Here is a 57000-nt window from a genome sequence, read left to right as displayed (position 1 = left end):
CCCGCTCCGCCGTCGGCAGGCAGGGCCAGCCGAACAGCTGCCCGGACGCGGCGTCGCGCAGCTCGACCTCCACGAAACGCGGATCCTGGTACGCCTCCGCGGCGGCTTCCCGCTCCTCGGCCAGCTCCCGTTCCGTCGGCCCGTCCTCGGCCATCCGCCGCAACTCGTCCCAGAGCAACCGGGCGACCTGGACCTCCTGCCCCTCACGGGCGTCCGCGGTGATCGCATACAGGTACCGGTCACCGTCGAACTGCGCCGCGTCTCCACCGATCTCGTAGCTGAGCCCGTGGGTGTGCCGGGCGATCTGCTCCAACCGTTCGGCGAGGACGGCCATACCGAGGCTCCACGCCACGTCCCGCCGGCCCAGCAGAGCGGCGCCGACCGCCGGCACGGCATGCTCGCACCAGGCCGGACCAGGGACCTGTCGGGGTACGTGGACCGGATGCTCGACGCGGGGTCCGGCCGGCAGCGGCAGTCGGAGCCCGTCCGGCGGCGGCCCGTTGAGCACCAGCACCGCATTGCCAGCGGTGAAGTAGCGGGCGGCGTACGAACACACCTGGTCCTCGGTGATCCGATCAAAGCCCGGCCCGTGCCACGGAGCGAGCCCCAGACCCTGTATCCCGAAGCGTTGGGTCAGCAACGCCGCCACTGTCGGGTCGACGTAGGAGCCGCCCTCGGCGGCGAGCACGCCGGCTTCCTTCCCGATCCGGTCGAGCGGCAGATCGGCGAGTGCCCGGCACACCCCGTCCAGAAAGGCGACGAGCTGTTCGGGCCGGCCGGCGGCCATGAACTCGGTGGTGTACAGATCGACGCAGGCGTTGCGGTCGTGGTGCACCCGCGGCAACGTGCTCATCGCCAGGTGCTCGACCAGGTGGGTCACACCGATCGTCCGGAAGGTCTCATCCCGTCCACCGCACCCGAAAACCAGACTCGCGGTCAGCGGCGCCGGCCCCGACTTCCACAGCACCGGCACACCGTCGATCTCCGTACGCTCCATGGCCGGATCGTACGAACGGCGGGCAGGGGGCACACCGCCCATTCGGTCGAGGCTGGGGCGCGGACGGATGCCGTCCGGGTTCGGTGTTCATGGCACGATGGCGGGCATGACCACGGGCGATCTGCGCGAGCTGACCGTCGGCACCGGGGCTGGGCTGGTGGCGGGTACCGGCGGGGAGCAGCTCGGCGCGGACATGGTGCTGAACATCGGGCCGCAGCACCCCTCCACGCACGGCGTCCTGCGGCTCAAGCTCGTGCTCGACGGCGAGCGGGTGCTCGCCGCGGAGCCGATCGTGGGCTACATGCACCGGGGCGCGGAGAAGCTGTTCGAGGTACGCGACTACCGGCAGATCATCGTGCTGGCCAACCGGCACGACTGGCTCTCGGCCTTCGCCAACGAACTGGGCGTCGTGCTCGCCGTGGAACGGCTGATGGGCATGGAGGTGCCGGAGCGGGCCACCTGGCTACGGATGGCCCTGGCCGAGCTGAACCGGGTGCTCAACCACCTGATGTTCCTCGGCTCGTACCCGCTGGAGATCGGCGCGATCACCCCGATGTTCTACGCCTTCCGGGAACGGGAGACGCTCCAGGCGGTGATGGAGGAGGTCTCCGGCGGGCGGATCCACTACATGTTCAACCGGGTCGGCGGCCTGAAGGAGGAAGTGCCGGCCGGCTGGACCGGGCGGGCCCGGGCGGCCATCGGCGAGGTCCGGCGGCGGATGCCGGACCTGGACAACCTGATCCGGCGCAACGAGATCTTCCTGGCCCGAACCGTCGGCGTGGGGGTGCTGTCGGCGGCCGAGGCGGCCGCGTTCGGGGCCTCCGGTCCGGTCGCCCGGGCCTCCGGGCTCGACCTCGACCTGCGCCGGGACGAGCCGTACCTGGCCTACGACCAGCTCGACGTGCCGGTGGTGACGAAGACGGCCGGCGACTGCCACGCCCGCTTCGAGGTGCTGCTCGACCAGGTGTACGCCTCGCTCGATCTGGCGGAGCAGTGCCTGGACCGGGTCGACCGACTCACCGGACCGGTGAACACCCGGCTGCCGAAGGTGCTCAAGGCACCCGAGGGACACACGTACGCCTGGACGGAGAACCCGCTCGGCATCAACGGTTACTACCTGGTGTCGCGGGGCGAGAAGACGCCGTGGCGACTCAAGCTGCGCACCGCCTCGTACGCGAACGTGCAGGCTCTGGCCACCCTGCTGCCCGGCTGCCTGGTGCCGGACCTGATCGCCATTCTCGGCTCGATGTTCTTCGTGGTCGGTGACGTCGACAAGTGACGGCCACCCCTGCGACGCCGCCCACCGTCGCCGGCCGTGGGGATCAACGCCAGCGGTCAGCGCCGCCGTCGTGCGCCGCCGGCCCGCAGCCAGGCTCCTCCACGTGGTGCCGCCGGCCGTACTGCTCCCCGTCCGGGCGCTGTCCGCGCGCGGGTTCGGGCTGATACCCGTACGCCGGCTCGGGCTGATACCCGCGCGCTGGTTCGGGCTGGTAGCCGCGCTGACGCGGCGGACGCCACTCCTGCGGCACCGGCACCCCACCGGCGGGCAGCGCCGGACGGCTCTCCGGCTCGCCCCAGCCGTCCCGCCACGCGTCGTCGCCCGCGACATCCCGGCGTGGCTCGTCGCGGCGTACGCTCGCCCAGCGGTCCTCCACCCGGTACTCGGAGCCGGTCGGATCGGCGTGCATCTCGGCCCGGCGTTCGCCGACGCGCAGCTCGCGGCCCCGGTCGTCGTCGCGTACCGCTGCCCACCGGTCACCGGCCCGCAGCTGGGCCCAGTACTCCCCGGTGTCGTCCGCCCGATGCCCCCGGGCCACCGGCGCCGGGTCGGCGGGTGACTCCCAATGCTGGCCACCAGCGTCCCAGCCCCGGTCGTCACGTCGGCCCGCCCGGTCGCGGTCCTCCCGGTCCACCGAGGGCCCCTCCGGATAGCCCGAGCCGCCGTCGCGGGCGGTGGACCAGTCGTCGTGCGCGGCGGACCAGCGGCTCTGCTCCCGTGGGGGCGACCAGGAGCGGTCCGCTTCGCCTGGCGAACCGGACCAGGAACGTTCGTCGTCACGGGACGATCCGGACCAGGGACGCTCCTCCTCCTGGGCCGCCCCGGACCAGGAACGTTCGTCGTGGCGCTCCCCACCCGACCAACGCCGGCCGTCGTCCCGGCGGGAACGGTCGTCGCCGTCGGACCAGGAGTGGTCGTCCCGGTCGGTGCCCTGTCCGCTCCGTCCGCGCTCCCCGGGCTGAGCTCCTGACCACGCCGCCGGGTAGCCGCCGTACCGGCCGCCGGACTCGCCCACGATCGTGTGCCGGGTGGTCACGTGCACGGTCTCGGTGTGCCGGACCACCCCGAGCGGCCTCGGGCCCGGCTCACCCGGCCGGTTGTCCTGCTCGGGACGGACCGGCGAACCGTAGACACCGGCCGAGCCGCTGGCCGGGCGATCGTTGCCGGGCCCGGATCGCTCCCCGCCGTACCCGCCGGCCGGGCCGGGCCCGGTCTGGGCCGTGCCGTACACCCCGGCCTGGGCGGCCGGCCGTTCGGCCTGTCGCGACGGCGCCTCCGGCGCCGGCACCCGGGCCCGGCCCGGACCGGGCGGCGGCTCGTCGTCCGCGACCGGGGTGCCGCCGCCACCCGACTCGACCCGGCGACGCAGCCCGGCCAGCGCTTCCTGAACCCGCTGGACCTCGTCGAGCGCGTGGTTGCCGCGCTGGGCGGCGGCCACGATCTCACCGCGCAGTTCCCGCCGCAGCTCGTCGACCTCCTCGCGGAGTTCCTCGGCGTGCTGCCCGCCATCGTCGGTACGCAGCGCGATGGAGAGCCCGATCAGCACCACGGCCAGGATGGCCAGCACCGCGGCGAACCGAAGCGGCCCGTTGCCGTCAGCGACCAGGAGTATCAGCGCCGCGACAGGTGCCAGGGCCACACCGCCCCAGAAGAGCACGGTGAGCAGCTTGCGCGTATCGGCGGGCACCGGGGCGGGCATGGGTCCGCAGCCTACCGAGAGTTGCGTCACGTGGGAACGGCTCGACGGCAGGTCTCCGCCGCGAGTGCCGAGGCGTTCCCTGCCGTGCCCCAGGCAGGTCTCGTGACCAGCAACGACACGGCGCCCCGGCCAGGTCGGCCGGGGCGCCGTGGTGCTGGCGCGGGTGCTCAGCTCTGGGCGTACGCCGCGTCGGTCGAGAAGACCAGGCCGACACTGATCGTGCCGTTACGCAGACCCGTCTTGGTCAGCGGGCCACCCTGGTCGAGCGAGGAGAACGAACCGACCGCCAGCCCGTAGGTCTGCTCCAGGCCGGGCTTGCAGAACGGGCGCTCCTGGCACTCCGGCGGGCCACCAAGCACGGTCGCGGTGCCCGAGCACTTCTCAGCCAGTTCGGAGAGGGTCCGCACGCCGTACTTGTCGGCGAACTCCTGGGTCACCGCGAAGGCGTTCTGGTTCTGTGCCGCTGCCGGCGCACCGAAGGTCAGACCCGCCTTGCCACCCAGATCACGCAGTGCGGTGACGGTCTTCTCCACGTCCGGCGAGGAAACCGGCTGGCCGCCGCTGTTCTCCTTGCCGTTGAGGAACTCGGCGAGGGTGGCCGCGTACTCCGGGACGACCTGGATCTCGCCCTTCTCCAGCGCCGGCTCGTACAGCTCCCGGTTGCCGATCTGCTGCACGTTGACCTGGTAGCCCGCGGCAGCCAGCTGGATCTTGTAAAGCTCGGCGATGATCTCGCTCTCGGTGAAGTTGCCCGCCCCCACCGTGATCCGCCCACCCGGGCCCTTCTCCACGCCGTCGGTGAGCGAGTTGGCGTCCGCGAACTCCTGAGCCGCGGCCTGCGCGCTCTTGCGGTCCACGTCGACCGCCTTGTTGAGCTGCACCAGCTTCGGCGTGTCGAGCACCGCGGAGACCTTGTCGAGCGCGGCGATCAACTGCGGCGTCGCCGCCTCGCTGTTGATCGCCGGAATGATGTTGTCGGCGTTCTGCAGTGACTTGTCGTCTTCGAGTGCGATCAGCTGCTCGCCGGCCACCGGGGCGCAACCCTCGCCGGAGGCACCCTGCTGGGGCGCTTCGGTGCCGGACGAACCGGCGTCGCCGCAGCCCGCCAGCACGGTCGCCGCCGCGACCGCCCCCACGACCGCGATGGACAGTCTTCTACCTGCGCGCATCAGCCCGCCTTCCGTGTCCCGGCGCGGCCCGGGTGGGCCGGCCGCGTGTCCGACGGGCGATCCGCGCTCCGGCCGCCCGCGATTTCCACCCAACATCCTGACGCGGCCCCCCGACAACCCGGGGAGGCGTTCGTCACCGGAACGTCACCCTTCGGTGTCACCGCGCCCAGCCGACGCCCGCGCGACCGGATGCCACGGGACCGGCCCTGTTCGGTGGACGGGGACCGCGCGCTGGTTGTCTGCCGGTCAGGAGCCGGTGACGGCGTCCGCCGCGCGGCGCCCGGCACCTCGCCGGGCGCGGCGCAACGGGCGGGGGGTGACCAGCCGTTCGACAAGTGCGAAGAGCAGTTCGACGCTCACCGCGAGCCCGGCGACCAGCAGCCCACCGGCCAGGATCTGACCACCGCCGACCGCGATACTCAGGCCGAAGCCGAAGCGGATGATCTCGCCCAGGCCGCCCCCGTTGACGAAGGTCGCCAGCGCCGCCGTGGCGACCACCTGGACGGCGGCGGTCCGGAACCCGGCCGCGAGGTAGGGCACCGCCAGCGGCAGCTCCACCCGGCGCAGCACCTGCGCGCCGGTCATGCCCATGCCCCGGGCCGCCTCCCGGGTCTGTGGATCGACCTGCCGCACCCCGGTGTACGCGTTCGCCAGCAGCGGCGGCACGGCGAAGACCGCCAGAGCGACCACCACCGCCGGCCGGCCGAAGCCGAGGAAGGTCAGCGGGAGGATGGTGAGCAGGGCGAGCGTGGGCACCGCCAGGGTGAGGTTGGAGACGAGCACCACCAGCCCGCCGCCCCGGCCGGTGTGACCCAGCCAGAGACCCAGCGGCCAGGCCACCAGGCAGCCCAACAACACCGCGGCGGCCGACATGCTCACGTGCTCGCCCAGCCGGTCCAGGATGCCGCCCGGGTTCGTCCAGTTCAGCGGATCGTTGAGCCAGACCACCGCCTGTGACACCGGATTCATCGCGGCCTCTCCTCTCCGGCCCGGGTCCGGTCGTCTCCGACGGGCCTCCGGTCCGCCTCGGCGGTCATCCGGTCCGCCCGCGCAGCCATGGGGTGAGCAGCCGGCCGGCCCCGACCAGGAGCAGGTCGAGCACCAGTGCCAGCAGCACACAGAGCAACGTCCCGGTCATGATCTGGGCCTTGTAGAGGTTGTTCTGGAAGCCGGCGAAGATGATCTGCCCGAGCCCGCCCCGCCCGATCACCACTCCGACGGTGACCAGGGCCACCGTGGAGACCGTGGCCAACCGCAGTCCGGTCAGGATGCCGGGTACGGCCAGCGGCAACTCGATCCGCAACAGTCGACCCCAGCGGCCGTAACCCATGCCCTCGGCCGCCTCCCGGACCTCCGCCGGCACCTGGTTGAGCCCGGCGACGGTGTTACGGACGATCACCAGCAGCGCATACAGCACCACCACGCTCAGCACGGTCGCGACACCGATGCCCAGATAGGGCGCGACGAATGCGAAAAGGGCCAGGGAGGGGACCGTGTAGAGCACCCCGGTCAGTGCGAGAATCGGCCCGGTGAGCGGCCGGAACCAGTACGCCACCACCGCCAGCGGGACGGCGATCAACGCGGCGATGAGCACCGCCCGGAGGGTCAGCGTGGTGTGCTCACGCAGGGCGTTGAGCACCGTGTCAGAGTTGTCCCGCACGTACTGCCAGGAGAACCACGGGTTACCCGGATCAGCCCGGTAGCTCAGGCGGAAGGACATACGTGGACGTTACCCCGGGTGCCGACGGCGATCGGCGCGCGGCGTCGATCACCCTCGACGGCATCGGCAAGCGCTACCCGGACGGCACCGAGGCGGTCCGAGAACTCAGCCTGCACGTCGACGAGGGCGAACTGGTCGTACTGATCGGCCCGTCGGGTTGCGGCAAGTCGACGGTGCTGCGGATGATCAACCGGCTGATCGAGCCGACCGCCGGCCGGATTCTGCTCGGCGACTCCGACGTCACCCGGGTCGACCCGGTGAAGCTGCGCCGACAGATCGGCTACGTCATCCAGAACGTCGGGCTCTTCCCGCACCAGACGGTGGCCGCCAACGTCGCCACCGTGCCCCGACTGCTCGGCTGGGCCGCCGGCCCGGTGCAGCGTCGGGTCGAGGAACTGCTCGAACTGGTAGGTCTCGATCCGGCGCAGTTCGGCCGACGCTACCCCCACGAACTCTCCGGCGGTCAGCGGCAACGGGTCGGGGTGGCCCGGGCGCTCGCGGCCGACCCGGTGGTGCTGCTGATGGACGAGCCCTTCTCCGCCGTCGACCCGATCGTGCGCACCCGGCTCCAGGAGGAGTTTCTGCGGTTGCAGGCGGAGGTGCGCAAGACCATCGTCCTGGTCACCCACGACCTGGACGAGGCCGTCCGGCTCGGTGACCGGATCGCGGTGCTCTCCGAGGGCGGCCGGCTGGAGCAGTACGACACCCCGGCGGCGCTGCTCGGCGCGCCCGCCACCGGGTTCGTCCGCGAGTTCGTCGGGGCCGACCGGGGCATCCGCCGGCTGGCCGTCACCCCGGTGACCCGGGAGGTGCTCGATCCGCTGCCGGTGGACGGCGGCGCGGACCTGCCGGCGGTGCCGCTGGGCGGCTCGGCGTACGACGCGCTGGCCGTGCTGCTCACCTCCGCCGGTGGGCAGGCCGTGGTCACCGAGGACGGGCGTCCGGTCGGGACGCTCAGCCGGGAACGCATCCTGACGCTTGCCGAGTCGACCGGCTGAGCCGGTGGGCCGAGCGTCGCCGGTGGCCGGCAACGGTGGTTGGCCGGGTCCGTCCGGTCGACGGACCCGGCCGTGCCGCTGGAGCCCAACGCGGCCTAGCGCCGGCCCCGGTAACCGCCAAGGGTGGCGATACCGATGATCCAGCCGACGAAGAAGCCGTACTCCGCGCCGTCACCCGCGGCCTGGAAGGCACCCAGCAGCGACGGGTTGGTCCGGATCAGCGTGGTGAACAGGGCCGCGAACGCCCCGGCGAAGACGAACGCCGCCCAGCCGGCGAAGAACTGGCTGATGGTGCCCCGGGCCCGGGCGAGCTGGGAACCCGGTAGCAGGTAGAGGAACACGAAGGTGAGGACGACCACGAGGATCGCCTTCAGGTCGTCGGCGAAGATCTCCTGAATCGAGTCGGAGGAGTCGAATCGCCAGGCAGGCCAGGCGAGCAGGCGCAGGAACCACCCGCCGGCGCTGTCCGGATCGGTGTTGTTCCTGGCCCAGTCGACGTACCAGGGGCTACCGAAGACGAGGACCAGGATGAGCGCGGCGAGCGTGCCAGCGCCCGGTGCGGACTTGTATCGATTGGTGAGAGCCATGGCCTCGCTAGTTCCCAGCGAATCGACGCAGGCAAACGCGAGGCGTTATTTATGGTGGTACGCGCGCTTGATGACCTCTAGTGCTTCATCAGGTAGTCGATGAACGCGGCGCGCAGCAGCGGCGCGGACTCCTCGTAGCCGTGCCCGGTCATCTCCCGCCAGAGGGCCACCGCCTCGTCGACCGTCGGTCCCACCGAGTTCGGCGCGCCGTCCAGCGCGGCGGCCTCGTCCGCGTTCGGCAGATGCCGCAGCACCGACCAGAAGAACCTCACGTCGCGGCGCTCCCGGGCGAGGGTGAACGCACGCTCCCGCAGCTCCTCGGTGGAGAGGACGTCCAACTCCTCGAACGACCGGCCGCCGGAGATCGATGATGTGTCGGTCATGTCCCGAGCCTAACCGTCGAGATCACTCTCGGCGCGCCGACGACGCGCGGCGAGTGCCGGCCGGGTCACCGGTCGTCGGCCTCCCAGGTTCGTGGGCCGCTCTCCCAACGTCGGGCGCTCCACGGGTCCGTGCTGCCGGCGGTGGGCTGGGCCGGCAACACCGGCGGCCAGTCACCGACCGGCTGCGGCTGCGCCACACTCCATCCTCCGCCGGTGGCGGGTTCGGCGGGTGGCGGTGGGGGCGGCGCACCGACTACCGGCGCCGGACGTCCGTACGTCTCGACCAGGCGGGTGACGACGAGTCCCAGGGCCAGCGCCGCGCCACCGACGGCCCAGTGGCTGACTGTCCAGTCGCGTGCCTGCGCGTACGCCAGGAACAGGCCGATCGCACCGGCCGCCAGCAGCGTGCCGAAGACGCCACCACGCAGCCCGAACGCACTGGTGCCCGCGAGCAGCGTCGCGCCCACCGCCACTACTGTCCAGTCCAACCCCGCCGCCGGTGTCACAGCCCCGTCGGTCGAGGCGATAAGCACTCCGGCGAGAGTCGCGAGCACGGTGGAGCAGACGTACCCGCCGGTGGCGGCGACGGCGGCCGCCGCACCACGCCGTCGCGCCGGGTCGGCGATCGGACGGAACCGGCCGACCAGCCGACGGATCGGGTGCACCGCCCCGAAGAGCCCACCGAACACCGCGATCGCGGCAAAGCCGACGAAGAGCTGTCCGGCGGTGCCACGCGGGTCGTAGTCCCCCTGCACGAGTACCGGTGCGGAGCGCTGCTCGATGTAGACGATGACACCTGCCGCACCACCGAGGCTCGCCGCCCAACCGGGCACGTGCAGCAGCACGACCACCAGCCCGAGCAACAGGCCACCGATCGCGGCCACCGCGGTGGCCGTGCCGACGGTGCCGAGCACCCCACGGTCGCTCTGTTCGGCGAAATGCAGCCCGGCCGCGACCGCCACCGGCCCGATCGCGAGGTTCACCGCAGCCGTACGCAGCGTCAGCCCGGCGGCCAGGGCCAGCAGCCCCAGACCGACCACGTCGACGATGAGGTCCCGCAGCCCGCTGCCGCGCAGCACCGCCGGATCCTCCCGCCACACGAGGTAGACAAGTGCGCCGAAGCCGAGCAGCAGGAACGTCTCCCAGACGACGTAGACACCGAAACGGTCCCGGCCCGGCTCGGCGTCGGGTTCGTCGAGGACGGCCTCCGCCCCGGTGGCGGGACCGGCCGAGGCGGGCTCCGGCGGTCCACCACGGCCCGGTTCGTCGTACCCCATGATCTTTGCCTCCCAGCGGCCGCCCGGACTCCACCGACGCACGGGCGGACCGGCGGCGGGGCGTTGCCTTTCGGTCGCAGGCACCGTACCCGCGCGCGAGAGCCGGGCGTAACCCCCTGCCTGGGGGCCACCGACGGCCCGGTGCCGCTGTCGACGTCCCCGGTCGAGCCGAGGCGGAGCCCGGCCAGGGCTCTGACACGTGTCCTAGCGCTGGCCCGGACGGCTCTCCCAGTCGTCCGGCTCCTGTTCGTCCTCCGGCCGCTCCGGAACCCGGCACGACCTTTCCAGCCAGAGCGCCGCGGCCACCAGGGCGGTCGAGGCGAGCAGGCCGGCGATGGCAGCCGGGCGGTCGTCGGCGGCCGCTCGCGTCGGTTGCACGAACAACCAACCCGTCAGGCCCGCGTACCCGCCGGCGAAGATGGCACCGACAAGCGCGGACGCCTTGGCCAGTACGACGAATCGAGCCACAAGCAACGGATTGACCGGGTCACGGCCGGGTCGGCGCTCGATCCGCCCCCGGGTGTTGATTGCGGCGTACGCCTCCAGCACGGCAAGTCCGGCCAGCGTCGCCACCGGTAGCCAGGGCAGCGGTGGCAGCCGTTCGTAGTAGACACCGCTGATCAGCAGCCAGGACACCGCCGCGGCCGCGAGGGCGGTCACCACCAGGGTCGAGACACGGGTGGGTCCCATCCGCGATCCGTCGGGCGGCGGCGACACGCTCATGCCGTCGACTCTAACGTCAGATCGGGTCGGGGGCTCAGTTCCGGCACCTCGGCGGCGGCCGGGCCGGTGGTGAGCAGGTCGGTCAGCCAGCCGTGCCCGGGCAGTTGACCGTAAGGCTGGATGTCGATCCACGGCCGCAGCACGAAAGCTCGCAGATGCGCCCGGGGATGCGGCAGGGTCAGTTCGGGGTCGTCGCTGAACACCGGGCGGTCGTCATCGGTCCACACCGCGACGACATCGACGTCGAGGGTGCGGGGGCCGAACCGCCGCCCCGGGTCACGAACGCGGCCGGCGGCGTCCTCCGCCGCCCGCCCCCGCGCCAACCAGTCGTAGGGGCCGGCGGTCGGGTCCGCGGCCAGCAGCACGGCGTTCAGGTACGCCGGCTGCTCGGTGTCGCCCCACGGCGGGGTCTCGTAGACCCCGGAGACCACGAGCACACTCTCACCCAGGGCGGCCAGGGCGGTGCGCAGGTGGCCCAGCCGGTCACCGAGGTTGCTGCCGAGGGAGAGCACGGCACGGGTCATCGGGTACGTGTCCGACGCATCGTCACGGCCACGTCGGTGAAGGCGTGCGGAACCGGAGCCTCGGGCTTGTGCACCGTGACCGTCACGGCGGTCACCCGCGGATCCGCCAGGCAGACCTCGATCAGCCGGTCGGCGAGGGTCTCGATCAGGTTTACCGGCTCACCGGTGATCACCTCGACCAGCCGCTGGGCCAGTTCGCCGTAGTGCACGGTGTCGCGTACGTCGTCGGACCGGGCGGCCGGGCCCAGGTCGAGTTCGAGCACCGCGTCAACGACGAAGTCCTGACCGTTGGCGCGTTCGAAGTCGTACACCCCGTGCCGGCCGGGTGCCCGCAGGCCGGTCAGCTCGATCCGGTCGGTCATCGTCGGGTCCGCCCGTCGAGCGCGGACTTCCGGACGGCAGTTGGCAGCACGGCGTCACCGGCAGCCGGCCCGGCACCGGCGACCGGCGCGCCGACGGGGACGATGCCGGCGGTCGGCGAGGCGGCCAGGCGGGGACGGCCGGTGGCCTGCCAGACGGCGAGGGCGTCGACGGTGGCGCGCACGTCGTGCACGCGTACCCCCCAGGCGCCGGCCGCGACCGCGAGCAGGCTGGTGGCGACGGTGGCCGTCTCCCGCCCGCCGGTCGGTCGTGGCGCGCCGTCGGGGCCGGCCAGCAGTTGACCCAGGTACGACTTGCGGCTCGCGCCGAACAGCAGCGGATAGCCGAGCTCGATCAGCTCGGGCAGTCGAGCGCTGAGCTGCCAGTTGTGGGCGGCGTTCTTGGCGAAGCCGAGGCCCGGATCGATGATTATCCGATCCGGGGCGACGCCGGCGGCGAGCGCCGCATCCACCCGCTGGCCGAGTTCAGCACGGACGTCGGCGACCACGTCGCCGTAGCTGGCCAGCTCGCTCATCCTGCGGGAGTGGCCGCGCCAGTGCATCAGCACCCAGGGGCAACCGGCCTCGCTGACCACCCGGGCCATGTCGGGGTCGGCGAGCCCTCCCGAGACGTCGTTGACCACGACCGCCCCGGCGTGCAGCGCCGCCACGGCCACCCGGGCGCGGGAGGTGTCGATGCTGACCGGAACGCCGGCCGAGGCCAGTTCCCGGATGACCGGCACCACCCGGGCGGCCTCGGTCTCCGCGTCGATCCGGTCGGCACCGGGACGGGTCGACTCACCACCGACATCCACCAACCCCGCTCCGTCGGCTCGTAGCCGGACGCCGTGTGCGACAGCGGCCTCGACGTCGGCGTAGCGTCCGCCGTCGGAGAAAGAGTCGGGCGTGACGTTCAGGACGCCCATCACCACCGGGGCCGGGGCCCGCACCAGATCGGTCACGAGTAGGACGGTACCGGTCCCGCCGCCGGCCAGAGACCGCCCGGTCGACAGCCCCCGACATGGCAATTGGAACAGGTGTACGATCGGTCGTCCGGGTCGGTTCGGGCAGCATCTTCGCGGCTTGTCGCAAAGGGGGGCGGCCCGTACGCTGTGGAATTGCCCAGCATCGAGATGGCGACGCTTGGAGGGAGGGCCGAAGCGGGACAACCCGCCCAAAAATCGCCACCCTACGTGGCGGTTGTCGTACGCAGGGTCTCGGGCGCTGCGCACAGTGAGCACCGATCCCGCAAGGCTTGCCTACTGCACCACCGCGGCGCCGCCGGCCGCGACTTGGGGAGGTTTCAGTGATCGCCATCGAGCTGATGGAAACGGCGTCCACAAGCGCCGCCCACCTGCTCTCCACCCTGGCGTCGTCGATCCCGTTCGCGGCCGAGGAGCCGAAGGGGATCAACACCGAAGGCGTCGTCACCTTCTTCGCCAGCAAGATCGCGCCGATCCTGCTGGCCGTGCTGGGGGTCATCTTCATCGGCCGTGCCAGCCGGGGCGAGATCTCCAAGGTGCTGACCAGCTCGGCAATCGCGATCGTCGGGTTGGCCTTCATCGCCGGAGCCGCCACCCTCTTCTTCATCGGTGACTTCCTGATCAACCTGATCTTCGAATAGGCGCGGGCACGAGATGCGGCTACGCACCGACGACGACATCTACCGGGCCCGCCTGGTCTATCTCGGCCCGCCCGGCTACACCCTTCCGGTCCATCTGCCGTACGCCCAGTACGGGTTGTTCATCCTGCTCGTTCCCCTCTACATGTTCATCCACTGGCTGTTCACGCTGCAGGTCGAACTCTTCCCCGCCTGGGAGATCGCCCTCGCCATCGTGACCACCTCGTTCGTCTTCCGGTACGTCGATCCGGACCGTCCGGCGCGCATGGTGATCCGTACCGCGCTGACCGACTGGCGACGCACCCGGGAGCCGGCCGCCGAACAGCGCGATCCGCGACTGGTCGGCAGCAGGATCAGGATCCGGGAGGAACTGGCATGACCGGCTGCACGCCGTACGGGCCGAACGAGGACACGGGCAGGGCGATCGCATGAGCCGCTCCGCCACGCCGGGATCCCCGGCCGGACGTCCGGCCGCACCACACGGTAACCGTGCGCGTTCATTCGACTACCCTGAATCCGGCGAGCTGGACGAGACCGCGCTGGATCCGGCGCTCGCCACCACCCCCGGTCACGGCAGCGTCGGCGTGTTCCAGGCGCCCCGCCCGCCGCAGCGCCGGGCGGTTCCGGCCGAACCCACGTCGGCCAGCCGGGACAGCGCGGACATCGACTCTCCGTTCCTCGATCTGTTCGGTGGCGCGTACCCCAGGCCCGGTTCCGCCCAGCGCGGCAACGGGCTCCCCGCACGTGCCCTGCCGCAGCAGCCGCACCCCACGCCGCCGCCCGCCGTCGGGCCCGCGCCGGCACCCCACCGTGCGGCCCCGCCACCGCCACCGCCACCGCCACCCCCGCCCGGCCCGCCACCGGCCGCGCCACCCGTCCGCATGGTCGACGACGCCGTCACGGCCACGACCCTGCCGCCGGCCCCCTCCCGGGTGGCACCGCCCTCCAACGACCGGCTGCCGAGCGCCCGGCCGCCCGCCGACGACAGTCCCGCCGGTGACGACCCGGTCCGCGAGGACCGCCGTGCCCGTGAGAACGACAGGGCACACGCCGACGCCGAGACCCGGACACCACGCCGGGTAGCGCCCCCGGCCACCCGCCCAGCCCCCCGGCAGCGATCCGTGGAGCACCGCGACCGGCCGGTCAAGCCGGTCCGCGTCCGACCACCGAAAATCAAGTTCGGCGATCGGGATCCGTCGGTCGAGCTGGCCATCACCGAGATCGCCGGTCACCTGACCTTCACCCCCAACACGGTCACCGCCTGGTACTGGCTGCCCGAGGTGCGCTGGGCCTTCCGCCCGGACGCGGAACGCGAGGCCCTGCTCTCGGCCATCTCCGAGCAGTACGCCGGGCTGGCCGGCTTCCGACTGCACCTGCGCCGGACCACCCGGCCCTTCCCGGCTGACGAGTGGGCCCGCACCATCGACGCGAACACCGCCGCGCCGCTGCCCGACGTCCCCGGCACGCCCGGCTGGGCCGAGCACCTGGTGGCCGCGCAGCGGCACCTGCTCTCGGTCAACCACGCCGAAGGCCAGACCTACCTCGGGGTCACCTTCGCCCGCCGTTCACTCGGCGACTCGCTCACCGAGCGGCTGCTGCGCACCTTCGGCCGCGGCGTCGCCGACGGCGAGCGGCGCAAGCTCGGCCGCACCGTCGAGCAGTTCGACGAGGTGCTCGGCGCGTTCGGCATGCGCGGGCGGCGGGTCACCGCGCACGAGCTGGAATGGCTGCTCTACCGGTCGGTGGCGCTCTGCATGGCACCCCCCGGCACGCTCTCGCCCAACACCGACGGACGCTGGGAACGCGGCGACCTGCTCGCCCTCACCGAACAGGTCGAGCGCTACCGCACGCCGTACGGATCCACGGTCAAGCTGGTCCACCGGATGACCGGCGAGGAGCGGCACGTGGCAGTGCTCGCCGTGGGCCGGATGGAGCCGCTCGAGATCCCCGAGCGACACGAACCCTGGCTGCACTTCCACGAGCGACTGCCCTGGCCGATGGAACTCTCGACCCGGGTCGACATCCTCGGTTCCGGCGACTCCTTCCGCAACCTGGAACACCGGCTCCGGATGATCCGCTCACAGCAGCTGGACTACGCCGAACACGGCATCGACGCCCCACCCGAGCTGGAGCGACTCGCCAAGCGAGCCCTGGTGATCGGCGACGAGATGACCACCGGGCTGCCGGTCGACTCCGCTCGCGCCCACGGCTGGCACCGGATCGCGGTGGGCGGTCGTACCCGGGAGGAGTGCCTGGAACGGGCCCGCCGCCTCATCCAGCTCTACTCCCGCGAGCTGCGCATCTCCCTGCAACACCCGAAGAACCAGGACTGGCTGGCCCGCGAGTTCATCCCCGGGGAGCCGATCGCCAACACCGGTTACGTGCGCAGGATGCCCGTCAACCTGCTCGCGGCGGCGCTGCCGCAGGCCGCCTCCACTGTGGGTGACCGGCGCGGCGACCTGATCGGGCGTACCGCCGGCACCTGCCGCCGTCCGGTCTTCCTCGACCTGCACTTCCCCATGGAGGTGCGGGAGCGCTCCGGCCTGGCGGTCTTCGTGGCCGAGCCGGGCGGCGGAAAGTCCACGCTGCTCGGCGCACTGGGCTACCTCGCTGCCCGTCGCGGCGTGCAGGTGACCCTGCTCGACCCCTCCGGCCCGCTGGCCCGGCTCTGCGCGATGCCGGAACTCCGGCCCTACTCGCGAGTGCTGAACCTGACCGGCTCCGAACACGGCACGCTGGCACCGTACTCGCTGATCCCGACACCGCTGCGTAGCGAGTTCGCCGCCGGAGCCGCAGGTGACCGGGAGTTCGAGATCGCGGTCTCCAACGCGCGGGCCGAGCGCCGGATGCTGGTGCAGGACATCTGCATGATGCTGGTGCCGCCGCAGGTCGCCCGGGAGGCCAGCACCGCCACCCTGTTCCGGCACGCCGTACGCCAGGTGCCCGCCGAGGAGACCTCCACTCTGGACGACGTGGTCACCTGTCTCGGCCAGCTCGACGACGACGCCGGCCGGGAACTGGCCAACCTGCTGCTGGACACCGCCGAGATGCCACTGGCGATGCTCTTCTTCGGTCGCCCACCGGACGGGCTGCTCGGCCCGGACGCGGCACTCACCGTGATCACCATGGCCGGCCTGCGGCTGCCCGACCTCAAGATCGAACGCGAGTACTGGTCGGCCGAGGAAGCGCTCGCCCTGCCCATGCTGCACACCGCACACCGGCTGGCGGTCCGCCGCTGCTACGGCGGATCGATGGCCTCGCGGAAGCTGGTCGGCCTGGACGAGGCGCACTTCATGGAGGGGTGGCGCTCCGGCCGATCCTTCCTCGTCCGGCTCGCCCGCGACTCCCGCAAGTGGAACCTCGCCGCACTTGTCGCCTCGCAGAACCCCCGCGACATCCTCGGTCTCGACGTGCAGAACCTCGTCTCCACCGTGTTCGTCGGCCGGATCGCCGAGGACGCCGAGATCGCCTCCGAGGCGTTGCGGCTGCTGCGCGTACCTGTCGACGACGGCTACGAGGCCACCCTCGCCTCGCTCTCCACCGCCGACGCGACCTCGGCCAACCGGCTCGGCTTCCGGGAGTTCGTGATGCGCGACGTCGACGGCCGGGTCCAGAAGGTCCGGGTCGACGTCTCCTACGTGGATGGACTGCTGGACCACCTCGACACCACCCCCGCCGCCATCGCCGCCGCTGCCGGGGTGCTGCCGACCGTGCTGCCTGACATGGAGGCGTGACATGGCGAGGGCCCGGGCACGGATCACGGCGCTCCTCCTGGCACTCGGCGTCCTCGCCGCAGCCACGATCAGCTGGCCCGGGCTCACGGCCACACCGGCGTACGCGGCTCCGGCCGCGTACCAGGCCGCGGCAGATCTCTGCACGACCGAGGAATGGAAGGTCGACTTCCGCGCCTGCGTTGCCAAGCTTCAGCAGGTAGCGGAATCGGAGGCGACGTGCCTCAACCCTCCGACACCAACTGCCCCCGACTCCGGGATCGCTGGCTGGTTCGCATCCCGTCCGGAGGCTTCGGAACTCAGGGGACCGAAGGGCTACTACACCAATTACGGCTACGCCGGCTACAGCTACAGCACTTACAGGATCGAATCTGGTTGCGCTACCACCTTGCTGCACCCGGACTACAAGTTCACTAACACAATCGCCAACGGCGAGTTCATGATGGCCACGGCGATCATCGGCGCCTCGAACGCGCTGCGCGAACGCGCCTGGGAGCCGGGCACGATGTGGGGCTGGGCCGACCCGCTCGTGGACCAGGCCACCAAGGCGATCTACCAGAAGGTGTTCAGCGTCTTCGGCATCGTCACCCTCTGCGTCGTCGGGTTCTACCTGCTCTGGCGCTCACGCCAGTCCGACATGAGCAGCGCGATGACCACGGCGGGGTGGGCGTTGGTGGTGATGGTGGCGGTGACCGCGCTGGCTGCGTGGCCGGTCAAGTCCGCGAACCTCGCCGACGGCGCCCTCGTCTCCACGCTCGGCGTCGTGCACGACGCCGTGGGTCCCGCCGCAAAGGACGTGCCGCCGGACCGGTGTGCGATGCCCAACCCGGACGCCTGCACGGACAAGCGTCCACCGGCGGTCCGGGCCAGCGACACAGCCGCCGAGGCGATGCTCTACCGGAACTGGCTACGCGGTGCGCTCGGTTCGGCCGACAGCGAGACCGCTCAGAAGTACGGCGAGGCGCTCTACGACGCCAAGTCGCTGTCCTGGGATGAGGCCGAGAAGATCCGGACCAGCCCGGAACTCCGCGAGGCCACCATCAGCGCGAAGAAACAGCAGTGGATGACGGTCGCCGCCCAGGTCGAGCGGGAGGATCCGGAGGCCTTTGAGTACCTGCAGGGCGTCCGGGACATGGACCGGGTGGGAGCCGGGTTCATCGCGGTGCTCGCCGCCCTGCTTTTCGCGATGTTCGACCTGACCGCGTCACTGCTGGTGCTGCTCGGCTTCCTGATCTTCCGGTGGGCGGTGATCGCGGCACCGATCCTGGGCACCATCGGCCTGCTCCGCCCGGCCAGCGCCGGCCTGCGGCGGCTGGGCAACGCGGTGGTGGCGGCGCTGTTCAACATCGCGATCTTCGGCACCGGTGCCGCCATCTACCTCTTCGCTGTCGACCTCATCATGAGCACGGCTACCCTCCCCGGCTGGCTGCAGGTGGTGCTGGTCTGGTTGTGCGGGGTGGTCGGCTGGCTGTTGCTGCGCCCCTACCGCCGGATCACCCAGCTCGGCGGCAAGGACAACAGCGAGGCGGTCAGCTCGGCGGGCTCCTGGCACCGTCGGTTCTTCCGGGACATGCGCACCGCGGCCCGGCTCGACGTCGCCGAGCCCGGCGGCACCGCCGAGCCCACCTTGGGACGGCGCCGGGCGATCGCACCGGAGCAGCCGAAGGTGCGTCCGGAGGCTCGTCCCGACCCGGTACCCAGCGGCGCCTCCGCTGCCGCGAAGCGGGCGGACGGCCGCGAGGCCGACGGCACCGGCGGCGCCGAGGGCCAGCGCCGGGAGCAGCGCTCCAAGGGAGCCGTCGCGCCCAAGCCCCGACGCCGGCAGCCGGCCTCCTGGACCGAGCCGGACGTGCCGGATGAGAACCCCTCCTACGTCATCTACCGCCCCGGTTCCGCCGAACGGGTCCCCGAGAAGCCGGCACCGCGGGTCCGCTCCGAGGCCCGGTGACCGTCGTGCGCCGGGCGATCGAGTTCCTCTTCCTACGGTTGCTGCGGTCCCGGCTGGGTGTCGCACTCGGCATCGCCGTGCTGGTGCTCGGGGTGATCGGGGCGGCCAGGTTGGTGGCCGGCCCCACCGACCCGGCGGCCGGGCTGAGCAGTCGCCCGGCCGACCCGATCACCACGGTGCATCCGACCACCGGCGACGACGGCGCGATCTCCACGACCACGACACCGTCGCCGGTCACCCGGCCCGGCCAGCCGGCCCCGGAACTGGTCGCCGAACGCTTCGCTGCCGCCTGGCTCGGCCGCCCGGGGCAGACCATTCAGGGCTGGCACGACGCGCTGCGTCCGCTTTCGACCGCCGGCCTCATCGAGAAGCTCTCCGGCGCCGACCCGGCCAGCGTGCCCGCTGGCGCGATCACCGGCGAGGTGACCCTCCGCCCGCGCGGTGAGACCTTCGTGGAGGCGACGGTACCGCTCGACGGCGGGCAACTCCGGCTCGAACTGCTGGCGCCCGACGGGCGGTGGTTGGTGGACGCGGTCGACTGGAGCAGGGATGAGTGAGCAGAGCCGTCCCCGCAGGCCGGTCCGGACCGGTGCCCTCGCCGCCGCGCTCACCGCGGCGCTGGCACTGCTCTGCTGCACCGGTGGGGCTGGCGCCTTCTTCCTCACCGAGCTGGGTGGCGACGCCGCCGAGCAGCTGGCCCCGGCCAGCATGGAGTGCACCGGCGACTTCGAGGTGGACGCCACTGGCAAGATGCCACGCTTCGCCGAGTACGGGGAACGCCAGCTACGGAACGCCGCCGTGATCATCAAGGTCGGCCAGGAGATGAAGGTGCCCCCGCGGGGCTGGGTCATCGCGGTGGCGACCGCCATGCAGGAGTCGCGCCTGCTCAACCTGGCCAACAGCACGGTCGGCGAGTCACGGGACATTCCGAACGAGGGAATCGGGGCCGATCATGACTCCGTCGGTCTCTTCCAGCAACGACCCTCATGGGGCACGGTCGCCCAGCGGATGAACCCCGAGTACGCGTCCCGCAAGTTCTACGAGAAGCTCCTGGACGTGACCGACTGGGAGAAACTACCGCTGACCGTGGCCGCCCAGCGGGTCCAGATCAGCGCCTTTCCGGATGCGTACGCGAAGCACGAGGAACTCGCCGCCCGGATCGTGGACGCGCTGGCCGGGGGTGCGGCGCGGACCGCGTTGATCGCCGGACGAGAGGTCTGTGACGCCGCCATGGGCGGCGAGATCGCCGCCTCCGGTTGGACCGCGCCGATCCCGGGCGGGGTCGGCTCCGGATTCCGGACCGCCAGTCGGCCCGGACACAACGGTGTGGACATCGCCGCGCCGAAGGGCACCTTGATCAGAGTCGCGGCGACCGGTCGGGTGCTGGTCTCCCGATGTGACCCCGACCGGAGAGGGCGACTCAGCTGTGATGTGGACGGCTGGCCTGGCAAGGGAGGCTGTGGCTGGTTCGTCGACGTGCTGCACGCGCAGGGCTTCATCACCCGCTACTGTCATCTGGTGAGTCGTCCCCGGGTCGCCGCGGGCGACACGGTGCAGGCTGGTGAGGTGATCGGCGAGGTGGGCAGCAGCGGCAACTCCTCCGGGCCGCACCTGCACTTCGAGGTGCACGTCGAGGGCGATCGCAGCAGCCGGGGCGCCATCGATCCGGTGCCGTTCATGCGGTCGAAGGGTGCGCCGTTGAAGGGCGCCGGGTGAACCACGCGCCGTCATGACCGAACCGCTTCCGGATCCCTTCGCCGACCAGCCCGACTGGGCCCCCCAGCCGCCCCGCCCGATCGACATCGTCCCTGCCGCCGGCAGCGTCGAGCTACGCGGACGGCGGGTGCTTGTCGGACTGCCCGGTCTGGGCTGGCGCGCCGACCTGCGGGCTGACGAGCGGGTGGTGCAGAACAGCCGCACCTACGTCCCGGTCATCCCGGAACACGAGTGGTACCGCGCCGAGTCCGACCAGGTCGAGGTGTTCGCCCCGCTGGTGCCGGTCGAACGGGTCTGGGTCGAGACGGTCGGCCGACCGACCAAGCCGACGACGGACGGCGCCCTGCGTCTCGTCTCGCTGGACGCGCCCGCCCACCGGGCGCCGACGCCGGTCTTCGAGGCGGACTCGGTCACCGGGCGCCGGGTCGTGCACATGGTCGGCGCCGTCGAGCACCGTGACCTGCGCGCCGTCACCGAGACCTACTCGGGTGCCGAGGGCGACATCTGTGTGCGGGTGACACCCGAGGTGGAGTGGTACCGCTGGGCCTGGCGCGGCCAGTCACCGACCACCCTGGAGGTACCGGTCCACATGCTGTGGGTGGAGTGAGACTAGCTCGCCGCAGCTGAGCAGACCCGCCAGTCTTCGTTCAACCGCGTGGTGAACGTCCACGACTGCCGGTCGTACTGCCTTATGCCATCGATCCGAGCCGAGAGCAGCAGTTCAACCCTCACCTCGGCCTCCTTACCGTGTTGTTCTGCCAGAACGTTACCCCAGCTAATCGACATACTCGTGCCGAATTGCTCCTCGCGAGCTGCAAGATCGGATCTAAGCGCGTCGAGCTGTCCTAAGTCGCTACCGTCTTCGCACGTGAAGAGTTTGGCTCGTACGTCGTTCCGGTCAACGAGGAAAGCTCGCAGGTAGCTGTCCACGACGATCGTCGGGGCGCTGCGGTCGGGGGTGGTGGCGCGGTCGTAGACGAGGTAGCCGACCACCCCGCCGGTCAGGCAGAGTGCCGCGACCACACCGGCGACAACTGTCAGTACCGTACGCAGGCGTCGCCGGGGCTGGCGCGGGGCCGGCGCGACAGCGGGCGGCGCCAGTTCCTCCGGCGGGGTCCTCTGCGCCGGTACGCGGGAGACCTGGGAACCGGCGGGGGGCGGCACTGATTCCACCCCCTGAGGCTATCGGCTGGCGGCCCAGGACCCAATGCCCCAGATTTGGCAGATCGTGACGGAACACTGCCGATGGGTGAGATCCGCGACAACACCGGCGCAGCACCGCCGCGCATCCCGGAGGTGGAGGCCTCGCTGGGATACCGTCGTTTCTGCCCGGCGAGTGGGTGCCGACCTCGGGCGGAGGGGGTGGACACGGTGGGCGGTCCGAAGGCACGGACGCTCCGCGCCGCCGCGCTGCACCGCCGAGCCGCCGCGACGGTCGCGGCGGCGACGACGACCCTCGACGAGACCCGTCCCGTCCCGGCTGACCAGCGCCGCCAGTACGCGTTGGCCGAGCGGCTACGCGAAGCGGCCACCACGCTCGCTCCCGGTTGGGCCGGGTCCACGCTGGACGCTGTCGATCCAGCACATCCCGCCGGGGAGACACCGCCGCCGTTCGTCCGGGTGGGGACCGCCGCCCCGCTTGACGACGCGCGCTTCCCGGCTCTGGTGCCGATGTTCGGCAGCGGCCACCTCGTGGTGGACGCCGACGCGCACGACCCACGGGTCGTCGGGCTGCTTCGGGCCGTACTGCTGCGGTTGTTGGCGGCGACACCGGCGGGGGCGCTGCTGGTACGAGCAGTGGATGCCACGGGTGTCGCGCTGGCGCCGTTCGCGGCGCTCGGCGACGCCGGGGTGCTGGCCCCGCCGGCCACGGACACCGAGGGTCTGCAGGCGGTGCTGACGGAGGCGGAGCGGTGGGTGGCACCGGAAGCCTCCGGCCCTCGTCGGCACGACCGCTCGCTGCTGCTGGTGCTGGCCGCGCTCCCCGAACCGCACCGCCCAGGTGACCTGGCGCGGATCGAGGCGCTCGCCGAGCAGGGGCCGGCGGCCGGGTTGCACCTGGTGGTGGCGGGGTGGCCGCCGACCGGCCGGGCCGCACTGCCCAGGGCCACGCCGTTGGCGATGCGGACGGCCTACGCCTTGCTCGGCGATCCGCCGGGCGCGGCGTTCGCCGGCGGTGGCACCGACGGGGGGCTGAACTCTCCGGTCTTCGTCGACCCGGATCCGCCGGCCGAGCTTGTCGACACCGTGTGCCGCCGGATCGCCGCCCAGATCGAGGCGGGCAGTCGGCTCTCCCTGTCGCACCTGCTGCCGCCGTCGGACGAGCTGTGGCAGGCGACCGGTACGGACGGGCTGAGCAGCACCGTCGGGGACGCGGGCGGCCGACCGGTTTCGCTCGGCTTCACCGAACTGACCCCGCACTGGCTGGTCAGCGGCCGGTCGCGGGGCTGCCGGTCCACCTTCCTGACCACGGCGTTGCTCGGTCTCGTCGCCCGGTACGGCCCGGACGAGCTGTCGCTGTATCTGGTGGACCTGGGCGACGGTGAGTCCTTTGCGGAGTTTCTGCAGACCGAGCGGGACCGGTCCTGGATCCCGCAGGTCCGGGCGGCCGCGATGGCCGCCGATCGGGAGTACGTGCTGGACCTGTTGGACCAGCTGACGGCCGAGGTGCATCGACGTGCGGAGGCGTCCGCACGCGCTGGTGGGCAGCGCTTCGCCGAGCTGCGCGGACATCGCCCGCTGCCCCGGGTGGTCTGTGTGCTGGAGAACCTGCCGGTGCTCTTCGCCGAACGGGACCGCCTGGCGGCGGAGGCGGCCGTCCGGCTGGACGCGCTGGCCCGGACCGGGCGGGCGTACGGTGTGCATCTGGTGCTGGCCGGCGAGGGTGACCTGGGCCTGGGCACCCGTTCCGACGGTGGGCAGCGGGACTCGCTGCTGGGCCAGTTCCCGGTGCGGGTGGCGCTGCCTGGTGGCGGGGCGGTACTGGAACCCAGAAACGACGCCGCGGCCGGTCTACCGGTCGGCAGCGCGGTGGTGAACACCGCCGGCGGCCTCGGCGGTCCACGGGGGGCGATCCGTGGTCATGAACGGATGGTCCGGTTCCCCGACCCAGCGGACGAGCCGGAAGCGGTCACCGGGCTGCGCCACCGGCTCTTCACGGCCCGCCCGCCGAACGCGACGCCACCAGTCGTTTTCGCCGGGTACGCGCGCCCGCTGCTGAGCAACGATCCCCGCTACCGGGCAGCGGTCGCCGGGCAGTCGCTGGCCCCGGCCGCGTTGCTCGGACGGGCGGTGGATGTCGCGCGGAGCACCGCGGCGGTGCCGTTCGGGCCGGCGGCGGGGCGCAACCTCGCGGTTCTCGGTCCACGACCTGCCGCGTGCCGCCTGCTGGCGACGGCCGCCCACAGCACGGCGGCGCACCACCCGGAGGGTACGGCGCGGTTCGTGGTCGCCGCACCGGATGCCGAGGCAGCGCCGTTGGCTGACGCTCTCGCCGCGGAGTTGGCCGAACACCACCAGGTTGACCGGGTGGACCTGGCCGGGCTGATCGCCGTGGCGGACGCCGGTGAGCCGGCGTACCTGGTTGTCTTCGGGCTGGATGTGGCACCGGCCGACCAGCTGCCGCCGGCCAGGCTGCGGGCCCTGCTGCGTGACGGGCCGCCGGCCGGTCAGCATCTGCTCGGCTGGTGGCGGACGGTGCCGTCGTTCGCGACGCTCGTGGAACCGGACGAGACGGTGGACAAGCTGACTGCCGTGGCGGTGGCGGGTGTGCCGGGGGCTCAGCTCACCCCGGTCTTCGGCCGCCCGGTGGAGTGGCGACCCCGGCCCGACCGCGTGGTGCTCTGGGACGGGCCGGGAGAGCGCGGCGTGGTGCTGGTTCCGTACGACGTGCCGGGCAGCGCGGAGGGGGAACCAGAATGACTCTCGATCAGTCCCCGGCCACGGCAACCGGGCCGGTTCGGCAGCGGACGGCGGGCACACCGGGGGATCCGGTGCGGACCGCGTGGGCCGACTACCTGGCCGCGGCCCGGCAGCTCGACGGGGTACGCCGTGGCGCGGCGACCGCTGCGGGCGAGCAGGCCCGCGCGGTCCAGGCCGCCCGGGAGGAGCTGACCGGGGTACGCACCCGGCTGGCGCCGCAGGAGAGCCGGTTACGCGAGCTGGGCGTACCACCGATCTCGCTGGTGCCGACACCGCCGGAAGTGGCCGAGGCGACCCGGTCGATGAGCGGCGGTCCGGCGGCGGTGTTGGCAGCGTTGCGGGAGGCCCGACGGTGGGCCGTCGGCGCGGACGACACGCTTGCCGCCCGTGGCCTGCCCCGGGTCGCGCACTGGCCGTCCCGCCCGCGCAACCTGCTGGTGTACGGGCCGCTGGGGCTGCTCGTTCCGGTGCTTCTGGTGGTGGTGTTCCTGCTGGCCGGCACCGGCGCGGTGACCGCCCTGGCGTTACTGGTGGGGCTGCCGGCACCGGCTGTCGCATTCGGCCTGGGCTGGCTCGCGGTGGGCCGTTGCTTCCCGCCCGGTCCCGGGGAGCGGGTGGACCGTACGCCACGGTTCGGCGCGCTGGCCTGCCTGGTCCCGGCCGTGGTGGTGAACGCGGGGATCGTGCTGGCGATGCTGTCTTCCTGAGCGACCGTCCGGTCAGCGAATGATCAGCGCCATCGCCTCGGCCCGGGACTTGGCGTCGCGCTGCAGGGTGCCACGCACCGCGGACGTGATCGTCTTGGCGCCGGATTTCTGGATGCCCCGCATCGCCATGCACATGTGTTCGCACTCGAGAACGACTACCACGCCACGCGGCTCCAGCCGCTTCATCAGCAGGTCCGCGATCTGCGAGGTGAGTCGCTCCTGCACCTGGGGCCGTCGGGCGAACACCTCGACCAGCCGGGCCAGCTTGGACAGCCCGGTGATCCGCCCGTCGGGGCCGGGGATGTAGCCGATGTGGGCACTGCCCCGGAAGGGCAGCAGGTGGTGCTCGCAGAGGCTCATCACGTCGATGTCCCGGACCAGCACCAGTTCCTCGTGGTTGGCCTCGAAGGTGGTGGTGAGCACGGTGGCCGGGTCGACGCGCAGGCCGGCGAAGAGTTCCGCGTAGGCCCGGGCTACCCGGGCCGGGGTCTGCTGGAGTCCGTCGCGGTCCGGGTCCTCCCCGACCGCGATGAGGATCTCGCGGACCGCCTTCTCGATCCGGCCGAGGTCCATGGTGTCCTCGACGGGACGGCCGGTGAGCCGGCCGTTGATCAGCCGGGCGGCGATGTAGTCGAGGCCGTCGGTGTCGGGTTCGGTGGCGGAGGCGGCCAGTCCCCGCTGGGGGGAACTGGCCGCCGTGTCGTCGGTGCTCAGTGCGAACCGTCCGAGGAGTTGTTCGAGCTGACGCCACCAACCGTTGCCTGCGCGCCGTCGGCCTCGGCCTGCACCTTCAGCGCGTCCTTCTCGGCCGGGGTGAGCACGGGCGGCTCGGTGGAGGGCTGCCGCTTACCGAAGCCGTTGTACGGGGCCATCGGCGGACGCTTCACCACCCGGGCGCAGATCCGGGCCATGTCGGCGGTGGAGAGGGTTTCCTTCTCCATCAGCTCGAGCACGATGTTGTCCAGGACGTCCCGGTACTCGACCAGGATCTCCCAGGCCTCGTCGTGGGCCAGTTCGATCAGGGCCCGCATCTCGCCGTCGATCTCGGCCGCGACCGCGTCGGAGTAGTCCCGCTCGTGGCCCATGTTGCGACCGAGGAACGGCTCGTCCCCGCTGGTGCCGTACTTGATCGCACCGAGCTTGGAGCTCATGCCGTACTGGGTGATCATCGCGCGGGCCAGTGCGGTGGCCTTCTCGATGTCATTGCCGGCACCGGTGGTGGGCTCGTGGAAGACGAGTTCCTCGGCGGCCCGGCCGCCCAGCGCGTAGGCCAGGGTGTCGACCATCTCGGCGCGGGTCTGGGTGTACTTGTCCTCCGTGGGCAGCACCAGGGTGTGGCCCAGGGAGCGACCGCGGGACAGGATCGTCACCTTGTGCACCGGTGCGGCGTGCGGCAGCGCCCAGGCGACAAGCGCGTGCCCACCCTCGTGGTACGCGGTGATCTTCTTTTCCTGGTCGCTCATCACCCGGGTGCGCCGTTGCGGGCCGGCGATCACGCGGTCGATCGACTCCTCGAGCGAGTCGTTGGAGATGGCCCGCTGGTCCTTGCGGGCGGTCAGCAGGGCCGCCTCGTTGATCACGTTGGCGAGGTCGGCGCCGCTGAAGCCCGGCGTCCGCTTGGCCACCGAGTCGAGGTCGACGTCGGGCGTGAACGGCTTGCCCTTGGCGTGCACCCGCAGGATGGCCTTGCGGCCTTCCATGTCGGGGGCGTCGACCGGGATCTGCCTGTCGAACCGGCCCGGGCGCAGCAGCGCCGGGTCGAGGATGTCCGGCCGGTTGGTGGCGGCGATCAGGATGACGCCGCCCTTGACGTCGAAGCCGTCCATCTCGACGAGGAGCTGGTTCAGGGTCTGCTCGCGCTCGTCGTGGCCGCCGCCCATACCCGCACCACGGTGCCGGCCGACGGCGTCGATCTCGTCGACGAAGACGATCGCGGGTGCGTTCGCCTTGGCCTGCTCGAACAGGTCGCGGACCCGGCTGGCACCGACACCGACGAACATTTCCACGAAGTCGGAACCGGAGATCGAGTAGAACGGCACCCCGGCCTCGCCGGCCACCGCCCGGGCGAGCAGCGTCTTACCGGTACCGGGCGGGCCGAAGAGGAGCACGCCCTTCGGGATCTTCGCGCCGAGCGCCTGGTACTTCGCCGGGTTCTGCAGGAAGTCCTTGATCTCGTGCAGCTCCTCGACAGCCTCCTCGGAGCCCGCCACGTCGGCGAACGTCGTCTTCGGCGTGTCCTTGGTGATCATCTTCGCCTTGGACTTGCCGAAGTTGAGCACCCTGGAGCCGCCGCCCTGCATCTGCGACATGAAGAACAGCAGCAGCAGCACGAGCAGCACGATGGGAAGCAGGTTGACAAGCAGACTGACCCAGATGCTGTCGGACGACACCTCGGTGTCCGCCGGCCCGGTGACCCGGTTGTTGGCCTTGGCCTCGAGGACCTGGTTCCAGACCTCGTTGCCGACCTCGTAGGGGAACTGGGCCTCGATCAGCTTCGTGGTGGTGTCGCCGAACTCGGTCTCCTCGGCAAGCTCGAGCTGGATCGTCTGTTCCTTGTCCTGGAAGACGACCTTCTCGATGCCGCCCTTGTTGAGCTGGTCGAGCGCGACGGACGTGTCCACCCGGTGGTAGCTGGGTCCACCGGTGAACAACTGACTGAGCACGACGGCGCCGAGGATGACCAGGATGACCCAGAACACCGGTCGGCGGAAGAAACGCGTACGTTCCATGCTGTTGTCGAGCGCCGAGACGCCCGCATCCTCCTGATCGACGTCCTGACCGACTGTGGGTGTCGCCGCCTGGGCGGCTGCCGGAGCCGCCGTGCGGGCCGGCCTCGACCCCGGGGCGCGATTGCCGCGCCACGGTCATTCGACGGTACACCGTGCGAGACCGATATGAGCTGGCGAGCCCAGCACTTACGCGCACGGCGAACCGGATGTCAGCCGACGTGGCCCGGAGTCGGATCCCCGGGTCACCGTCGTCAAAGGTAGTCCGATCAGCTGAAAGTCGGCTGAACGTCGGGTGGGCGCGCCCGGAGACGGCACCGGGCGGGCGGCGTGGCGGCCGGGCCGGTGGCCTGGTGACGGCGCGACGCGACGGGTACCGGCGTGGTCAGGAGCGGGCGTAGACCTCCGGCTTGAGCACTCCCACGTAGGGCAGCTCCCGGTAGCGCTCACCGAAGTCGAGCCCGTACCCGACGACGAACTCGGTCGGGATGTCGAAACCCACGTACCTGACCGGCACCGTCACCTTTACCGCGTCCGGCTTGCGGAACAGGGCGACCACCTCGACGCTCGCCGCCGACCGCGACTCCAGATAGCGCAGCAGCCAGGACAGCGTCAGCCCGGAGTCGACGATGTCCTCCACGACGACGACGTGCCGACCGGCGATGTCCCGGTCGAGATCCTTGAGGATGCGCACCACTCCGGAGGAGGTGGTGCCCTGCCCGTACGAGGAGATGGCCATGAAGTCCAGCTCGGCCGGGGGTCCGTGCCGGCCCAGCGCCCGGGCGAAGTCGGCCATGAACATGACCGCGCCCTTGAGCACGCAGACGAGCAGTAGCCCGTCGGAGACGTGGGCGTAGTCCGCGGAGACCTGCTTGGCCAGTTCCGCGGTCTTCTCGCGGATCTGCGCCTCAGAAATGATCACGTGGTCGATGTCGGCGTCGTACCAGGAGCCGTCAGCCATGTCCCTAGCCTGCCGTACGCCCCGGGTTCGCCGTCGGCGGGGCCGCCCGTTTCGGGGCGACCCCGCCCGGTGATTTTTCGGATGAATGGAACATTCACCTCAGCAGGAGTGGGACTGCCACCTGCGGCCTCCGTCGGAGGGCTTCCAGTCCGCGGAGTCACGACTGTCGGCGGTCAGCCCCAGCGCGGACAGCAGGGCGAGGGAGAGGAAGAAGAGCAGGAAGAACAGGAAACCCATGGCGGCGCTCGCTTTCTGACGTCTGCGGTTGTCGTGTCGCCGCCGGTGCGCACCGGACACCTGTCAGTCTGCGCACCCCGCCAGCCTCCGGACAGTGGCAGTGATGCCAGTCCTGCTCGATTTCCTGCCACTCGTGTGGTTACCCTCGTCACATGCTTCGTTCAGTCGCCGTACTCGTCCTGGACGGGGTCGCTCCGTTCGAACTCGGCGTACTCGCTGAGGTGTTCGGCACCGACCGCACCGCCGACGGGCTGCCCGGCTACCGCTTCGACGTGTGTGGACCCCAGCGGGCCCCGGTACGTACCTCGGCCGGCTTTCACCTGGTGCCCAACGCCGACCTGGCACCGCTGGAGCAGGCGGACCTGGTGGCCGTACCGGCACACGACCCCGCCACCACCGCCCCGGCCGAGGTCCACGAGGCGCTACGGCGGGCCGCCGACCGGGGTGCGTACCTGTTCAGTGTGTGTGCCGGCGCGTACCTGCTGGGCGAGGCGGGACTGCTCGACGGCCGGGAGTGCACCACCCACTGGCGACACGTCGACGAGTTGCAGCGCCGGCACCCGAGCGCCCGGGTGCGCTGCAACTCGCTATACGTGCAGGACGGCCGCCTGCTCACCAGCGCGGGCACCGCCGCCGGCATCGACGCCTGCCTGCACCTGGTCCGCCAGGAGCACGGCTCGGCCACCGCCACCCGGCTCGCCCGACGGATGGTGGTGCCACCGCACCGCGACGGCGGACAGGCCCAGTACATCGAGGCGCCGATCCCGAAGGCACCGGAGGCGCCCACCCTGGAACCGGTGCTTGAATGGCTGATGGGGCATCTGGACCGGCAGACCACCGTCGACGAGTTGGCCGCACGCGCCGGGATGGCGCCCCGGACGTTCGCCCGCAGGTTCCGTGCCGAGACCGGCACCACGCCGCATGACTGGCTGACCAACCAACGCGTGCTGCTGGCCCGCCGGCTGTTGGAGGACACCGCGCTGACCGTGGAGGCGGTCGCCGATCGGGCCGGCTTCGGCGACGCCGCCGCCCTGCGGCACCACTTCACCCGCCGGGTGGGTGCCACCCCACAGGCTTACCGCACCACGTTTCGCGACCGGACGCTCACCGGCTGACCGGACGGTCGGACGGTCGCGCGGGGTCAGAAGCCTCCGGCGCCGCCGTCGACCCGGGACTCGGAACCGACGAGGTAACCCCCGTCGGCGCGTCGCCAGATCGCCTGGCCGTGGCCGAAGACCGTGGGATCGGGCGCGACGACCACCTGGTGGCCCCGGGCCCGCAGGTCGGCCACCAGGGCCGCGCCGTCGGGCCCCACGGTCAGCTGCTCCTCGACCAGCAGCGAGCGCCCCGCATGCCAGTACCAGCGCGGGGCGTCCAGCGCCGCCTGCGGGTCGAGACCCGCGTCCAGGGTCCCCGAGACCAGTTGGACGTGACCCTGCGGCTGCATGTGCCCGCCCATCACCCCGAACGGCCCCACCGGCGCGCCCTGTCGGGTCAGGAACCCGGGGATGATCGTGTGGTACGGCCGCTTCGCCGGGCCGACCACGTTGGGGTGGCCCGCGTCGAGCCGGAAGCCGAGACCGCGGTTCTGCAGCGCGAAGCCGTACCCGGGCAGCACCACGTGCGAGCCGAAGGCGAGGTAGGTGGACTGGATCAGGCTGACCATCATGCCGCCCTCGTCGGCCGTGCAGAGGTAGACCGTCCCACCGCGCTCCGGTGCGCCGGCCACCGGGTCGGCCGCCGTCTCGGTGACCGCCGCTCGGTGCCGCGCCAGGTGTTCGGGGCTGAGCAGCCCGGGCGGGACCGGGGCAAGGTCGGGATCGGCGACGTGGGCGTGCGCGTCGGCGAAGCCGAGCTTGACCGCCTCGATCTGCCGGTGCAGCCACCGCGACCTGTCGGCCGGGTCGAAACCGTCCAGGATGCCCAGGGCGAGCAGGGCGGCCAGGCCCTGCCCGTTCGGTGGCAGCTCCCAGACCTCGTGGCCCCGGTAGCGCACCGACACCGGATCGACCCAGACGCTGGCATGGGCGGCCAGGTCGGCCGCGGTGAGCAACCCGCCGGTACGGGCGGCGTGCTCGGTAAGCGCCGCGGCGATGCGCCCGTGGTAGAACTCCGCCGCCCGACTGTCGGCGATCAGTCGTAGCGTCCGTGCCGCGTCCGGGTTGCGCCATCGCTCGCCCGCTCGGGGCGCCCGCCCGCCAGGTGCGAACACCCGCCCGAACTCCGCGTACTCGGGACCGGTCAGGCCGGCGTGCCCGGCGACCGCCCGGGACCAGGCCGCCGCGGTCGCGGTGGAGACGGGGTACCCCTGCTCGGCGTAGCCGACGGCGTCGGCGAAGAGGTCCGCGAACGGCAGCGATCCGAACCGTTCGTGCAGGTCACGCCAGCCCGCCGGCACCCCCGGCACGGTCACCGGCAACCAGCCCCGGGCCGGCATCGCCGGGCCGACCGCCTGTGCGCCTCCCAGCGCGTCGGCGGGCTCGGCACCTCGACCGCCGGTCGCCGCGAGCACCAGGTCCCGGGTCAGCCCGGCGGGCGATCGACCGGAGGCGTTCAAGCCGTGCAGCCGCTCGCCGTCCCAGACGATGGCGAAGAGGTCACCGCCGATGTCGTTGGAGGGTGGTTGCACGACCGTGAGCGTGCTGGCGGTGGCCAGCGCGGCGTCCACGGCGTTGCCACCGCGCCGCAGCACGGCCAGGCCGGCGGCGGCGGCCAGCGGCTGGCTGGTGGCCACGGCGGCACGCGGGGCGTACAGCGGTTGCCGGGGCTGGATCATCCTTCGACGACCGCCTCGTCGGGCGTGGTCCCCGCTGCCTGAGGTGCCGGCACCCGGCCGGTCGGCGTCGCCGGTGGTACCTCCGGCACCAGCCGGTCGGCGCGACGGAGCACCCGCAGCCCGCCCGGCAGGTAGCTGGCCCGTTGGCCACGCCACGCCGTGACCAATGCGTCGAGCGCGGCGATGTGACGATGCGACAGTGCGGCCGGCGGCGCACCCAGCTCGTGAGCCCAGGCGCGCAGCACCCGACCGCGCACCGCGGGTGCCAGGCCCGTCAGCGCACCGGTGGCCAGTCCACCGTCGGGATGCCGGGCCTGGCTCAACGCCGTGTCGGCGAGTTCGTCGAGGACCGCGTTGTCCGCCGCCACCAGCGCGGCGGTCCGGGCGAGGTTGTCCAGCACGCCCGGACCGAGCGCCCGGATCAGCACCGGCAGCACGTCGGCCCGGACCCGGGAGCGGGCGTACGCCGGGTCGCTGTTGTGCGGGTCGTCCCAGGTCGCCAGTCCGAGGGCCGTGCAGGCGGCGCGGGTCTCCGCCCGCCCGATCTCCAACAGCGGTCGTACCAGGGGGGTGCCGGCCAGGTCCCGGCGGACCGGCATGCCGGCGAGTCCACGCGGGCCGGCGCCCCGCGCCAGCGCGAGCAGCACCGTCTCGGCCTGGTCGTCGCGGGTGTGGCCGGTGAGCAGCGCCGAAGCGCCGTGCCGCCCGGCGACCTCGGCCAACGCCTGGTAGCGGGCGTCGCGGGCGGCCGCCTCGGGACCACCGGACCGGCCGGCGACCTCGACCCGGACCACCTCCACCGGCGCCAGACCGGCCTCCTCCGCCCAGCGCGCCACCGCTTCGGCCCGGCGCCGCGACCCGGTTTGCAGCCCGTGATCGACGGTGACCAGCCCGGCGGCGCGGCCCGCCCGAGGTGCCACGAACGCGGTGGCCGCGGCCAGGGCGAGCGAGTCGGCGCCGCCCGAGCAGGCGACCAGCACCGGACCATCGGTCGGCAGGTCGGCCAGGGCACGACGGACCGCGATCCGGATCGCGGCCACCGGCGGGGCGAGCGGCGCCATCGGTGCGGCGACGCGCTCAGCCGGCGGTCGGCACCGGGCCGACCGGCCCGTGCACCCGCGCCACCCAGGCGTCCGGTTCGCTCAGCTCGGACAGCCGGGGCAGGGTCAGCGGCGACTCGAAGACCCGGTTGAAGCCGGCCATGCCGACCCGGTCCACCACGGCGTGGACGAACTTGCGACCCTCGGCGTACTGCCGCATCTTGACGTCGATGCCGATCAGCCGCCGGATCGCCTTCTCCACCGGGTTGCCGGCCTCGCGCCGCCGGTTGAAGCCGGCCCGGATCCGCTCCACGCTCGGAATCACCTGCGGGCCGACGCCATCCATCACGAACTCGGCGTGCCCCTCCAGCAGGGTCATCAGGGCGGTGAGCCGGTCCAGCACGGCCCGCTGCCCCGGGGTCTGCACGATGTCCAGCACACTGGACCGGCTCTGCGGGTCACGGACCGCGTCAGCGAGGGTGCTCACCCCCCGGCGCAGCCGCTCCAGCAGGTGCTCGCCACCCTGCGCGGCGTCGACGAACGCCTGCACCTCACCGAGGAAGTAGGCCCGCATCCAGGGCACGGCGGTGAACTGTGTCCGGTGGGTCACCTCGTGCAGACAGACCCAGAGCCGGAAGTCGCGCGGATCCGCGCCCAGCTTGCGCTCCACCTCGACGATGTTCGGCGCGACAAGCAGCAGTTGCCCCGGGTCGGCGGAGAAGACCTCGTACTGCCCGAGGACCCGGCCGGAGAGGTAGGCGAGCACGGTGCCGGCCTGCACCCCGGTCACCCGGGAACCGATCGCCTCGGTGAGCGCACCTGGCTGCTTGTCCTGAGAGAGTCGGCCGACCAGCGGGGTGATCACCTCGCGGAGGCCGGCCACGTTTGCCGCCGCCCAGTCACGCCTGTCGACCACCCGCACCGGTGGATGAGTGACCTGCGAGGTCAGCCCGGTGTAGTCGGCGACGTGCCCGGCCGCCTCGTCGGTCAACCGGCGCAGCTCGGAAACCACAGCGGTGGCCTCGTCGTACGTCACCCGGGGGCCCGACTTGCCCAGAGCCCCCGCCGTCGCGGTGGCCAGATCCCAGTCCACGAACTGCGCCATGCAACCCACCGTACCCGCGCCGCGACACCCCACCCGGCGGGCCGGCGCGGTACCGGTCCGTCGGCCGGCCCCGCGACGGACCGTGGCGGGGTCGGCCGCGACCTGCTCCACCAGGGCGTGAGCAGCCTTCCGACCGGTGGCGCGACCGCTCAGCGACAGCCGCAGCCGGCGAGGGCGGCGGCGATCCTGTCCAGCGCCGCCCGGGCCGGCTCCATCCCGTCCGGCGGCACGTCGTCGGTGAGCACGGCGAAGGTGAGCAGGCGTCCTTCGGCGGTGGTCACCACCCCCGCGATGGCGTGCACCCGGGTCAACGTGCCGGTCTTGGCGCGGACCACACCGGCACCGGCGGCCGTACCGGGCGCCGCGCCGTACCTGTCGCGCAGGGTGCCGGACCAGCCGCCGACCGGCAGCCCGCCGAAGATGCCGGCGAGTTCGGGTCGGTCGGGGCTGGCCGCGAGGGCCAGCAGCTCGGTCAGCAGGACCGGACTGATCAGGTTCTTCCGGGACAGTCCGCTGCCGTCGGCGAGGGCGAGTCCACTCGCCGGTAGGGCCAGCTCGGACACCACCTCAGCCATCGCCGCCGCAGCACCGGCGAAGGAGGCCGGGCGGTCCCGGGCCAGTGCCACCTGGCGGGCCAGCGCCTCGGCGACGATGTTGTCACTCTCGCTGATCATGATGTCGACCAGCCGGATCAGCGGCGGCGATTGCACCACGCCAAGTTCGGTGCCGGGTTCGCGGCTGCCGGCCGGGTCGGTCGCCTCGGTCGGGGCCGGCGGGGCGGTGCCCTTGCGTACGGCGTCGGTCGGCACCCCGAGCAGTTTCGCGAACGCACGGCCGGCGACCAGGTCCGGTTGGGCAACCCGTTCGGCCCACCCCTGACCAGCCTTCGGATCCTTACGCGCTCCGTCGAGCATCAGTGCGGTGATCGCCCCGCCGTAGCCGCCGGTGGGAATGTCGTCGTCCCAGCCGGGTCCGTACACCGGACCGGAGTAGCGCGAGGAGTCGACGACGATGCTCGTGGGTGCGACCCCGCCCAGCGCCGTACGGACCTGATCGGCCAGGTCGGTGAGGCTGGCCGCGCCCGGGTAGAAGCCCTTCGCGTCGGCTGCCAACGTCGGGTCTCCCCCGCCGACCAGCACCACCTCGCCAGGCTGCGCACCGGCCACCACCCGGGTCGGGATCCGATGGCCGGGGCCTTGTGCGGTCAACACCGTCACGGCGGTCAGCAGCTTGGTCACCGAGGCCGGCACGGTCCCTTCACCGCCGCCGCGATCGAAGAGCGCCTCCCCGGTGAGCGCGTCGGCCACCGCCACGTTGACCCGGCCGCCGAGCGCGGCGTCGCCGATCAACGGTTCGAGCGCGACACGCAGCCCGGCCGCGCTCGGCGACGGTGCACCGATGTCCGCCGCGGCCAGCACCGCGAGCGGCGCGGACTCCACCGCCTCGGTGGCCACAGGTGTCCCGGGCGCGTCGCCCAACCAGCGGCCCACCGGCCCGGGCCGGACCACGACCAGGCCCACCGCGACCAGCACGAGCACCAGCACGGCGGCGAGCACCAGGGGGAGCCGTCGGCGCGGTGACGGGCCGACCGGTGGCGGCACGACACCGGTCGGCGGGTGGCCCGGAGTGCCGGCAGCTGACACTCCCGGCGCCGGACTCACCGGCACGGACGCCGATCCGGTCGGCGGGGCGGCCGGGCTCGTCGGGGCGGCAGCACCAGGCCCGGCGGCCGGACTCGTCGGGACGGCGGCACCGGGCGCGACGGCCCGGCCGGAGGCGGTACCCCTGGGTGGCGTCGCCGACGGCGAAGCGGCCGAGGGCGGATTCGCCTCGGACCGGTTCATGGACGTGGGTGCGACGGGTGGCGTCGGCGGTTGCGGCCGGAGGACCTGCGCGTCCGGCACCGGCACCCGTCCGGCCGGCTTCGCCAGCGGTTTGTCGTCACCGCCCTCGGCGGAACCACCTGGACGGTAGTGTGAATCTTCCCTCCCCACGACCCCCTCCTCCCCCACCGGGAACCGGCCTGGGTGACACTACTTCGGTCCGAAGACTATGCGGCGGCCGGAGTCGGCGGGTTGGCATTCGCCCGCCCGGCTCCGCCGCCGGTTCCGTCAAGCCAGCGTGGGCCAACGAGGGAGCGTGCAGATGGATTTCGACGTCACGGTTGAGATCCCCAAGGGTCACCGCAACAAGTACGAGGTGGACCACGTGACCGGGCGGATCCGGCTGGACCGTACCCTCTTCACCTCCACGCAGTATCCGGCCGACTACGGCTTCATCGAGGGCACCCTGGGCGAGGACGGCGACCCGCTGGACGCCCTGGTGCTGGTACCCGAGCCGACCTTCCCGGGCTGTCTGATCCGGTGCCGCACGATCGGCATGTTCCGGATGACGGACGAGAAGGGCGGCGACGACAAGGTCCTCTGCGTCCCCTACGAGGACCCCCGGCAGGAGCACCTGCGCGACATCCACCACCTCGGGGAGTTCGACCGGCTGGAGATCCAGCACTTCTTCGAGGTGTACAAGGATCTTGAGCCGGGCAAGTCGGTCGAGGGCGCGACCTGGGTGGGGCGGACCGAGGCCGAGGCCGAGATCCAGGCTTCGTACCGGCGGGCCAGGGAGGCCGAGGCGCGGGGCGAGTCCACACACTGACGGGGTTCGAGGGTCGCGCAGGCCGCGTTGCACAGGACCGTGCCCGAGCCCTGTGGAACGCGGCCTAACCGAGCAGTCCCCGGGCCCGCTCGTAGAGGCCCAGCACGGCGCAGGCGATCGGCACCACCGAGACCACCAGCAGGGTGTCGGTGAGGTCGGCGACCCGCCCGACGTACGGGGAGACCGGCCGGCGGGCGTACGTCGTACCGCCGGCCACCACCAGTAGCGCGACAAGCAGTCCACCGGTGACCAGGGTCAGCCGGACCGCCGCGTCGGCGGCCCCGGCCAGCACTGCGCCGAGGACCGCGTACCCGGCCAGGCCGGCGAGGACCGGCGCCACCCGGTGCCGGACCGTCATGAAGAGCCGGGCGCGTAGCAGCAGCACTGTCGAGGTCACCCCGACCAGCAGCCAACCGGCCATGCCACCGGTACTGGCAAGGATCACCGTCGCGCCCACGGCCAGCACGGCCTGGCCGATCAGCATGCCGGTGAGCATCTCCTCGGTACGGGCCACGGCCGCCTGCACCCGACCACGGTCCGGCAGGTCACGGGCCCGGTCCGAGTCGTCCGGCGGGTCGGTGGGCAGGGTGATCGGCGGCAACGGCACCTTGCCCAGCCGGATGGCCAGCAGCGGGACGGCCCCGACGGCGAAGGTCAGCACGCAGAGCAGGACCGCGGCCACGCCGGCCGGGCCGAGCAGCAGGCCACCGAGGGCGGCCGATCCGCCGCCCGCGCCGACCACCGTGCCGGCCACGAAGATCCGCAGTCGGCTGGCCACCCCGACAAGCCCCAGCACCGAGGCGAGCAGCAGCGCCACCGACCCGGCGAGCAACTCCGGAGCGCCCACCCAGCGCAGCGCGCCGACCGGCCCGACCGGGTCGCCCGAGCTGACGGCGAGGGCGCCGGCCAACGCCGCGTAGGGCAGCGCGTGACCGCCGAGAGCGGCGCCGGCCACCCCGTCGCCCTGTGCCCGGGACAGCACGGTGCCGGCCAGCACCAGCAGACCCGCCACGACTGTCGCGGCCGGCCAGCCGGCCGGGTCGCCGGGCCCACCGGCGGCCAGGGCGAGCAGGCCGACGGCGAGCGGAACACCGGCACCGGCCAGCGCCGCCGCCCGGGTCGCACCGGGTGACCAGGCGCCGCCCCGCCGCCGGGCGGCGTCGGCGATGGCCTCCACCACGTCGTCGTACTCGAACTCGGGCCACTCGGTGCGAGCCGGCACCAGGTGCAGCACCTCGCCGTCGCGGACCCCCTGGGCGAGCAGCGCCTGCCCGCCGGCCAACACGCTGCCGTCGGCCCGCCGGAGCAACCAGCCACCGTGCTGTTCCCCGTCGTCGGCGAGCCCGTCACCGGCGTGCCGCAGCACCTCGGGCAGCAGCTCGGCGAGGGGCACCTGCTCCGGTAGCGCCACGTCGACCCGTCGTCGGGGCGTGCTGACGGTGACCCGGGCGAGCCCGACTGCCATCGACTGATCTCCATCCCGAGCGGGTCTGCTGCTGCGCGAACGACAGGACTTTACCTACGATGAGCCAGGCTCGGGTTACCGTGCGCAGTCGGGAGGTCGTGTGTCCACTGTCGTCATCCGGCGGCCGGCGCGACGCCCAGCACCCGAGATACCCGTCGGTGACCTGCCGGTGCAGGCACCCCCGGAGATTCCGGCCGGCACCGGCGCCCGCTGGCACCAGCTGCTGATGGTGCTGCCGATGATCGGCGGTACGGTCGCGATGGCGATGATGTTCGGCCGGGGCGGCGGGGCCTACGCGTACGTGGTCGGCGGCATGTTCGGCCTCTCCTCCCTGGCGATGCTGGCGACCTCCTGGGGCAGTGCCTCGGGCAGCCCGAAGAAGTCCGAGATGATGGCTGCCCGTCGGGAGTACCTGCGGCACCTGGCGACCCTGCGGCGGCAGGTTCGGCAGACCGCGGCACGGCAACGCGCCGGCCTCTGCTACCGGCACCCCGATCCGTCGTTGCTCTGGTCGACGGTGCACAGTCACCGGGTCTGGGAGCGGCGCCCCACGGACCCGGACTTCGCGGTGGTCCGGGTCGCCGTCGGGCCGCAGACCCTGGCCACGCCGTTGGTGCCGCCGGTCACCCGCCCGCTTGAGGAACTGGAACCGATGACGGCGGGCGCGCTGCGTCGCTTCCTGGACGCGTACTCGGTGGTGCCCGACCTGCCGGTGGCCCTCTCGCTGCGCAGCTTCGCCCGGGTCTTCGTCCGGGCCGCTCCGGTCGGCCCCACCGGGTCGCCGGCCGCGCAGGCGCTGGCCAGGGCCATCCTCACCCAGCTCGCGGTCTTCCACGCCCCGGACGAGCTGCTTGTCGCCATCTGCGCCGGGCCGGAACGACGCGGTCGCTGGGAGTGGGTCAAGTGGTTGCCGCACGCCCAGCACCCCACCCGCACCGACGCCCTCGGTCCGGTACGGCTGGTGGCCAGCTCCGCGGTGGAGCTGGAACGACTGCTCGACCGGGTGCTGGCCAGCCGGTCGAGGTTCAGCCCGGCCGGCGCGGCCACGCAAGGGCCGCACCTGGTGATCGTGCTCGACGGCGGTGACCTCACCGGTGCCACCGAACTGGTCGGGGACGGCGGCATCGACGCGGTGACCCTGATCGACCTGGACACCCCGCCGCCGCGCCTGCTCGACCGGTTCGCGTTGCTGCTGGAGCTACGCAACGGCCGACTCCACTCGCACTCCTCGGACGGACCGGCCGAGGTCGGCACGGCCGACGGGCTGGAGGTCGCCGAGGCCGAGGCGGTGGCGCGCCGGCTGGCACCACTGCGGCTGGCCGCCGCGCGGGGTGCCGAGCCCGCACCTGGCGTCGAGCCGGGACTGCCGGAACTGCTCGGCATCGGCGAGCCGGCGGGCTTCACCGCCGAGCAGGGCTGGATTCCGAGGTCGGCACGGGACCAGCTGCGGGTGCCGATCGGCGTCGGCGTGGACGGCGGCGCGGTCGAGTTGGACCTGAAGGAGTCGGCGCAGGGCGGCATGGGCCCGCACGGGCTGCTGATCGGCGCCACCGGCTCCGGCAAGTCCGAGCTGCTTCGTACGCTGGTGCTCGGGCTGGCCGCCACCCACTCCGCCGAGCAGCTCAACTTCGTGCTTGTCGACTTCAAGGGCGGGGCCACCTTCGCGCCCTTCGACCGGCTGCCACACACCGCCGCCGTGATCACCAACCTGGCCGACGCGTTGCCGCTCGTCGACCGGATGGTCGATGCGATAAACGGCGAGCTGGTCCGCCGGCAGGAACTGCTGCGCCGCGCCGGCAACTTCGCCGGCCTGCGCGACTACGAGCGGGCCCGGATGGCCGGCAGCCCGCTGGCCCCGCTGCCGTCGCTGCTGCTGATCTGCGACGAGTTCTCCGAACTGCTGTCGGCCAAGCCCGATTTCATCGACCTGTTCGTGCAGATCGGCCGGCTGGGCCGGTCACTCGGGGTGCACCTGCTGCTGGCCAGCCAGCGGCTGGAAGAGGGACGACTGCGCGGGCTGGACACCCACCTGTCGTACCGGATCGGTCTGCGGACCTTCTCCTCGTTGGAGTCCCGTACGGTGCTCGGGGTGCCCGACGCGCACGAGCTGCCCCCGTCGCCGGGGCACGGCTACCTGCGCTTCGGCACCGAGCCGCTGCTGCGGTTCAAGACCGCGTACGTCTCCGGGCCGGTGCGCCGGCGCGCCCTGGCGACCGACGCGGCCGGAGCCGAACGCCCCCGGCTGCTCGCCTTCTCCACCCATGTCACACCCGTGCCGCAGCCGCCCACCCCACCCGCCGACGACGACGGGGCGGCTGCCACCGAGACCCTGCTGCAGCTGCTGGTCGACCGGCTGGCCGGGCAGGGCACGCCAGCGCACCAGGTGTGGCTGCCGCCGCTCGACGCTGCCCCGACCCTGGACGAACTGGTCGGTCCGCTCACGGTCGACCCCGTCCGGGGGCTGACCTTCGGCAATCCCGAACTGCACGGCGCTCTCCAGGTGCCGGTGGCCGTCGTCGACCGGCCGTACGAGCAACGCCGCGACCTGCTGTGGTTGGCGCTGGACGGCGCGGCCGGCCACATCGCAGTGGTCGGTGGCACGCAGAGCGGCAAGTCCACCGCGCTGCGTACGCTGGTCTGCGCGTTGGCCCTCACCCACACGCCGGCCGAGGCGCAGGTCTACTGCCTCGACTTCGGTGGCGGCGGGCTGGCCTCGGTACGCGGCCTGCCCCATGTCGGCGGGGTCACCGGTCGGGCCGACCCCACGGGCGTACGCCGCACCGTGGGCGAGATGTCCACCCTGCTCGCCGATCGGGAGCGCCGCTTCGCCGAACTGGGCGTGGAGTCGATGGCCACCTGGCGGCAGCGACGCGGCGGCACCGACGCGGGCGGTGCCGACCAGTTCGGCGACGTGTTCCTCGTCGTCGACGGGTGGACGACCCTGCGTGCCGAGTACGACGACCTGGAGCCACTGATCACCGACCTGGCGACCCGGGGACTCTCCTACGGCGTGCACGTGGTGGCCACCGCGGTGCGTTGGCTGGATTTCCGGCCCGCCATCCGGGACCTCTTCGGCTCGCGGCTGGAGCTACGCCTCGGTGATCCGTCCGACTCGGTTGTCGCCCGACGGGCGGCGGCGCATGTGCCGGAGCAGACCCCGGGACGCGGCATCACCTCGGAGAGCCTGCACTTCCTCACCGCGCTGCCCCGGACGACCGACACCGACACCGCCGAGTTGGTCAAGCAGGTGAGCAGCGCGTGGTCCGGTCCGGTCGCACCCCGGGTCCGGCTGCTCCCGGCCGTCCTGCCGTACCCGGACCTCGACCTCGACGCCACGACGGGGCTGCGGATCCCGGTCGGTGTCGCCGAGGCGGATCTACGTCCGGTGGTCCTCGACTTCGGCACCGAGCCGCATCTGGTGGTCTACGGCGACGCCGAGAGCGGCAAGTCGTCGTTCCTGCGCGCCCTGGCCACCTCGATCGTCACCCGGTTCACGCCGGAGCAGGCGCGGGTGATCCTGGTGGACTACCGGCGCAGCCTGCTCGGCACCATCTCCACGGAACACCTGATCGGCTACGGCACCGCGGCGGCGCACACCGCCGACCTGGTCGAGTCGGCCGCCGGTTACCTACAGGGCCGCACACCGGGCCCGCAGGTCAGCCCGGCGGAGTTGCGGGCCCGGTCGTGGTGGTCCGGCCCGGAACTGTTCGTGCTTGTCGACGACTACGACCTGGTGGCGAGCGGGCCGGCGAACCCGCTGCGGGCGCTGGAGGAGCACCTGCCGCACGCCCGTGACGTCGGACTGCACCTGGTGCTGGCGCGCCGTTCCGGCGGCGCCGCCCGCGCCCAGTACGAGCCGCTGGTGCAGCGGTTACGTGAACTGTCCACCTCGGGCCTGGTGATGTCGGGCAGCCCGGAGGAGGGCGCCCTGGTCGGTCCGGTCCGTCCGGGCCCGCTGCCGCCCGGACGCGGCCGGCTGTTCACCCGACGCGAGGGCGTACGCCTGGTCCAACTGGCGCACCTGCCGCCACAGTGACGTCGACTCCACGGAACGTCCCTGTAAGCGGGGCGGAACCGGTAATCTCCGATCGTCATGTGTCCCGCGACGAATGGCTGAGGATGTGACCAGGCTGCGGCACAGCCGCCCGCCGATGGCAGGCCGGTTCGCCAACCGCGCGCTGCTCGCGGCGGCCGCCACCGCGCTGTCGGCCGTCGTCGCGGTCGTGCCCGCCGCCGCCGTGCCGGTCCACGCTCCCGCGCCCGGCACACCGGTGGCCTACAACCCCGACTCGACGCAACGCGCCGATCAGGTCCGCGACGAGCAGTGGCAGCTCGACAAGCTGGGCGCGCGGACGGCATGGCGTACCTCGACCGGGCGCGGCGTGGTCGTGGCCGTGATCGATTCCGGGGTGGACGGTTCCCACCCGGACCTGACCGGTCAGGTGCTGCCCGGGCTCGACCTGGTCGCGCCGAACGGAGCGACCGAACCGGACCCGGTCGGACACGGCACGACGGTGGCCGGCCTGATCGCGGGTCGCAACGACGATCGCCGGGGCGTGGTGGGGCTCGCGCCGGACGCCCGGATCCTGCCCGTGCGGGTCCTGGACGCGGAGAACCGTTACGACGACGCGCTGATCGTGGCCAAGGGCGTGCGCTGGGCGGTCGACAACGGCGCGAAGGTGATCAACCTTTCGCTCGGCGGCAACGGCGACAGCGCGGCACTGGCCGCGGCGATCGACTACGCCTTCGCCAAAGACGTGGTGGTGATCGCCTGCACCGGGAATCTCGCCACCTCGCCCGAGGCGAAGGTGTGGTATCCGGCCCGCGAGCCCGGCGTCATCGCGGTCTCCGGCCTGGAGCGCAACAGCGACAACCTGTGGAGCGGGGCGATCACCGGTCGCGCCACGGTCCTCACCGCCCCGGCCAGCGGGCTGGTGGGCGCCCGACCTCCCAGTGGCTACTGGCGGGTGCAGGGCACCAGTTTCGCGGCACCGCTTGTCGCCGCCACCGCCGCCCTGGTCCGGTCACGCTACCCGCAGATGTCCGCCGGAGACGTGGTGAACCGGCTGCTGGTCACCGCCAAGGACATCGGGCCCACCGGTCGGGACGAGCGGTTCGGGTACGGCCTGGTCGACCCGGTCGCGGCGCTGACCGCGGAGGTGCCGGCGACGTACGAGAACCCGCTTGACGACAACGACCCGCCCGGGGTGGCCGGCTTCGGCCCCGCGCCCGGCTCCGCGACCACTGAAGATCCCGACGCCGAGCAGCTCGGTCTGACCGGGCCCCGCCAGGAGGCCCAGTGGCGGGCCCGGGCCGCCGGTTCGCCGGACGACGCCGGCTCGGAGCGGCTCTGGATGGGCGCGGCGATCTTCGTCGCACTGCTCACCGGGGCGGCGCTGATGGTGCGCCGGTTCCGGCAGTCGTACCGCTGACCGCCCGCCGGGCGGCTGGCGGCGCGGTCGGGTCAGGCGGCAGATTCGGCGCATCCGCGCGAGGAAGGCCCGGCCAGCGGGGTACAACCATCGTCGTGGACACCTTCGAGCGAGTCGGCCCGGCACCGCCGTCCGGTCCGGACCGTCGCGGACTGCGGGACGACCCGCCAGGTGCACGGTCGGCACACCCCCTCTCCGGCGTGCTGCTGGTCGTGCCGTTCGCGCTGCTCGCCACGCTGGTGCTGGGTGACTGGCCACCGTTGCGTCGACTCGACCTGACGATCACCACGCACCTGCACGGGTACGCCCTGGATCACCCGGTCTGGGTCCGGGTGATGAGCCTCTGGACCGACGTCTTCGCGCCGATGCCGCTGCGGGCCGCGGCGCTGGTCCTGGTGATCTGGCTGGCCCGCGACGGCGCCCGGCGGGTCGCCGTCTGGGTGACCACCACCATGGTGCTCGGTGGTCTGCTCGGGCCGCTGCTCAAACTGCTCGTCGGCCGGCGGCGACCGGACCTGCCCGACCCGGTGGCGCAGGCACCCGGGCTGGCCTTCCCGTCGGGCCACGCGCTGAACGCGATGCTCGCCGCCGGGGTGCTGCTCGTGGTGTTCCTGCCCCGGACCAGGCCCCGCTCCGCGGCCCGCGCGGCGGTCTGGCTCGGTGCGCTGTCGATCGCCCTGGTGACCGGGTTCAGCCGGGTCGCACTCGGCGTCCACTGGAGCAGTGACGTGCTGGCCGGGTGGCTGCTCGGGGCCGCGGTGGTCGTAGCCACCACCAGCGCGTTCGCCGTCTGGTCCCGGTCACGGTCGAGCTGACCTGGCCGGACCCCGTCAGGTGCAGTCGCCGGTGTCGGTGCCCCGGGTGCGTTCGGCGCCGGCCAGCGCCACCGGTCGGGCCTCGGCGGCGGTGACCGCGAAGCCGGTGTTCGGGTCGTCGGCCGCCGCCGCGAAGATCACCCCGAGCACCAGGCCGTTCGAGGAGACCAGCGGGCCGCCCGAGTTGCCGCTGCGGACCAGGGCCCGAATGGTGTAGATCTCCCGCGTCACGTTTCCCGACGAGTAGATGTCCGGCCCGGTGATCCGATCGACGTCGCGAACCCGCGCCGACTGGGCGTTGTACGGCCCGTCCAGCGGGAAACCGAGCACGATGGCGTCCGCGCCACTGGCGGCGTTGCCGGCGGCGAACCGCATCGACGGACCGGGCAGCCCGGGTACGTAGAGCACGGCCAGGTCCCGGTCGGGGTCGTAGACGACCACCTCGCCCTCGTACCGGTCCCCGCGCAGTTCGACAGCGACCGAACGGGTGCCGGCGACCACGTGGGCGTTTGTCATCACCCGGTCGTCGGCGTACACGAAACCGGACCCCTCGATCCGGCGCGAGCAGCTGGGCGCCGACCCGAGCACCTTCACCACCGAGCGCTGACCGTTGCTCACCACCTCGGAGCCGGCGAGCGCCGGGTCGGGCGGCTCGACCTGCCGAGCCTGGGTCCGCCGCAGCCCGTCGAAGACGTCCGGGAAGCCGTTGGTGTCGACGGTGTCGCGTAGCGCGGTGGAGAGCTGCTGAGCCTGGTCGGGCAGCACCCGGTCCACCACGTTGAGCAGTGCGCTGCTCTTGACGGAGGCGGCGAGCCAGGGCAGCGAGGAGGAGCCGAGCGGCACGGCGACCAGCCAGGCGACCAGCAGCACCGCGAAGAGCGAGACGAACGCGCCGCCGACGTCGTCGGCCCGCCGCCCCACGTCGCTGGCGATGGTGCGGCGCAGGTGCGATCCGAGCCAGCCGGCCAGTGCCTGACCCACCACGGCAAGGCCGAAGATGGCGACAAGTGAGACCAGCACCCGGGTGCCGCTGTCCACGAACTGCTGGGCGACCATCGGACCGACCTGCAGGCCGATCAGGGCACCCAGGAAGAACCCGGAGAACGAGAGCACCCCGATGACGAAACCCTGTCGGTATCCGCTGATCGCGAACACGAGCATGAGCAACAGCAGGACGAGATCCACGGCCGACACGGCTCAAGCGTACGGGCCCGAGGCTCGCGCGAAGACGATCGCTTGCGGAAGGTGACGGTCAGATCAGCGCAGGGCGCTCTCGTCGACCTCGTCGGTGCCGGCCGACGGGGCGGGCGAGGCACCGACCGGCGGAAGATCGATCACTCGGCTGCGTGGCCACGGGCGGCTCCAGCCGCCCATCTCCAACAGCGCGGCCAGCACCCCGGCCGTGAACCCCCAGACCAGCATCCCGCGTACGGAGAAGGCGGGGCCGACCCAGCCACTCGAATGGCGTACCCGCACCCGGTTGTCCGGGTCGACCAGCTCAGCGATCGGCAGGCGGGCGACGTGCGCCACCTCGGCCGGCTCGCGGGAGTCCACCGGGTGCGGTGCGTGCCACCAGGCGAGCACCGGGGTCACCACGAAATCGCTCACCGGTATCCACAGCCTCGGCAGTTGGGCCAGCACGGTGACGCTGGCCGGGTCGAGCCCGACCTCCTCGTTCGCCTCGCGCAGCGCCGTCGCCGCGGCGTCGGCATCCTCCGGGTCGGCGGCGCCGCCGGGAAACGCCGGTTGGCCGGCGTGGTTGCGCAGGGTAGCGGCCCGCTGGAGGACCAGCACGTCCGGGCCGGTGGTGGCGTCCTCGCCGAGCAGCACCAGCACGGCGCTCTCCCGGCCACCGCGGTCCGGCGTACGCAGTTGGGTGAAGTCCTCCGTGCGTGCGGTGTCGAGCCGACCCAGCAGCGGCCCCAGCCAACCGGGCGGCTGACGACCGGCCGGTTCGCGCACGGTCACGCCGTCACCGTGAGGCCGAGGTGCCGCCGGACGAGTTCGGCCAGGCGGGCGTCATCCAACGCACCGGAACTGTCGATGTGCCGGATGCGACTCTGGGCGTCCACGAAGACGGTGAGCGGGACGGCGTTACGCCGCAGTGCCCGCTGCACCGCCTCACCCTGGTCGACAAGCATCGGAAACCGTACGCCGAAGTCCTCGCCGATCGACTGGGCGCCCTCGCGGCTGTCCCGGCTGTTCACCCCGATGACCCGCAGCTGCCCCTCGGTGCGTTCGTGCAGCCGCTGGAAGGCGGGGAGTTCCTTGCGGCAGGGCGGGCACCAGGAGGCCCAGATGTTCACGACCGCGGGTCCGCGGATGTCCCGCAGGGCGACCGGGGCACCGCCGGTGAAGCAGGTGAGGGTCAACTCGGGCAGCGGGTCGCCCGCCACCTGGCCGTCGCCGGAGCCGGCCGGGCCGTCGGCGAGGGCGGCGCAGTCCTCGAAGGGGGACGGCCGGGCGGCGGCCGCCGTGTCCTGCCGGGGCGACGCGGGGGCGTCGGAGTCGGCGGTGCAGGCGGTCGCCGACAACAGCAGCAGCGGCAGGGCCAGTGACGCGAGTCGGCGGTTCACGGTGCCTCCGCCTGAACGGCCTGTGCCGGGACCAGCTCGGGATCGACTCCGGCGGCGGCGGCGAGGTCACGGGCGCGAGGGCCCTTGAGCAGCTTCGCCGCTGCGGCTGGTTCGGTCGGTCCGGTGCCGTACGAGGGGCAGAGCTTTGCCAGCGTGCAGGCACCGCAGGCCGGCTTGCGGGCGTGGCAGACCCGGCGGCCGTGGAAGATGATCCGGTGCGACAGCATGGTCCAGTCGCGCTTCGGGAACATCGCCCCGATCTCGTGCTCGATCTTGACCGGGTCGGTCTCGGTGGTCAGCCCCCACCGCTGTACCAGCCGCTGGAAGTGGGTGTCGACGGTGATGCCGGGCACGTCGAAGGCGTTGCCGAGGATGACGTTCGCGGTCTTGCGACCGATCCCGGGCAGGGCGACCAGGTCGGCCAGCCGGCCGGGAACCTGGCCGTCGTGGCGCTCGACCAGGGCCTGACCCAGCTGGATCAGTGAGTTGGTCTTGTTGCGGTAGAAGCCGGTCGGTTTGATCATCTCCTCCACCTCGCCGCGATCGGCACCGGCGTAGTCGGCGGCGGTCGGGTAGCGGGCGAAGAGCTTCGGAGTGACCTCGTTCACCTTCTTGTCGGTGCACTGGGCCGACAGGATGGTGGCGACGGCCAGTTCCAGCGGGCTGCCGTGGTCCAGCTCGCAGTGCGCGTCGGGGTGCGTCTCGGTCAGCACGCGGCCGATCCGCCGCGCTCGACGGGTGCGACCCAGGTCGGTCTCGGTGGCGCTTCTGGTCACGACGGCCAGCCTACGTCGCCGGTCCGACCGGCCCGGACGGCTGTGCCGCCGGAGATCAGTCCGGTTCGGGCGGGCTGATCTTTCCGGAGTCGGTGAACCGGGCACCGGTCTCCGCGAAGTCCAGCTCGGTGAGGTCCCGGAGCAGCCCGAGACCACGGTCGTCGGGGTCGATCGTCGGCTTGCGGGCCCCGTCCATGTAGGTGGAGGTGAAGGAGCCGCCGGCCCAGGTGCCGTCCGCTTCGAGTGACACCTTCAGCACGCCGCCCCAGCCGAGTCGCCCGGTGTTGCTCAGCGAGTTGCCGCCGCCGGCGAAGTTGCCCAGGCTGTACGCGATGAGCCTGCCCTTGTAGAACTCCATGCCGCGCAGGACGTGCGGGCCGTGCCCGACGATCAGGTCGGCGCCAGCGTCGATCATCGCGCGGGAGAACTTGATCGGGTCGCCCCGATTCTCGCCGAGGAACATCTCGGTGCCGGGCCGCACCCGCGTCATCTCCGATCCTTCGGCACCCATGTGCACCTGCACCACGACGATGTCGGCCTGATCGGCGGCCTTCTCGATCACCTTTTTCGCGGCCGGGATGTCGACAAGGCTGTTCGACCAGCGGTACGACGAGAAGCCGGCGACGGCGACCTTGACGCCCTTCACCTCGACGACGGTGATCTGGTCGGGCGCCCCGGTGTGCGCCAGACCGTGCTCCTCCAGCGCCCGCTGGGTGTTCTCGTACCCCTTCGGCCCGAAGTCGTAGCCGTGGTTGTTGGCCTGGTTGAGCAGGTCGAACCCGGCATCTGCGAGATGCGCGGCGTACTCCGGCGGGGCCCGGAACTGGAAGCAGCGGGTGGAGTTCGCCCCGCACTTGCCGGTCCCGGTGTCCACCGTCAACGGCTCTTCCAGGTTGCCCATCACCAGGTCGGCGGCGAGCGCCTTCTTCACCGAGTTGAAGAAGCCCTTGCCGTTGTTCGGGGGCAGTCGGTCGGGCGCCATGGCCATGACGATGTCGCCGGTGGCGGAGAGCGAGATCTTCTTGACCTCGGGGGCGGCGGACTCGACGGGTGCACCTTCGCCGCCACCCGTACCGGGCTGCCAGATCGGCCCCTCGTTGCTGCTGGCGCAGCCAGCGAGGAGGAGGGCGGCGAGCAGCGCCCCCAGCACGGCCAGGGCGTGGCGGCGAGGTCGGGGCGGGAAGGGGGCGGCAGCGTACATCGTGCGCGACCCTACCGGGCGGATATCGCGGAAACGACCGCCGATCGGGTGGGGAGATTCAGCCCCGGAGCCGATCCGACCATGGGACGACGGTGTCGCGACCCACCGCCAGCACGGCGGCGTGCACCGCCCGGGCCAGGGGCGCGCCCCAGGTGGAGCGGGGGCCGCCGTAGGCGTTGGGCGGCCCGTCCGGCGGGCAGAGCACGGCGACGGCGTCCGTCGGCGTACCGGTGCCGGGCAGCCCCAGCTCCGTGATCGCCTGCGTCTTCGCCTCGGTGGCGGTGGCGACCGCGTTGACAAGTGCGGCGTCGCCGAGCCGCGCCGGTACGTACGCCACGATGTTGACCGTGCCGACCGGCTGCGCCGGGGCCGCCACCGCGGGTGCCGCCGCCGGCACCGGAGTGCCCAGCCCGACGGTGGCCCAGACCTGCACGCCGGCGTCGCTCCGAAGCACCACCTCGGCCACGTCGACCCCGGTCAACAGGCCGACGCCGGGCCCGTCCAGGTCGAACTCCCGGGCCAGTTCGGCCAGGTGCTCGGCGGGGTCGTCCCGGTCGTACGACATGGGCACCGTCGCGTTCAGCACCCACCGCCGTGCGCCGATTCCACCGCCCAGCGGGGCGGAGCTGACCGCCCGCAGCGGTCGCTCGGCACGCCAGATGAGCACCGGAATGTCGCGTTCGGCTTCGCGGCGGGTGGTCAGCAGGGGCTCGTGCAGCACGCGGTGACCCTACGGCCGGGTGTCCGACCCGCCGAGCCCGGCCTGACCAGGCGCGGGATTCTAAAGGGTGATCACGACGGGCACGTTACGCCCAACGATCAAGATTCCAGGGGTGCACCTCTGATTCCTGCTCACGTGCGCCTAGACTGGTCGGCGCGCGAGGGATCAGCGGACGGCGGACCCGGCCGATGGACGGCACGCGCAACCGGAGGTGCGCGATGGACGAGGTACTGGCCCGCAGCGGGATCTTCCAGGGTGTGGACCCGGAGGCGGCCGAGGCGCTCGCCAAGGAGATGGAGACGATCGAGGTCCGCAAGGGCGAGGTCGTCTTCAACGAGGGCGAGCCCGGCGACAGTCTCTACATCCTGCTGTCCGGCAAGATCAAGGTTGGTCGCCGAGCCGCGGACGGCCGACAGAACCTGATCGCCGTGATGGGTCCGTCGGACATGGTCGGCGAGCTGTCGCTCTTCGATCCGGGTCCGCGTACGGCGACCGCGACCGCGGTCACCGACAGCCGGCTCGCCCGACTGCGCAAGCAGGCGCTGCGGCCGTGGCTGAACAACCGCCCGGAGATCGCCGAGCAGTTGCTCCGGGTGCTGGCCCGCCGGCTGCGCCGGACCAACGACGCCCTGGCGGATCTGATCTTCACCGACGTGCCCGGCCGGGTGGCCAAGAACCTGCTCCAGATGGCCGGGCGCTTCGGCACCCGCGACGGCGGCGTGCTGCGGGTGACGCACGACCTGACCCAGGAGGAGATCGCCCAGCTCGTCGGCGCCTCCCGGGAGACCGTCAACAAGGCGCTGGCGGATTTCGCCTCGCGCGGCTGGCTCCGGCTGGACGGCAAGAGCATCATCATCCTCGACCCGGAGCGCCTGGCCCGACGCGCCCGCGTCTGACCCCCGAACTCGCTTCACCTGCGCGGTGCCGACGGAAGACGTCGGCGCCGCGCAGGCGTTTGCGGCGATCTAAAAAAGTCAGTCTTGACTGTTTGTTTCCAGGGCGGCACGCTGTGCCCGTGGCCCCCACATCGACCCGCGTCCCGCAACAGGAACGCAGCCGTGCCACCCGGGCCCGGTTGCTGGAGGCGACAGTCGACTGCCTGGTCGAGCATGGCTGGTCCGGCACCACGACCACTGTCGTGGCAGCCCGGGCCGGCGTTTCCCGGGGAGCCCAGCTGCACCACTACCCGACCCGCACCGCCCTGGTCACCGCCGCCGTCGGGCACCTCACCGAGCGGCGGGCAGCCGAGTTGCGGGCGGAGGCCGACGCCCTGCCGGCCGGCTCCGACCGGCTGGACCGGGTGGTGGACCTGCTCGCCGCCGCCTTCACCGGGCCGCTCTTCGTCGCCGCCCTGGAACTCTGGGTGGCCGCCCGCACCGACGCCGAACTGCGGGCCGCCCTGCTGCCGCTCGAAGCCCGGGTCGGCCGGGAGATGCACCGGCTGACCGTCGAACTGCTCGGGGTGGACGAGCGGCGCCCGGGCGTACGCGAGGCGGTGCAGGCCACCCTGGACCTGCTGCGCGGGCTCGGGGTGGCCAACCTGCTCAGCGACGACACCACCCGCCGGACCGCGCTGCTGCACGCCTGGAAGGCCCAGCTGGCGACGCTGCTCACCAACGTGGACACCGCACCCTGACCGACCAACCCGCCCGGAGGCACAATGGTCGACCTCACCGCCCTGCTCACCGATCTGGCCACCGAGTCCGAGCAGCTCGACGCGCTCGTCGCACCGCTGCCGCCGCAGGAGTGGGAACGGCCCACCCCCGCCGCAGGTTGGACGATCGCCCACCAGATCGCCCACCTGGCCTGGACGGATCACGTGGCCCGGCTCGCCGCGACCGACGCCGACGCGTTCTACGCCTCGGTCACCGCCGCACCGGATCCGGCCCGGCTGGTCGACGACGGCGCGGTCGCCTTCCTCGCCCCACCCGACCCGCTGCTGGCCCGCTGGCGGGAGGGCCGCGCGATGCTCGCGGCGGCGCTCGCCGCCGCCCCTGCCGGCGAGAAGCTGCCCTGGTACGGCACCCGGATGTCGCCGGCCTCGATGGCGACCGCCCGGATCATGGAGACCTGGGCGCACGGCGAGGACGTGGCCGAGGCGCTCGGCGTCACCCGGCCCGCCACCGACCGGCTCCGGCACATCGCGTACCTCGGCTTCCGTACCGTCGGGCACAGCTTCGCCGCCCACGGCCGGGCGGTACCCACGGCACCGGTCCGGGTGGAGCTGGCGGCACCCGGCGGGGGAACCTGGGCGTTCGGTCCGGCGGACGCGGTCGACCGGGTGACCGGTCCGGCGCTCGACTTCTGCCTGCTGGTGACCCGGCGCCGACACCGCGCCGACACCGCCCTGGTGGCCACCGGTCCGGTCGCCGACGGTTGGCTGGACGTGGCCCAGGCCTTCGCCGGCCCACCCGGCACCGGCCGCGCCGCACGGACGGCGACCGCGGGGGCACAGCCGTGAGCGGGCGGACCGCGGCGCGGCGGAACCCCGCAGCCGCTACCCGCGGGTGGCGCTGATGAGCGACGTGCTGCGGGTCGGCAACGCCTCCGGTTTCTACGGCGACCGCTTCTCCGCCTGGCGGGAGATGCTCGACGGCGGCGAACTGGACGTGTTGACAGGTGACTACCTGGCCGAGTTGACCATGCTCATCCTGGGCCGGGACCGGCTGCGCGACCCCGATCTGGGCTACGCGAAGACGTTTCTCCGGCAGCTGGAGGGTTGCCTCGGCACCGCACTCGACCGGCGGGTCACGCTTGTCACGAACGCCGGCGGACTCAACCCGGCCGGGCTGGCCGCCGCGATCCGCTCCCTCGCCGACCGGCTCGGGCTGCCCGTCCGGATCGGGTACGTCGAAGGTGACGCCCTGGCCCGGCCGGACGCGCTCACCGCGAACGCGTACCTCGGGGCGTTCGGCATCGCCGCCTGCCTCGACGCCGGAGCGGACGTGGTGGTGACCGGGCGGGTCACCGACGCCTCGCTGGTGGTGGGCCCGGCCATCGCCCGCTTCGGTTGGCGGCGCGGCGACCTCGACGCACTGGCCGGGGCCACCGTCGCCGGGCACCTTGTCGAGTGTGGGGCACAGGTCACCGGGGGCAACTTCAGCTTCTTCACGGAGCTTCCCGACGGCGGGCAGCGGCCCGGATTTCCGGTGGCCGAGCTGCGTGCGGACGGCTCGGCGGTGATCACGAAACACCCCGGGACCGGCGGCGCGGTCACCGTCGAGACGGTCACCGCCCAGTTGTTGTACGAGGTGGGTGGGCCGGCCTACCTGGGCCCGGACGTGGTGACCCGACTGGACTCGGTACGGCTGAGCCAGGACGGTCCGGACCGGGTGCTCGTCAGCGGTGCGCGCGGCACCCCGCCACCGGAGACGCTCAAGGTGGGGGTCAACAACCTCGGCGGCTTCCGCAACTCGATGACGTTCGTGCTCTGCGGGCTGGACATCCCGGCCAAGGCGGCCCTGGTCCGGGCCCAGTTGACGGAGGCGGTCGGCCGGGACGGGTTGGAGTTCACGCTGGCCCGCACCGACCACCCGGACGCCGTCGACACCGAGACGGCAAGCGCGTTGCTGCACGTACACCTGCGGGACGGTGACCGGGCGCGGGCCGGTCGGGCGTTCTCGGCGGCGGCTGTCGAGCTGGCCCTGGCCTCCTACCCGGGCTGCACCCTGACCACCCTGCCCGGCGAGGCCACCCCGTACGGCGTGTTCACCACCGACGCGGTGGCGCAGGAGGCGGTCGACCACGTCGCCGTGCTGCCGGACGGTACCCGGGTTCCGATCGGCCCGCCGCCGGTGACCGGGACGGTCGCCGCCGAGCCGACGGCCGAGGTGGCCCGCCCGGCGGCGGTGGGTCCGACCCGGCGGGGGCCACTGGGTGAGGTGGTGGGCGCACGGTCGGGTGACAAGGGCGGCGACGCGAACCTGGGGGTCTGGGCGCGTACCGACGCGACCTGGGCCTGGTTGCGCGGCTGGCTCACCGTGCCACGGCTGGCGGAGCTGTTGCCGGAGACCGCCCCGTTGACAGTCGAACGGTACGAACTACCGAACCTGCGGGCCGTCAACTTCGTGATCCGAGGGCTGCTCGGAGCCGGGGTGGCCGCCTCCACCCGGTTCGACCCGCAGGCCAAGGCCCTCGGCGAGCTGCTCCGGTCCCGGATCGTCGACCTGCCGGTCGACCCGGCCGGCAGCGACGGACCGGCACCGGCCACCGGGGAGGTACGACCGTGACGATCGTGGACACTCCCGAGCGGCGGCAGCTGCGGGAGCTGACCCGCGCCTTCGTGACCCGGGAGGTGCTGCCGCACCTGTCCGACTGGGAGCGGGCCGGCGAGGTACCCCGCGAGCTGCACGCGACCGCCGCGAAGATCGGCCTGCTCGGCATCGGCTTTCCCGAGAAGGTCGGCGGCAGCGGCGGTGACCTGCTCGACTCGATAATCGTCACCGAGGAGATCATCCGCTCGGGTGGCTCGTCGGGGCTGGTGGCTGCCCTCTTCACGCACGGCATCGCGCTGCCGCACATGGTCACCGCGGCCGGCGCCCGCTCGGGCGGCACACTCCCCCGGCGACCCGGCGACGCCGCCGGGAACGTCGACCCGACCGGCCGGGAGCACGACCTGATCGACAGGTACGTCCGGCCGACGCTTGCCGGTTCGATGATCGGCGCGCTGGCCATCACCGAACCGGACACCGGCTCGGACGTGGCGGGCATTCGCACCCACGCCCGCCTCGACGGCGACCACTACGTGGTCAACGGCGCGAAGACCTACATCACCAGCGGGGTCCGGGCGGACTTCGTGACCACCGCGGTCTGCACCGGCGTGCCGGGCAGCGGGGCGCTGAGCCTGCTGGTCATCGACCGGGGAACGCCCGGCTTCACCGTCGGGCGACGGTTGGAGAAGCTCGGCTGGCACTGCTCGGACACCGCCGAACTCTCCTTCGTCGACGTGCGCGTACCGGTGAGGAACCGGATCGGCGAGGAGGACACCGGCTTCCTCGCGATCATGCAGCAGTTCGCCGCCGAACGCCTCTCCCTGGCCACCCAGGCGTACGCCGTCGCGCAGCGCTGCGTCGAGCTGGCCACCACCTGGTGCCGCGACCGGTCCACCTTCGGCCGACCCCTGGCGAGCCGACAGCTGGTCCGGCACCGGCTGGCCGAGATGCACACCCGGGCCGAGGCCGCCCGCGCGTACGTGCACCAGGTGGCCGCCCGGGTGGCCGCGGGTGAGCCGGTGGTGACCGAGGTGGCGATGGCGAAGAACGTGGCGGTCTCGGCCGCCGACTGGGTCGTCGACCAGGCCCTGCAACTGCACGGCGGCTTCGGCTACCTGCGCGACGCCGAGGTGGAGCGGCACTACCGCGACGCCCGGATCCTGGGCATCGGCGGCGGCACCACCGAGATCATGAACGAGATCATCGCGAAGGGCATGGGCCTTTGAGCACACTCGACACCGCTATCGACAGGTCCTCGCCGGCCTTCCGCGCGAATCGGGACGCTCTGCTGGAACGTCTCGCCGAGCTGGACGCCGCACTCGCCACCGCCCGCGCCGGCGGTGGCGAGAAGTACGTGACCCGGCACCATCAGCGCGGCAAGCTGCTCCCCCGCGAGCGCATCGAGCTGCTGCTGGACCAGGACAGCCCGTTCCTCGAACTGTCACCTGTCGCCGCGTTCGGCACGGACTTTCCGGTGGGAGCCAGCGTGGTGACCGGGATCGGCGTGGTCGAGGGGGTGGAGTGCCTGGTCGTCGCCAACGATCCGACGGTACGCGGTGGCGCGGTCAACCCGTGGTCGCTGGCGAAGACCCGACGGGCCGGTGAGATCGCCCTGGCCAACCGGCTGCCGATGGTGAACCTGGTCGAGTCGGCCGGCGCGGACCTGCCCACCCAGGCGGAGATCTTCATCCCGGGTGGCCGGGTGTTCCGCGACCTGACCCGGCTCTCGGCCGAACGGATCCCCACGGTGAGCGTGGTCTTCGGCAACGCCACGGCCGGTGGCGCGTACGTGCCCGGGATGTCCGACTACACGATCATGATCCGGGACCGTTCACAGGTCTACCTGGCCGGGCCGCCGCTGGTGAAGATGGCCACCGGCGAGGACGCCGACGACGAGTCGTTGGGCGGCGCGGCCATGCACGCCTCGACATCCGGCCTTGCCGACTTCCTGGCCGCCGACGAACGCGACGGCATCCGGCTGGCCCGGCAGTGTGTACGCCGCCTCAACTGGCGCAAGCAGGGGCCGGCGCCGCGCAACCCGATGCCGCAACCGCCGAAGTACGACCCGGAGGAGCTGCTCGGCATCGCCAGCGCCGACCTCAAGGTTCCGTTCGATCCGCGCGAGGTGCTCGCCCGGGTGCTCGACGGCAGCGAGTTCGACGAGTTCAAGCCGGCCTACGGCACCGCGCTGGTGACCGGCTGGGGCGAGCTGCACGGGTACCCGGTGGGCGTGCTGGCCAACGCCCGGGGCGTGCTGTTCAGTGCGGAGGCGCAGAAGGCGACGCAGTTCATCCAGCTCGCCAACGCCTCCGACACCCCGCTTGTCTTCCTCCAGAACACCACCGGCTACATGGTCGGCACCGAGTACGAGCAGCAGGGCATCATCAAGCACGGCGCCCTGATGATCAACGCGGTGTCGAACTCGACGGTGCCGCATCTGACGGTGAACCTGGGCGCCTCGTACGGCGCGGGCAACTACGGCATGTGTGGCCGGGCGTACGAGCCGAGGTTCCTGTTCACCTGGCCGAACGCCAAGTCGGCGGTGATGGGGCCGGCACAGTTGGCCGGGGTGTTGTCCATCGTGGCCCGGCAGGCCGCCGCCGCGCGGGGCCGCGAGTTCGACGAGGACTCCGACGCGGCGATGCGGATGATGGTCGAGCAGCAGATCGAGTCCCAGTCCGGCGCGCTCTTCCTCTCCGGTCGGCTCTACGACGACGGGGTGATCGATCCCCGGGACACCCGTACCGTCCTCGGCCTGTGCCTTTCGGCCATCCACAACGGACCGGTGAAGGGCGCCGACGGCTTCGGCGTCTTCCGGATGTAGGAGTTGTCGTGATTTCGAAACTTCTGGTGGCGAACCGGGGAGAGATCGCCCGCCGGGTCTTCGCCACCTGCCGGGCACTCGGGATCGAGACGGTCGCCGTGCACTCCGACGCGGACGCCGACG

At 72.4% G+C, this 57000-nt stretch carries 51 protein-coding genes and 1 pseudogene (1 of these 52 only partly in view); 24 read left to right on the top strand and 28 right to left on the bottom strand.

Features of this window, described 5'->3' with window-relative positions:
* On the bottom strand, positions 1-997 hold the 5' portion of the coding sequence (locus tag AB0I71_RS27475; RefSeq protein ID WP_357589384.1) for an insulinase family protein. Its footprint begins 461 nt before the window's first position; 997 of the gene's 1458 nt are visible here — the first part of the coding sequence; its start codon is at positions 995-997; its stop codon lies off the left edge, out of view.
* 97 nt (positions 998-1094) lie between these two features.
* Here AB0I71_RS27475 and AB0I71_RS27470 point away from each other — a divergent pair, with 97 nt between their 5' ends.
* Positions 1095-2276 (top strand): NADH-quinone oxidoreductase subunit D, encoded by a 1182-nt coding sequence (locus AB0I71_RS27470; RefSeq protein ID WP_357589382.1) that lies wholly within the window; start codon positions 1095-1097, stop codon positions 2274-2276.
* Positions 2277-2319: 43 nt separating this feature from the next.
* Here the strand turns inward: AB0I71_RS27470 and AB0I71_RS27465 are convergent, their stop codons facing one another.
* The 4 genes from AB0I71_RS27465 to AB0I71_RS27450 all read right to left on the bottom strand — a co-directional run bounded on the left by AB0I71_RS27465 (position 2320) and on the right by AB0I71_RS27450 (position 6864).
* Positions 2320-3975, bottom strand: coding sequence for a hypothetical protein (locus AB0I71_RS27465; RefSeq protein WP_357589380.1), 1656 nt, complete (start codon positions 3973-3975; stop codon positions 2320-2322).
* Between the two features lie 167 nt (positions 3976-4142).
* Positions 4143-5144 (bottom strand): glycine betaine ABC transporter substrate-binding protein, encoded by a 1002-nt coding sequence (locus AB0I71_RS27460; protein WP_357589378.1) that lies wholly within the window; start codon positions 5142-5144, stop codon positions 4143-4145.
* A 246-nt stretch (positions 5145-5390) separates the two neighbouring features.
* Complete coding sequence (locus AB0I71_RS27455; protein ID WP_357589376.1) at positions 5391-6113, bottom strand: ABC transporter permease; 723 nt, start codon at positions 6111-6113, stop codon at positions 5391-5393.
* A 64-nt stretch (positions 6114-6177) separates the two neighbouring features.
* Positions 6178-6864 carry an ABC transporter permease gene (locus AB0I71_RS27450; protein WP_357589374.1) on the bottom strand — a complete coding sequence of 229 codons (687 nt, stop codon included), beginning with the start codon at positions 6862-6864 and terminating at the stop codon, positions 6178-6180.
* 2 nt (positions 6865-6866) lie between these two features.
* Here AB0I71_RS27450 and AB0I71_RS27445 point away from each other — a divergent pair, with 2 nt between their 5' ends.
* The gene (locus AB0I71_RS27445) at positions 6867-7862 is read left to right on the top strand and encodes an ABC transporter ATP-binding protein (RefSeq protein WP_357589372.1); all 996 of its coding nucleotides are present in this window, start codon (positions 6867-6869) and stop codon (positions 7860-7862) included.
* 95 nt (positions 7863-7957) lie between these two features.
* Here AB0I71_RS27445 and AB0I71_RS27440 read toward each other — a convergent pair whose 3' ends face one another.
* The 7 genes from AB0I71_RS27440 to folP form a co-directional block, all read right to left on the bottom strand.
* Entirely contained in the window at positions 7958-8449 is a 492-nt protein-coding gene (locus tag AB0I71_RS27440; protein WP_357589370.1) for a hypothetical protein, read from the bottom strand.
* A gap of 77 nt (positions 8450-8526) precedes the next feature.
* A complete protein-coding gene (locus tag AB0I71_RS27435) occupies positions 8527-8832 on the bottom strand; it encodes a hypothetical protein (RefSeq protein ID WP_093409856.1) in 306 nt (101 codons plus the stop codon).
* Positions 8833-8897: 65 nt separating this feature from the next.
* A complete protein-coding gene (locus AB0I71_RS27430) occupies positions 8898-10109 on the bottom strand; it encodes an ABC transporter permease (protein ID WP_357589368.1) in 1212 nt (403 codons plus the stop codon).
* A 204-nt stretch (positions 10110-10313) separates the two neighbouring features.
* Complete coding sequence (locus tag AB0I71_RS27425) at positions 10314-10799, bottom strand: DUF3180 domain-containing protein (protein ID WP_357589432.1); 486 nt, start codon at positions 10797-10799, stop codon at positions 10314-10316.
* Positions 10800-10828: 29 nt separating this feature from the next.
* Complete coding sequence (folK, locus tag AB0I71_RS27420; RefSeq protein ID WP_357589366.1) at positions 10829-11356, bottom strand: 2-amino-4-hydroxy-6-hydroxymethyldihydropteridine diphosphokinase; 528 nt, start codon at positions 11354-11356, stop codon at positions 10829-10831.
* A complete protein-coding gene (gene folB / locus AB0I71_RS27415) occupies positions 11353-11718 on the bottom strand; it encodes a dihydroneopterin aldolase (protein ID WP_357589364.1) in 366 nt (121 codons plus the stop codon). The genes folK and folB overlap by 4 nt, the downstream gene beginning before the upstream one ends.
* Positions 11715-12677 carry a dihydropteroate synthase gene (gene folP, locus AB0I71_RS27410; RefSeq protein WP_357589362.1) on the bottom strand — a complete coding sequence of 321 codons (963 nt, stop codon included), beginning with the start codon at positions 12675-12677 and terminating at the stop codon, positions 11715-11717. The genes folB and folP overlap by 4 nt, the downstream gene beginning before the upstream one ends.
* 344 nt (positions 12678-13021) lie before the next feature.
* Between folP and AB0I71_RS27405 the strand changes: the two genes are divergently transcribed.
* From AB0I71_RS27405 to AB0I71_RS27375, 7 genes are read left to right on the top strand one after another with little or no spacing between them, the layout of a single operon-like run.
* Positions 13022-13339 (top strand): hypothetical protein, encoded by a 318-nt coding sequence (locus tag AB0I71_RS27405; RefSeq protein ID WP_357589360.1) that lies wholly within the window; start codon positions 13022-13024, stop codon positions 13337-13339.
* 13 nt (positions 13340-13352) lie between these two features.
* Positions 13353-13715 carry a hypothetical protein gene (locus tag AB0I71_RS27400; RefSeq protein WP_111212817.1) on the top strand — a complete coding sequence of 121 codons (363 nt, stop codon included), beginning with the start codon at positions 13353-13355 and terminating at the stop codon, positions 13713-13715.
* A 49-nt stretch (positions 13716-13764) separates the two neighbouring features.
* Positions 13765-17070, top strand: a complete 3306-nt coding sequence (locus AB0I71_RS27395; protein WP_357589357.1) for an ATP-binding protein — start codon at positions 13765-13767, stop codon at positions 17068-17070.
* 1 nt (position 17071) lies between these two features.
* A complete protein-coding gene (locus tag AB0I71_RS27390; RefSeq protein ID WP_357589355.1) occupies positions 17072-19015 on the top strand; it encodes an MFS transporter in 1944 nt (647 codons plus the stop codon).
* Positions 19012-19572: a hypothetical protein gene (locus AB0I71_RS27385; protein ID WP_357589353.1), complete on the top strand. Its 561-nt coding sequence runs from the start codon at positions 19012-19014 to the stop codon at positions 19570-19572. Before AB0I71_RS27390 ends, AB0I71_RS27385 begins: the two co-directional genes overlap by 4 nt.
* A complete protein-coding gene (locus AB0I71_RS27380) occupies positions 19565-20731 on the top strand; it encodes a M23 family metallopeptidase (protein WP_357589351.1) in 1167 nt (388 codons plus the stop codon). The genes AB0I71_RS27385 and AB0I71_RS27380 overlap by 8 nt, the downstream gene beginning before the upstream one ends.
* 13 nt (positions 20732-20744) lie before the next feature.
* The gene (locus tag AB0I71_RS27375) at positions 20745-21338 is read left to right on the top strand and encodes a hypothetical protein (protein ID WP_357589349.1); all 594 of its coding nucleotides are present in this window, start codon (positions 20745-20747) and stop codon (positions 21336-21338) included.
* 2 nt (positions 21339-21340) lie between these two features.
* Here the strand turns inward: AB0I71_RS27375 and AB0I71_RS27370 are convergent, their stop codons facing one another.
* Positions 21341-21895, bottom strand: coding sequence for a hypothetical protein (locus AB0I71_RS27370; RefSeq protein WP_357589430.1), 555 nt, complete (start codon positions 21893-21895; stop codon positions 21341-21343).
* 198 nt (positions 21896-22093) lie between these two features.
* Here AB0I71_RS27370 and AB0I71_RS27365 point away from each other — a divergent pair, with 198 nt between their 5' ends.
* The gene (locus AB0I71_RS27365) at positions 22094-24652 is read left to right on the top strand and encodes an FtsK/SpoIIIE domain-containing protein (protein WP_357589428.1); all 2559 of its coding nucleotides are present in this window, start codon (positions 22094-22096) and stop codon (positions 24650-24652) included.
* Positions 24649-25359, top strand: a complete 711-nt coding sequence (locus AB0I71_RS27360) for a hypothetical protein (RefSeq protein ID WP_357589347.1) — start codon at positions 24649-24651, stop codon at positions 25357-25359. The genes AB0I71_RS27365 and AB0I71_RS27360 overlap by 4 nt, the downstream gene beginning before the upstream one ends.
* Positions 25360-25371: 12 nt before the next feature.
* Here the strand turns inward: AB0I71_RS27360 and folE are convergent, their stop codons facing one another.
* From folE to AB0I71_RS27340, 4 genes are all read right to left on the bottom strand, one after another.
* Positions 25372-26031, bottom strand: coding sequence for a GTP cyclohydrolase I FolE (gene folE / locus AB0I71_RS27355; protein WP_357589426.1), 660 nt, complete (start codon positions 26029-26031; stop codon positions 25372-25374).
* A 38-nt stretch (positions 26032-26069) separates the two neighbouring features.
* A complete protein-coding gene (gene ftsH / locus AB0I71_RS27350; RefSeq protein ID WP_357589345.1) occupies positions 26070-28088 on the bottom strand; it encodes an ATP-dependent zinc metalloprotease FtsH in 2019 nt (672 codons plus the stop codon).
* Between the two features lie 382 nt (positions 28089-28470).
* Positions 28471-29046, bottom strand: coding sequence for a hypoxanthine phosphoribosyltransferase (gene hpt, locus AB0I71_RS27345; protein WP_164448636.1), 576 nt, complete (start codon positions 29044-29046; stop codon positions 28471-28473).
* Between the two features lie 99 nt (positions 29047-29145).
* Positions 29146-29283, bottom strand: a complete 138-nt coding sequence (locus tag AB0I71_RS27340; protein ID WP_357589342.1) for a hypothetical protein — start codon at positions 29281-29283, stop codon at positions 29146-29148.
* A gap of 152 nt (positions 29284-29435) precedes the next feature.
* Between AB0I71_RS27340 and AB0I71_RS27335 the strand changes: the two genes are divergently transcribed.
* Positions 29436-30398 (top strand): helix-turn-helix domain-containing protein, encoded by a 963-nt coding sequence (locus AB0I71_RS27335; RefSeq protein ID WP_357589340.1) that lies wholly within the window; start codon positions 29436-29438, stop codon positions 30396-30398.
* Positions 30399-30424: 26 nt separating this feature from the next.
* On the opposite strand, the gene AB0I71_RS27330 is transcribed toward AB0I71_RS27335, so the two are convergent.
* The 4 genes and pseudogenes from AB0I71_RS27330 to dacB form a co-directional block, all read right to left on the bottom strand.
* Positions 30425-32059 (bottom strand): gamma-glutamyltransferase family protein, encoded by a 1635-nt coding sequence (locus AB0I71_RS27330; RefSeq protein ID WP_357589338.1) that lies wholly within the window; start codon positions 32057-32059, stop codon positions 30425-30427.
* 89 nt (positions 32060-32148) lie between these two features.
* Positions 32149-33120 (bottom strand): annotated as a pseudogene (gene tilS, locus AB0I71_RS27325) (tRNA lysidine(34) synthetase TilS); the annotation flags it as partial.
* Between the two features lie 16 nt (positions 33121-33136).
* Positions 33137-34204, bottom strand: coding sequence for a zinc-dependent metalloprotease (locus tag AB0I71_RS27320; protein WP_357589336.1), 1068 nt, complete (start codon positions 34202-34204; stop codon positions 33137-33139).
* Positions 34205-34353: 149 nt separating this feature from the next.
* Complete coding sequence (gene dacB, locus AB0I71_RS27315; protein ID WP_357589334.1) at positions 34354-35805, bottom strand: D-alanyl-D-alanine carboxypeptidase/D-alanyl-D-alanine-endopeptidase; 1452 nt, start codon at positions 35803-35805, stop codon at positions 34354-34356.
* A gap of 25 nt (positions 35806-35830) precedes the next feature.
* On the opposite strand from dacB, the gene AB0I71_RS27310 reads away from it, so the two are divergent.
* Positions 35831-36178 carry a hypothetical protein gene (locus AB0I71_RS27310; RefSeq protein WP_357589332.1) on the top strand — a complete coding sequence of 116 codons (348 nt, stop codon included), beginning with the start codon at positions 35831-35833 and terminating at the stop codon, positions 36176-36178.
* A gap of 171 nt (positions 36179-36349) precedes the next feature.
* Entirely contained in the window at positions 36350-36856 is a 507-nt protein-coding gene (locus tag AB0I71_RS27305; protein WP_281582445.1) for an inorganic diphosphatase, read from the top strand.
* Positions 36857-36920: 64 nt separating this feature from the next.
* Here AB0I71_RS27305 and eccD read toward each other — a convergent pair whose 3' ends face one another.
* Positions 36921-38321: a type VII secretion integral membrane protein EccD gene (gene eccD / locus AB0I71_RS27300; protein ID WP_357589330.1), complete on the bottom strand. Its 1401-nt coding sequence runs from the start codon at positions 38319-38321 to the stop codon at positions 36921-36923.
* 100 nt (positions 38322-38421) lie between these two features.
* On the opposite strand from eccD, the gene eccCa reads away from it, so the two are divergent.
* The 3 genes from eccCa to AB0I71_RS27285 all read left to right on the top strand — a co-directional run bounded on the left by eccCa (position 38422) and on the right by AB0I71_RS27285 (position 44568).
* The gene (eccCa, locus tag AB0I71_RS27295; RefSeq protein ID WP_357589328.1) at positions 38422-42357 is read left to right on the top strand and encodes a type VII secretion protein EccCa; all 3936 of its coding nucleotides are present in this window, start codon (positions 38422-38424) and stop codon (positions 42355-42357) included.
* A gap of 73 nt (positions 42358-42430) precedes the next feature.
* Positions 42431-43753, top strand: a complete 1323-nt coding sequence (mycP, locus tag AB0I71_RS27290; RefSeq protein ID WP_357589326.1) for a type VII secretion-associated serine protease mycosin — start codon at positions 42431-42433, stop codon at positions 43751-43753.
* A gap of 152 nt (positions 43754-43905) precedes the next feature.
* Complete coding sequence (locus AB0I71_RS27285; RefSeq protein WP_357589424.1) at positions 43906-44568, top strand: phosphatase PAP2 family protein; 663 nt, start codon at positions 43906-43908, stop codon at positions 44566-44568.
* A gap of 15 nt (positions 44569-44583) precedes the next feature.
* Here the strand turns inward: AB0I71_RS27285 and AB0I71_RS27280 are convergent, their stop codons facing one another.
* From AB0I71_RS27280 to AB0I71_RS27255, 6 genes are all read right to left on the bottom strand, one after another.
* The gene (locus tag AB0I71_RS27280; protein ID WP_357589324.1) at positions 44584-45762 is read right to left on the bottom strand and encodes a MarP family serine protease; all 1179 of its coding nucleotides are present in this window, start codon (positions 45760-45762) and stop codon (positions 44584-44586) included.
* A 63-nt stretch (positions 45763-45825) separates the two neighbouring features.
* Positions 45826-46530, bottom strand: a complete 705-nt coding sequence (locus tag AB0I71_RS27275) for a CoA pyrophosphatase (protein WP_357589422.1) — start codon at positions 46528-46530, stop codon at positions 45826-45828.
* Positions 46531-46532: 2 nt separating this feature from the next.
* Positions 46533-47144: a TlpA disulfide reductase family protein gene (locus AB0I71_RS27270; protein WP_357589322.1), complete on the bottom strand. Its 612-nt coding sequence runs from the start codon at positions 47142-47144 to the stop codon at positions 46533-46535.
* Positions 47141-47920 (bottom strand): endonuclease III, encoded by a 780-nt coding sequence (gene nth, locus AB0I71_RS27265; RefSeq protein ID WP_357589320.1) that lies wholly within the window; start codon positions 47918-47920, stop codon positions 47141-47143. Before nth ends, AB0I71_RS27270 begins: the two co-directional genes overlap by 4 nt.
* 55 nt (positions 47921-47975) lie before the next feature.
* On the bottom strand, positions 47976-49121 hold the full coding sequence (locus tag AB0I71_RS27260; protein WP_357589318.1) for a CapA family protein: 1146 nt from the start codon (positions 49119-49121) through the stop codon (positions 47976-47978).
* A gap of 58 nt (positions 49122-49179) precedes the next feature.
* A complete protein-coding gene (locus AB0I71_RS27255) occupies positions 49180-49842 on the bottom strand; it encodes an adenosylcobinamide amidohydrolase (protein WP_357589316.1) in 663 nt (220 codons plus the stop codon).
* A gap of 218 nt (positions 49843-50060) precedes the next feature.
* On the opposite strand from AB0I71_RS27255, the gene AB0I71_RS27250 reads away from it, so the two are divergent.
* The 7 genes from AB0I71_RS27250 to AB0I71_RS27220 all read left to right on the top strand — a co-directional run.
* Entirely contained in the window at positions 50061-50738 is a 678-nt protein-coding gene (locus tag AB0I71_RS27250; RefSeq protein WP_013736306.1) for a Crp/Fnr family transcriptional regulator, read from the top strand.
* 119 nt (positions 50739-50857) lie between these two features.
* Positions 50858-51478, top strand: a complete 621-nt coding sequence (locus AB0I71_RS27245; protein WP_357589315.1) for a TetR/AcrR family transcriptional regulator — start codon at positions 50858-50860, stop codon at positions 51476-51478.
* A 24-nt stretch (positions 51479-51502) separates the two neighbouring features.
* Entirely contained in the window at positions 51503-52303 is an 801-nt protein-coding gene (locus AB0I71_RS27240) for a TIGR03084 family metal-binding protein (RefSeq protein WP_357589313.1), read from the top strand.
* A gap of 55 nt (positions 52304-52358) precedes the next feature.
* Entirely contained in the window at positions 52359-54071 is a 1713-nt protein-coding gene (locus AB0I71_RS27235; protein ID WP_357589311.1) for an acyclic terpene utilization AtuA family protein, read from the top strand.
* On the top strand, positions 54068-55279 hold the full coding sequence (locus tag AB0I71_RS27230; RefSeq protein ID WP_357589309.1) for an acyl-CoA dehydrogenase family protein: 1212 nt from the start codon (positions 54068-54070) through the stop codon (positions 55277-55279). The genes AB0I71_RS27235 and AB0I71_RS27230 overlap by 4 nt, the downstream gene beginning before the upstream one ends.
* Entirely contained in the window at positions 55276-56877 is a 1602-nt protein-coding gene (locus tag AB0I71_RS27225; RefSeq protein ID WP_357589307.1) for a carboxyl transferase domain-containing protein, read from the top strand. Before AB0I71_RS27230 ends, AB0I71_RS27225 begins: the two co-directional genes overlap by 4 nt.
* An 8-nt stretch (positions 56878-56885) precedes the next feature.
* Positions 56886-57000, top strand: a 115-nt coding sequence (locus AB0I71_RS27220) for a biotin carboxylase N-terminal domain-containing protein (protein WP_357589420.1), incomplete at its 3' end; no start/stop codon positions are given.

Origin of the sequence: Micromonospora sp. NPDC049891 (assembly GCF_040660295.1) — a bacterium.
Taxonomy (GTDB): Bacteria; Actinomycetota; Actinomycetes; order Mycobacteriales; family Micromonosporaceae; genus Micromonospora.
This window is presented reverse-complemented; position numbering and strand designations above follow the sequence as displayed.

What these genes read in the sequence shown, in the direction of transcription:
- AB0I71_RS27470 (WP_357589382.1), top strand. Translation starts at nt 1,095, where the DNA reads ATGGCGGGCATGACCACGGGCGATCTGCGCGAGCTGACCGTCGGCACC.
- AB0I71_RS27465 (WP_357589380.1), bottom strand. Translation starts at nt 3,975, where the DNA reads ATGCCCGCCCCGGTGCCCGCCGATACGCGCAAGCTGCTCACCGTGCTC.
- AB0I71_RS27460 (WP_357589378.1), bottom strand. Translation starts at nt 5,144, where the DNA reads ATGCGCGCAGGTAGAAGACTGTCCATCGCGGTCGTGGGGGCGGTCGCG.
- AB0I71_RS27455 (WP_357589376.1), bottom strand. Translation starts at nt 6,113, where the DNA reads ATGAATCCGGTGTCACAGGCGGTGGTCTGGCTCAACGATCCGCTGAAC.
- AB0I71_RS27450 (WP_357589374.1), bottom strand. Translation starts at nt 6,864, where the DNA reads ATGTCCTTCCGCCTGAGCTACCGGGCTGATCCGGGTAACCCGTGGTTC.
- AB0I71_RS27440 (WP_357589370.1), bottom strand. Translation starts at nt 8,449, where the DNA reads ATGGCTCTCACCAATCGATACAAGTCCGCACCGGGCGCTGGCACGCTC.
- AB0I71_RS27435 (WP_093409856.1), bottom strand. Translation starts at nt 8,832, where the DNA reads ATGACCGACACATCATCGATCTCCGGCGGCCGGTCGTTCGAGGAGTTG.
- AB0I71_RS27430 (WP_357589368.1), bottom strand. Translation starts at nt 10,109, where the DNA reads ATGGGGTACGACGAACCGGGCCGTGGTGGACCGCCGGAGCCCGCCTCG.
- AB0I71_RS27425 (WP_357589432.1), bottom strand. Translation starts at nt 10,799, where the DNA reads ATGGGACCCACCCGTGTCTCGACCCTGGTGGTGACCGCCCTCGCGGCC.
- folK (WP_357589366.1), bottom strand. Translation starts at nt 11,356, where the DNA reads ATGACCCGTGCCGTGCTCTCCCTCGGCAGCAACCTCGGTGACCGGCTG.
- folB (WP_357589364.1), bottom strand. Translation starts at nt 11,718, where the DNA reads ATGACCGACCGGATCGAGCTGACCGGCCTGCGGGCACCCGGCCGGCAC.
- AB0I71_RS27400 (WP_111212817.1), top strand. Translation starts at nt 13,353, where the DNA reads ATGCGGCTACGCACCGACGACGACATCTACCGGGCCCGCCTGGTCTAT.
- AB0I71_RS27395 (WP_357589357.1), top strand. Translation starts at nt 13,765, where the DNA reads ATGAGCCGCTCCGCCACGCCGGGATCCCCGGCCGGACGTCCGGCCGCA.
- AB0I71_RS27390 (WP_357589355.1), top strand. Translation starts at nt 17,072, where the DNA reads ATGGCGAGGGCCCGGGCACGGATCACGGCGCTCCTCCTGGCACTCGGC.
- AB0I71_RS27380 (WP_357589351.1), top strand. Translation starts at nt 19,565, where the DNA reads ATGAGTGAGCAGAGCCGTCCCCGCAGGCCGGTCCGGACCGGTGCCCTC.
- AB0I71_RS27375 (WP_357589349.1), top strand. Translation starts at nt 20,745, where the DNA reads ATGACCGAACCGCTTCCGGATCCCTTCGCCGACCAGCCCGACTGGGCC.
- AB0I71_RS27360 (WP_357589347.1), top strand. Translation starts at nt 24,649, where the DNA reads ATGACTCTCGATCAGTCCCCGGCCACGGCAACCGGGCCGGTTCGGCAG.
- ftsH (WP_357589345.1), bottom strand. Translation starts at nt 28,088, where the DNA reads ATGGAACGTACGCGTTTCTTCCGCCGACCGGTGTTCTGGGTCATCCTG.
- hpt (WP_164448636.1), bottom strand. Translation starts at nt 29,046, where the DNA reads ATGGCTGACGGCTCCTGGTACGACGCCGACATCGACCACGTGATCATT.
- AB0I71_RS27340 (WP_357589342.1), bottom strand. Translation starts at nt 29,283, where the DNA reads ATGGGTTTCCTGTTCTTCCTGCTCTTCTTCCTCTCCCTCGCCCTGCTG.
- AB0I71_RS27335 (WP_357589340.1), top strand. Translation starts at nt 29,436, where the DNA reads ATGCTTCGTTCAGTCGCCGTACTCGTCCTGGACGGGGTCGCTCCGTTC.
- AB0I71_RS27330 (WP_357589338.1), bottom strand. Translation starts at nt 32,059, where the DNA reads ATGATCCAGCCCCGGCAACCGCTGTACGCCCCGCGTGCCGCCGTGGCC.
- AB0I71_RS27320 (WP_357589336.1), bottom strand. Translation starts at nt 34,204, where the DNA reads ATGGCGCAGTTCGTGGACTGGGATCTGGCCACCGCGACGGCGGGGGCT.
- AB0I71_RS27305 (WP_281582445.1), top strand. Translation starts at nt 36,350, where the DNA reads ATGGATTTCGACGTCACGGTTGAGATCCCCAAGGGTCACCGCAACAAG.
- eccD (WP_357589330.1), bottom strand. Translation starts at nt 38,321, where the DNA reads ATGGCAGTCGGGCTCGCCCGGGTCACCGTCAGCACGCCCCGACGACGG.
- mycP (WP_357589326.1), top strand. Translation starts at nt 42,431, where the DNA reads ATGGCTGAGGATGTGACCAGGCTGCGGCACAGCCGCCCGCCGATGGCA.
- AB0I71_RS27260 (WP_357589318.1), bottom strand. Translation starts at nt 49,121, where the DNA reads ATGTACGCTGCCGCCCCCTTCCCGCCCCGACCTCGCCGCCACGCCCTG.
- AB0I71_RS27250 (WP_013736306.1), top strand. Translation starts at nt 50,061, where the DNA reads ATGGACGAGGTACTGGCCCGCAGCGGGATCTTCCAGGGTGTGGACCCG.
- AB0I71_RS27240 (WP_357589313.1), top strand. Translation starts at nt 51,503, where the DNA reads ATGGTCGACCTCACCGCCCTGCTCACCGATCTGGCCACCGAGTCCGAG.
- AB0I71_RS27235 (WP_357589311.1), top strand. Translation starts at nt 52,359, where the DNA reads ATGAGCGACGTGCTGCGGGTCGGCAACGCCTCCGGTTTCTACGGCGAC.